This is a genomic window from Ruegeria sp. CDSA236 (assembly GCF_059611285.1).
Genome location: NZ_JBXWPG010000015.1, coordinates 1 through 57,671 on the forward strand (window position 1 = coordinate 1; position 57,671 = coordinate 57,671).

At 55.1% G+C, this 57,671-nt stretch carries 52 protein-coding genes and 4 pseudogenes (1 of these 56 running past the window's edge); 39 read left to right on the forward strand and 17 right to left on the reverse strand.

Annotated elements, in window-relative coordinates; translation table 11 throughout:
- From AC2FLB_RS18615 to AC2FLB_RS18650, 8 genes are all read left to right on the forward strand, one after another.
- On the forward strand, positions 1–1,178 hold a 1,178-nt coding region (locus tag AC2FLB_RS18615; RefSeq protein WP_496709835.1), incomplete at its 5' end, for an arginine deiminase.
- Between the two features lie 30 nt (positions 1,179–1,208).
- Positions 1,209–2,210 (forward strand): ornithine carbamoyltransferase, encoded by a 1,002-nt coding sequence (gene argF, locus AC2FLB_RS18620; protein ID WP_142636395.1) that lies wholly within the window; start codon positions 1,209–1,211, stop codon positions 2,208–2,210.
- 3 nt (positions 2,211–2,213) lie between these two features.
- Complete coding sequence (gene arcC, locus AC2FLB_RS18625; protein ID WP_496709836.1) at positions 2,214–3,146, forward strand: carbamate kinase; 933 nt, start codon at positions 2,214–2,216, stop codon at positions 3,144–3,146.
- Positions 3,147–3,317: 171 nt separating this feature from the next.
- Positions 3,318–3,932 carry a DUF4178 domain-containing protein gene (locus tag AC2FLB_RS18630; protein ID WP_496709837.1) on the forward strand — a complete coding sequence of 205 codons (615 nt, stop codon included), beginning with the start codon at positions 3,318–3,320 and terminating at the stop codon, positions 3,930–3,932.
- Positions 3,929–5,230, forward strand: a complete 1,302-nt coding sequence (locus AC2FLB_RS18635; protein WP_496709838.1) for a DUF4178 domain-containing protein — start codon at positions 3,929–3,931, stop codon at positions 5,228–5,230. The genes AC2FLB_RS18630 and AC2FLB_RS18635 overlap by 4 nt, the downstream gene beginning before the upstream one ends.
- A gap of 1 nt (position 5,231) precedes the next feature.
- Complete coding sequence (locus AC2FLB_RS18640) at positions 5,232–5,396, forward strand: hypothetical protein (RefSeq protein WP_496689284.1); 165 nt, start codon at positions 5,232–5,234, stop codon at positions 5,394–5,396.
- Between the two features lie 10 nt (positions 5,397–5,406).
- Positions 5,407–5,631, forward strand: a complete 225-nt coding sequence (locus tag AC2FLB_RS18645) for a DUF350 domain-containing protein (protein WP_142636390.1) — start codon at positions 5,407–5,409, stop codon at positions 5,629–5,631.
- Entirely contained in the window at positions 5,628–7,169 is a 1,542-nt protein-coding gene (locus AC2FLB_RS18650) for a polyamine aminopropyltransferase (protein ID WP_496709839.1), read from the forward strand. Before AC2FLB_RS18645 ends, AC2FLB_RS18650 begins: the two co-directional genes overlap by 4 nt.
- On the opposite strand, the gene speD is transcribed toward AC2FLB_RS18650, so the two are convergent.
- Entirely contained in the window at positions 7,140–7,541 is a 402-nt protein-coding gene (speD, locus tag AC2FLB_RS18655; RefSeq protein WP_281995110.1) for an adenosylmethionine decarboxylase, read from the reverse strand. The genes AC2FLB_RS18650 and speD overlap by 30 nt on opposite strands.
- Before the next feature lie 335 nt (positions 7,542–7,876).
- On the opposite strand from speD, the gene AC2FLB_RS18660 reads away from it, so the two are divergent.
- A complete protein-coding gene (locus AC2FLB_RS18660; protein ID WP_496709840.1) occupies positions 7,877–9,040 on the forward strand; it encodes an ATP-binding protein in 1,164 nt (387 codons plus the stop codon).
- Positions 9,041–9,450: 410 nt separating this feature from the next.
- The gene (locus AC2FLB_RS18665; RefSeq protein ID WP_496709842.1) at positions 9,451–11,472 is read left to right on the forward strand and encodes a DEAD/DEAH box helicase; all 2,022 of its coding nucleotides are present in this window, start codon (positions 9,451–9,453) and stop codon (positions 11,470–11,472) included.
- Between the two features lie 383 nt (positions 11,473–11,855).
- Here AC2FLB_RS18665 and AC2FLB_RS18670 read toward each other — a convergent pair whose 3' ends face one another.
- The 3 genes from AC2FLB_RS18670 to AC2FLB_RS18680 form a co-directional block, all read right to left on the reverse strand.
- Complete coding sequence (locus AC2FLB_RS18670; protein WP_496698393.1) at positions 11,856–13,457, reverse strand: BCCT family transporter; 1,602 nt, start codon at positions 13,455–13,457, stop codon at positions 11,856–11,858.
- Between the two features lie 29 nt (positions 13,458–13,486).
- Positions 13,487–14,566, reverse strand: a complete 1,080-nt coding sequence (locus AC2FLB_RS18675; RefSeq protein ID WP_185956670.1) for an extracellular solute-binding protein — start codon at positions 14,564–14,566, stop codon at positions 13,487–13,489.
- Between the two features lie 846 nt (positions 14,567–15,412).
- A complete protein-coding gene (locus AC2FLB_RS18680; RefSeq protein WP_496709843.1) occupies positions 15,413–16,447 on the reverse strand; it encodes an AraC family transcriptional regulator ligand-binding domain-containing protein in 1,035 nt (344 codons plus the stop codon).
- Positions 16,448–16,790: 343 nt separating this feature from the next.
- Between AC2FLB_RS18680 and AC2FLB_RS18685 the strand changes: the two genes are divergently transcribed.
- Positions 16,791–17,243 (forward strand): hypothetical protein, encoded by a 453-nt coding sequence (locus AC2FLB_RS18685; protein ID WP_496691577.1) that lies wholly within the window; start codon positions 16,791–16,793, stop codon positions 17,241–17,243.
- A gap of 687 nt (positions 17,244–17,930) precedes the next feature.
- On the opposite strand, the gene AC2FLB_RS18690 is transcribed toward AC2FLB_RS18685, so the two are convergent.
- On the reverse strand, positions 17,931–19,025 hold the full coding sequence (locus tag AC2FLB_RS18690) for a tyrosine-type recombinase/integrase (protein ID WP_496676957.1): 1,095 nt from the start codon (positions 19,023–19,025) through the stop codon (positions 17,931–17,933).
- 353 nt (positions 19,026–19,378) lie between these two features.
- Between AC2FLB_RS18690 and AC2FLB_RS18695 the strand changes: the two genes are divergently transcribed.
- Both AC2FLB_RS18695 and AC2FLB_RS18700 read left to right on the forward strand, forming a co-directional pair.
- Positions 19,379–19,813, forward strand: a complete 435-nt coding sequence (locus AC2FLB_RS18695; protein ID WP_131726293.1) for a helix-turn-helix domain-containing protein — start codon at positions 19,379–19,381, stop codon at positions 19,811–19,813.
- On the forward strand, positions 19,813–20,400 hold the full coding sequence (locus tag AC2FLB_RS18700; protein WP_058281576.1) for a hypothetical protein: 588 nt from the start codon (positions 19,813–19,815) through the stop codon (positions 20,398–20,400). The genes AC2FLB_RS18695 and AC2FLB_RS18700 overlap by 1 nt, the downstream gene beginning before the upstream one ends.
- 422 nt (positions 20,401–20,822) lie before the next feature.
- On the opposite strand, the gene AC2FLB_RS18705 is transcribed toward AC2FLB_RS18700, so the two are convergent.
- From AC2FLB_RS18705 to AC2FLB_RS18745, 9 genes are all read right to left on the reverse strand, one after another.
- Positions 20,823–21,029, reverse strand: coding sequence for a hypothetical protein (locus AC2FLB_RS18705; protein ID WP_496676962.1), 207 nt, complete (start codon positions 21,027–21,029; stop codon positions 20,823–20,825).
- Between the two features lie 228 nt (positions 21,030–21,257).
- Positions 21,258–22,259: an ABC transporter permease gene (locus AC2FLB_RS18710; protein WP_299664546.1), complete on the reverse strand. Its 1,002-nt coding sequence runs from the start codon at positions 22,257–22,259 to the stop codon at positions 21,258–21,260.
- 10 nt (positions 22,260–22,269) lie between these two features.
- Complete coding sequence (locus AC2FLB_RS18715; RefSeq protein ID WP_299664544.1) at positions 22,270–23,025, reverse strand: ATP-binding cassette domain-containing protein; 756 nt, start codon at positions 23,023–23,025, stop codon at positions 22,270–22,272.
- Between the two features lie 19 nt (positions 23,026–23,044).
- Positions 23,045–24,277, reverse strand: a complete 1,233-nt coding sequence (locus tag AC2FLB_RS18720; protein WP_299664541.1) for an ROK family transcriptional regulator — start codon at positions 24,275–24,277, stop codon at positions 23,045–23,047.
- A gap of 75 nt (positions 24,278–24,352) precedes the next feature.
- The gene (locus AC2FLB_RS18725; RefSeq protein ID WP_299664539.1) at positions 24,353–24,997 is read right to left on the reverse strand and encodes an AAA family ATPase; all 645 of its coding nucleotides are present in this window, start codon (positions 24,995–24,997) and stop codon (positions 24,353–24,355) included.
- Positions 24,990–25,841, reverse strand: a complete 852-nt coding sequence (locus tag AC2FLB_RS18730; protein WP_299664537.1) for a PfkB family carbohydrate kinase — start codon at positions 25,839–25,841, stop codon at positions 24,990–24,992. The genes AC2FLB_RS18725 and AC2FLB_RS18730 overlap by 8 nt, the downstream gene beginning before the upstream one ends.
- A complete protein-coding gene (fba, locus tag AC2FLB_RS18735) occupies positions 25,838–26,911 on the reverse strand; it encodes a class II fructose-bisphosphate aldolase (protein ID WP_496676969.1) in 1,074 nt (357 codons plus the stop codon). The genes AC2FLB_RS18730 and fba overlap by 4 nt, the downstream gene beginning before the upstream one ends.
- Before the next feature lie 10 nt (positions 26,912–26,921).
- Positions 26,922–28,409 (reverse strand): family 43 glycosylhydrolase, encoded by a 1,488-nt coding sequence (locus AC2FLB_RS18740; RefSeq protein ID WP_496676972.1) that lies wholly within the window; start codon positions 28,407–28,409, stop codon positions 26,922–26,924.
- A gap of 80 nt (positions 28,410–28,489) precedes the next feature.
- Positions 28,490–29,566, reverse strand: coding sequence for a sugar ABC transporter substrate-binding protein (locus AC2FLB_RS18745; RefSeq protein WP_299664530.1), 1,077 nt, complete (start codon positions 29,564–29,566; stop codon positions 28,490–28,492).
- Positions 29,567–30,241: 675 nt separating this feature from the next.
- On the opposite strand from AC2FLB_RS18745, the pseudogene AC2FLB_RS18750 reads away from it, so the two are divergent.
- The 4 genes and pseudogenes from AC2FLB_RS18750 to AC2FLB_RS18765 form a co-directional block, all read left to right on the forward strand.
- A pseudogene (locus AC2FLB_RS18750) lies at positions 30,242–30,496 on the forward strand (IS110 family transposase); the annotation flags it as partial.
- A pseudogene (locus AC2FLB_RS18755) lies at positions 30,490–30,576 on the forward strand (RidA family protein); the annotation flags it as partial. The pseudogenes AC2FLB_RS18750 and AC2FLB_RS18755, both read left to right, overlap by 7 nt.
- Positions 30,577–30,580: 4 nt before the next feature.
- Entirely contained in the window at positions 30,581–30,667 is an 87-nt protein-coding gene (gene mobC / locus AC2FLB_RS18760; RefSeq protein WP_367575553.1) for a plasmid mobilization relaxosome protein MobC, read from the forward strand.
- A 125-nt stretch (positions 30,668–30,792) separates the two neighbouring features.
- Positions 30,793–31,092 (forward strand): annotated as a pseudogene (locus AC2FLB_RS18765) (IS3 family transposase); the annotation flags it as partial.
- Between the two features lie 61 nt (positions 31,093–31,153).
- On the opposite strand, the gene AC2FLB_RS18770 reads toward AC2FLB_RS18765, so the two are convergent.
- Positions 31,154–31,579 (reverse strand): Lrp/AsnC family transcriptional regulator, encoded by a 426-nt coding sequence (locus tag AC2FLB_RS18770; RefSeq protein WP_496676975.1) that lies wholly within the window; start codon positions 31,577–31,579, stop codon positions 31,154–31,156.
- A gap of 113 nt (positions 31,580–31,692) precedes the next feature.
- Between AC2FLB_RS18770 and AC2FLB_RS18775 the strand changes: the two genes are divergently transcribed.
- From AC2FLB_RS18775 to AC2FLB_RS18810, 8 genes and pseudogenes are all read left to right on the forward strand, one after another.
- Complete coding sequence (locus AC2FLB_RS18775) at positions 31,693–32,865, forward strand: pyridoxal phosphate-dependent aminotransferase (RefSeq protein ID WP_496676978.1); 1,173 nt, start codon at positions 31,693–31,695, stop codon at positions 32,863–32,865.
- A 25-nt stretch (positions 32,866–32,890) separates the two neighbouring features.
- Complete coding sequence (locus tag AC2FLB_RS18780; RefSeq protein ID WP_496676981.1) at positions 32,891–33,637, forward strand: SDR family oxidoreductase; 747 nt, start codon at positions 32,891–32,893, stop codon at positions 33,635–33,637.
- Between the two features lie 12 nt (positions 33,638–33,649).
- Entirely contained in the window at positions 33,650–34,492 is an 843-nt protein-coding gene (locus AC2FLB_RS18785) for a fumarylacetoacetate hydrolase family protein (RefSeq protein ID WP_106607288.1), read from the forward strand.
- Positions 34,493–34,661: 169 nt separating this feature from the next.
- A complete protein-coding gene (locus tag AC2FLB_RS18790) occupies positions 34,662–35,390 on the forward strand; it encodes an SDR family NAD(P)-dependent oxidoreductase (RefSeq protein WP_106607586.1) in 729 nt (242 codons plus the stop codon).
- 33 nt (positions 35,391–35,423) lie between these two features.
- Positions 35,424–36,089 carry an RraA family protein gene (locus AC2FLB_RS18795; protein ID WP_106607287.1) on the forward strand — a complete coding sequence of 222 codons (666 nt, stop codon included), beginning with the start codon at positions 35,424–35,426 and terminating at the stop codon, positions 36,087–36,089.
- Positions 36,090–36,127: 38 nt separating this feature from the next.
- Positions 36,128–37,276, forward strand: a complete 1,149-nt coding sequence (locus tag AC2FLB_RS18800) for a fumarylacetoacetate hydrolase family protein (protein ID WP_106607286.1) — start codon at positions 36,128–36,130, stop codon at positions 37,274–37,276.
- 12 nt (positions 37,277–37,288) lie between these two features.
- On the forward strand, positions 37,289–38,794 hold the full coding sequence (locus tag AC2FLB_RS18805) for an aldehyde dehydrogenase (NADP(+)) (protein WP_142638776.1): 1,506 nt from the start codon (positions 37,289–37,291) through the stop codon (positions 38,792–38,794).
- 18 nt (positions 38,795–38,812) lie between these two features.
- A pseudogene (locus tag AC2FLB_RS18810) lies at positions 38,813–39,726 on the forward strand (dihydrodipicolinate synthase family protein).
- A 219-nt stretch (positions 39,727–39,945) separates the two neighbouring features.
- On the opposite strand, the gene AC2FLB_RS18815 reads toward AC2FLB_RS18810, so the two are convergent.
- Entirely contained in the window at positions 39,946–40,956 is a 1,011-nt protein-coding gene (locus AC2FLB_RS18815) for a LacI family DNA-binding transcriptional regulator (RefSeq protein ID WP_106607283.1), read from the reverse strand.
- A gap of 197 nt (positions 40,957–41,153) precedes the next feature.
- Between AC2FLB_RS18815 and dctP the strand changes: the two genes are divergently transcribed.
- From dctP to AC2FLB_RS18885, 14 genes are all read left to right on the forward strand, one after another.
- The gene (dctP, locus tag AC2FLB_RS18820; RefSeq protein WP_496676989.1) at positions 41,154–42,155 is read left to right on the forward strand and encodes a TRAP transporter substrate-binding protein DctP; all 1,002 of its coding nucleotides are present in this window, start codon (positions 41,154–41,156) and stop codon (positions 42,153–42,155) included.
- 81 nt (positions 42,156–42,236) lie between these two features.
- A complete protein-coding gene (locus AC2FLB_RS18825; protein WP_496676992.1) occupies positions 42,237–42,824 on the forward strand; it encodes a TRAP transporter small permease in 588 nt (195 codons plus the stop codon).
- Positions 42,818–44,110 (forward strand): TRAP transporter large permease, encoded by a 1,293-nt coding sequence (locus tag AC2FLB_RS18830; protein ID WP_496676995.1) that lies wholly within the window; start codon positions 42,818–42,820, stop codon positions 44,108–44,110. The genes AC2FLB_RS18825 and AC2FLB_RS18830 overlap by 7 nt, the downstream gene beginning before the upstream one ends.
- A 148-nt stretch (positions 44,111–44,258) precedes the next feature.
- Positions 44,259–45,524 carry an FAD-dependent oxidoreductase gene (locus tag AC2FLB_RS18835; protein ID WP_496676997.1) on the forward strand — a complete coding sequence of 422 codons (1,266 nt, stop codon included), beginning with the start codon at positions 44,259–44,261 and terminating at the stop codon, positions 45,522–45,524.
- Between the two features lie 31 nt (positions 45,525–45,555).
- Positions 45,556–46,704, forward strand: a complete 1,149-nt coding sequence (locus AC2FLB_RS18840) for a mandelate racemase/muconate lactonizing enzyme family protein (RefSeq protein ID WP_496677000.1) — start codon at positions 45,556–45,558, stop codon at positions 46,702–46,704.
- Positions 46,701–47,615, forward strand: a complete 915-nt coding sequence (locus AC2FLB_RS18845; RefSeq protein ID WP_496708009.1) for a dihydrodipicolinate synthase family protein — start codon at positions 46,701–46,703, stop codon at positions 47,613–47,615. The genes AC2FLB_RS18840 and AC2FLB_RS18845 overlap by 4 nt, the downstream gene beginning before the upstream one ends.
- Positions 47,616–47,645: 30 nt before the next feature.
- Entirely contained in the window at positions 47,646–48,746 is a 1,101-nt protein-coding gene (locus tag AC2FLB_RS18850; RefSeq protein ID WP_496677006.1) for an Ldh family oxidoreductase, read from the forward strand.
- A 320-nt stretch (positions 48,747–49,066) separates the two neighbouring features.
- Positions 49,067–50,314: a sarcosine oxidase subunit beta family protein gene (locus AC2FLB_RS18855; RefSeq protein WP_106607585.1), complete on the forward strand. Its 1,248-nt coding sequence runs from the start codon at positions 49,067–49,069 to the stop codon at positions 50,312–50,314.
- An 11-nt stretch (positions 50,315–50,325) separates the two neighbouring features.
- Positions 50,326–50,613, forward strand: a complete 288-nt coding sequence (locus AC2FLB_RS18860; protein ID WP_106607275.1) for a sarcosine oxidase subunit delta — start codon at positions 50,326–50,328, stop codon at positions 50,611–50,613.
- Positions 50,610–53,567 carry a sarcosine oxidase subunit alpha family protein gene (locus AC2FLB_RS18865; RefSeq protein ID WP_496677010.1) on the forward strand — a complete coding sequence of 986 codons (2,958 nt, stop codon included), beginning with the start codon at positions 50,610–50,612 and terminating at the stop codon, positions 53,565–53,567. Before AC2FLB_RS18860 ends, AC2FLB_RS18865 begins: the two co-directional genes overlap by 4 nt.
- On the forward strand, positions 53,560–54,123 hold the full coding sequence (locus AC2FLB_RS18870; protein ID WP_142638799.1) for a sarcosine oxidase subunit gamma: 564 nt from the start codon (positions 53,560–53,562) through the stop codon (positions 54,121–54,123). Before AC2FLB_RS18865 ends, AC2FLB_RS18870 begins: the two co-directional genes overlap by 8 nt.
- A gap of 599 nt (positions 54,124–54,722) precedes the next feature.
- Entirely contained in the window at positions 54,723–55,157 is a 435-nt protein-coding gene (locus tag AC2FLB_RS18875; RefSeq protein WP_480600795.1) for a hypothetical protein, read from the forward strand.
- Positions 55,158–55,796, forward strand: a complete 639-nt coding sequence (locus AC2FLB_RS18880) for a TIR domain-containing protein (protein ID WP_496677014.1) — start codon at positions 55,158–55,160, stop codon at positions 55,794–55,796. It begins immediately after the preceding gene.
- Positions 55,797–55,798: 2 nt separating this feature from the next.
- Positions 55,799–56,311, forward strand: coding sequence for a toll/interleukin-1 receptor domain-containing protein (locus AC2FLB_RS18885; RefSeq protein ID WP_496677018.1), 513 nt, complete (start codon positions 55,799–55,801; stop codon positions 56,309–56,311).
- Positions 56,312–57,627: 1,316 nt separating this feature from the next.
- On the opposite strand, the gene AC2FLB_RS18890 is transcribed toward AC2FLB_RS18885, so the two are convergent.
- Positions 57,628–57,671 carry the end of a relaxase family protein gene (locus AC2FLB_RS18890; protein ID WP_496677021.1) on the reverse strand. The gene runs 1,531 nt beyond the window's last position, so the window shows 44 of its 1,575 coding nt (coding positions 1,532–1,575); its start codon lies off the right edge, out of view; the stop codon is at positions 57,628–57,630.

The following is a 57,671-nucleotide window of genomic DNA, read 5'->3' on the forward strand; positions in this document are numbered from 1 at the left end:
TCTGCGAACCGGGTCTGGCCCATTCCCGCCTGACCCCCGGCAATGCGGCAGAGTTGCTTTATGACGATGTCCTTTGGGTGCACAAAGCCCGCTCTGACCATGCCGATTTCCGCATGAAGATGGAGGATCGCGGGGTTCAGGTTTTAGAATTCCAGACGCTGCTTGCAGAAACGCTGAAGGACAAGGGAGCCCGTAATTGGGTTCTGGACCGCCGCATTACCGAAAATCAGGTGGGCGTCGGTATGCTGAATGAGCTGCGCGGCTGGTTGGATGAGATGGCGGCCAAGGATCTGGCCAGATATCTGATCGGCGGCATCGCGGTCGAAGATATGCCGTTCAAACCCTCAGGTATGTTCGGCAGCTATCTGGGGCCATTGGGCTTTGTGATTCCACCGATTCCAAATACGCAGTTCACTCGTGACAACAGTTGCTGGATCTATGGCGGCGTGACGGTCAACCCGATGTACTGGCCGGCGCGGCGCCCCGAAACCCTGTTGGTGACCGCGATCTACAAGTTCCACCCCGAGTTCCGCGACGCAGATTTCGAGATCTGGTGGGGTGACCCAGACAAGGATCACGGCGCGGCCACGGTCGAAGGCGGTGATGTCATGCCTTGGGGCAATGGCAGTGTGTTGATCGGCATGGGCGAACGGACCAGTCCGCAGGCGGTTGGTCAGGTCGCCCGCGCTCTGTTTGCCAAAGGCGCGGCGGAGAGGGTTGTTGCCTGTCAGATGCCCCGCAGCCGCGCGGCTATGCATCTGGATACAGTGTTCAGCCATTGCGACCGTGAGACCGCGACTGCCTATGTTGATGTCTGTAACGACATCCAGTGCATCAGCCTGCGCCCCGGAAACAAAGAGGACACGATCGACTTCCGGCGCGATGACAAACATCTGTTCGATGTGGCCGCCGAATGTCTGGGGATCAAATCTCTGAACATCGTGCAGACCGGCGGAGACGCATTTAATCAGGAACGCGAGCAATGGGACGACGGCAACAACGTGGTGGCGTTAGAGCCCGGCGTGGTCGTCGCCTATGACCGCAACACCTATACCAACACGCTGCTGCGCAAGGCGGGGGTCGAAGTGATCACGATCTCGGGCTCGGAACTGGGGCGCGGACGCGGCGGCGGGCATTGCATGACCTGCCCGATCTGGCGTGACCCCGTTGATTATTGAACCCGATTACTGAAAAAAGGAGATTGACCAATGGCATTTAACATCAAAGGCCGCAGCTTTCTGAAACTGCTCGATTTCGACCAGCGTGAGCTGCGTTATCTGCTGGACCTGTCGCGCGATCTGAAGCGCGCAAAATATGCGGGGTCTGAAATCCAGCATCTAAAAGGCAAGAACATCTGCCTGATCTTCGAGAAATCCTCGACCCGGACCATGTGCGCCTTTGAAGTGGCCGCGATGGATCAGGGTGCCGGTGTCACCTATCTTGGGCCCTCGGGGTCACAGATCGGGCATAAGGAAAGCATGAAGGACACTGCCCGCGTGCTGGGCCGCATGTTCGACGGCATTGAATATCGCGGTTTTGGGCAGGAACTGGCGGAAACACTGGCCGCCAATGCGGGCGTGCCGGTCTATAACGGGCTGACCGATGAGTTCCACCCGACCCAGATGCTGGCCGATCTGCTGACCATGCAGGAATATGGTGAAAAGCCCCTGCATGACATCAAATACGCCTATGTGGGCGACGGGCGGTCCAATATGGGCCATTCGCTGATGATCGCGGGCTGCATGATGGGGATGGACGTCCGCATCGCCGCCCCACGTGATCTGTGGCCGTCCGACGAATTCCGCGGTCCGGCAGAAGAAGCCGCCGCGCGTTACGGCGCGACGCTGACCATCACCGATGATCCTGCGGCCGCCGTGGATGGCGTGGATTTCATCCACACCGATGTCTGGGTCTCGATGGGCGAAGCACCCGAGGTCTGGGACAGCCGGATCAAGCAGCTGACCCCCTATCAGGTCAACAGCGCGTTAATGGCAGCGGCAAACAATCCAAACGTCAAATTCATGCATTGCCTGCCCGCCTTTCACAATACCGAGACTAAAGTGGGCGAAGACATCCACGAGAAATTCGGCATCACCGAAATGGAGGTCACCGAAGAGGTATTCGAAAGCCCCGCCGGTATTCAGTTCGAACAGGCCGAAAACCGAATGCACACAATCAAGGCCGTTCTGGTCGCCACATTGGGGGCCTGAGCCATGCGGATCGTCGTCGCCCTAGGGGGCAATGCGCTGCTGCGGCGCGGTCAGGCCCTGACCGCCGAGAACCAGCGTGAAAACACGGCCATCGCCGCTCAGGCGCTGGCCACCATTGCCGAGGGGAACGAGTTGATTGTGACCCACGGGAATGGCCCTCAGGTGGGATTACTGGCCCTACAGGGCAACGCCTATAAACCGGATGAGGCCTATCCGCTGGACGTGCTTGGGGCGGAAACCGAGGGCATGATCGGGTACATGATCGAGCAGGAGTTGGGCAACCGTCTGCCGCCCGAGACGCCTCTGGCCACGCTGCTGACCATGATTGAGGTCGATGCCAAGGATCCCGCCTTTGACGACCCCACAAAATTCATCGGTCCGGTATATGACAAACCCGAGGCTGAACGATTGGCCACCGACAAGGGCTGGCAAATTGGTGCGGATGGTGACAAATGGCGACGGGTTGTTGCCTCTCCGCTGCCGAAACGGATTTTTCAAATCAGGCCGATTAAATGGCTGCTGGAACGGCAAACCGTGGTGATCTGTGCCGGTGGCGGTGGCATTCCCACGGCCTATACTTCTCCGGGTTATCTGGAGGGGATAGAAGCGGTGATCGACAAGGATCTGGCCTCAGAGCTGCTGGCCCGAGAGGTCGGCGCCGATCTGTTCATTTCGGCAACGGATGCTGATTGTGCCTATCTGGACTGGGGTACCGATACTCAGCGTGGCATAAAAGCCTCCTCACCAGATGCCATGGCCAAGTTCAATTTCGCCGCCGGTTCGATGGGCCCAAAGGTCGAGGCCGCCGCCCAGTTTGCGCGGCTTACCGGCAAATCCGCAGCCATCGGCGCACTGGCCGATCTGGCGGATATCGTTGCGGGCAGGAAGGGCACAACCATAAGCAAAGACGCAGCTGAAATCCTATTTCACGACTAACTCAGATGATTGCTGGGGCTGACGGCACCTCTAACAGAACCGCCAGCGTGTTCAGTTCCACCTAAGTGGTTCTGTTTGAATTCTGGCAACAAGGGCGAGGCGGCACCGGACGTGTATTCTCCAGAACCAATAACGGCTTGAACTTTCATTTTCTTTGCGCGACTTGAAAGCATGAAGACTTTGAACTGTCCAATCTGCGGTGCGCAAACCCCGATTGCGCTGAAAGGGATAAAGGTTGCCACCTGTGCGTCCTGCGGTACGACGTTGATGATCAATGATGTCCAGGTTCAATCGGCGGGCCAGCAGGGTGAGATGCACGATGCACCGCTTTTGTTCGGGATAGGCGATCAAGTGCAACTGGGTCGAACGTCGACATTGATTCTTGGTCATGCGCGCTATTCCTACGGGCGGGGGTTCTGGGATGAGTTCTGCGGTGTCGATGGTGATGGCCGCACCTGCTGGATATCGCTCGATGAGGGAGATGTCGTTCGGCAGAAACGCTTGACCGAAAAGGACACGCCGAAATTCATGCCTCCGTTCAAGCTGGGCGAAACGCTGGATTTCGACGCGGCCACATTCACGGTTACCGAAGTTGAACATGCCGAATGCATCGCCCTGCGCGGACAATTCGATGAGGTGCTAACGGTCGGGGAAAGCCATGAATTCGTGAACGCATCCGCCGGAGACGAGGCTCTGTTGTCCGGCGAATTCTGGCCGGGTCATGCGATCTGGTTCTACGGTCGGTGGTATGACGCATTTGATGTGAAGGTTCAGCGGCAGTCATGACCCGAAATCCAAGTCTTCTTTCGATCAACTGCACTTGCTGCGGCGCCGGTCTGGATGTGCTGGGCGGGGGCAGGGTGATCGTGCAGATCTGTTCCTATTGCGGGGCCGAACTGGATGCACAGAACAACTACCGGACTCTACGCCAGTTCAAGGATCAGAAACGCCCGGAAACTCCGCTTTCGATTGGGATGAGTGGGTCGTTGTATGGTGCTGAGTTCACCATAATCGGTCTGATCGAGCATGCCGAACGCTGGGGCGGACGGGTCTATCAATGGATAGACCATCAGCTCTATTCGCCAACTCACGGCTATGCCTGGCTAACGCTTGAGGCGGGGCATCTGGTGTTTTCCAAACGCTATCGCGGATCGGCCTGGATGTCGGAGCGGTGGGTTGAGACAGCGGAATCTCCTCCCTCTGTGACGACCGAGGATGGGCGCTTTGTGTATTACGAGACCACCACAAGCGCGGTCACCTATGTCGAGGGCGAATTCACCTGGACGCCTTCACTGGGCGAAAAGACAACGACGATTTCAGCGATGTCTGATACGGCGATGCTGGGGTTTTCGACCACTGGGTCCGAACGCGAGACCTATCGCTCGTTCTATGTTTCGAAACAGCAGGCCGAAGCAGCTTTTGGGGTTTCATTGAACCTGAACCCACATCGGGTGCATCCGCTGCAACCTTTCATCGAGGGCCCAAACTATAGATTTCTGCTGGTCGTATCATTCGTGTTTACGATCCTCTGTCTTGTGATGGCGGTCTCCTTCTCTCAACGATCAGGAGAGAGGGCGATAGAGCGTCAGGCGCTAAAACGTGGCGACTTCCCGGCCGAGATCACAATCCCGCTTGAAGCCAATAGCCAACTGACGAAGGTTTCCTTTTCGGGCAATGTTGAAAACAGTTGGATCTATCTGGACATCGAGCTGCTTGATCCGGACGGAGAGCCGGTGTTCCAGGCGGGTCGGACGATCGAATATTACACCGGCCGCGACTCGGACGGCACATGGCGTGAAGGCAGCAAATTTGCGAGCCTGACGTTTCGGCCAGATCGCACGGGTGACTACACATTGGCACTGGACGTGCCAGAGCAGGGGCTTTGGAACGGGTCGGGCGTAGGCCATGTACCGGGGCAGCCGTTCAGCCAGTTGCAAGTCAGAGTTATAACCGGACTGTCCAGTGGTCTTTGGTCATTCGCGCTGGCCGGGGTTTTTGGAGCGCTGTTCCTGTTTCAGTTCGGGCGCAAATGGTTGCATCAACGCGCCCGGTGGTCGGGAACTGATTGGGTAGATGAGGATTAAAGTGACAGCTTTCAGGATCATTTTCATCGTCATTTCAACCCTGGCCGTGGCCGCCACGGGTTATGTCTCGTGGCATGGGTATTGGGCCGAAAGCCGTGACTTGGACACTTCGGTTCGGGTCGGCAGCGGTGGCGGCGGGTACTATCGGTCAAATCGGATAAAATAGTGAGGGATCAATGGATTATATAGCAGCAATTCAGATTGCAGAAATCATCAGCACAATCTTTTACACCCTTCTGGGTGTGACGCTGATGTGGGTCGTGTGGAAGGTGATCGACTGGATGACACCCTTCTCGGTCGTCCACGAAATCGAAAAGGATCAAAACATCGCGCTGGCGATCCTGATTGGGCTGCTGTTTGTAGCGGTGTCCATCATCATCGCGGCCGTCATCCTGTCATGACCCAGCCCCGCGCGGTTGAGGCGCGCGCCGCGTGGTTGTTGCTGGCCACCTTTCTGGTGGCCGTCGCCGGGCTGATCTACGAGCTGATTGCCGCCACCTTGTCCAGTTATTTGCTGGGGGATTCCGTCCGCCAGTTTTCACTGGTAATTGGCATCTTTCTGTCGGCGATGGGAGTAGGTGCTTGGCTGTCGCGTTTTGTCTCGGATGCGTTTTCCGGTTTTGTCTGGGCGCAGATCCTTCTGGGCATCGTTGGCGGTTTTTTGGCGCCGGTGCTGTTTCTGAATTATGCGTGGTTGGGGCAGGTGGCCTTGCCGCTTTACGGCGCTTTGATTGCCATTGGCATCCTGTCCGGGATGGAGATCCCATTAATTGCCCGTGTGCTTGAACAGATCGGGGCGCTGAAGTTCCGATTTGAGAACGTGCTGAGCGTCGACTACATCGGAGCGCTGGTCGCCTCATTGGCTTTTCCACTATTGGTGATCCCGTATCTGGGGCTGATGTCCGCGAGTCTGGCTTTTGGTGGTCTAAACCTTGCCGTGGCTGGCCTGTCTCTGCTGGTGTTTCGGGAATGGGCTACGCGGGTCCAGGTTGCGGTTTGGGCGGTGGCCTTTGTGGCAACGCTGGGCGCACTGTGGCAGTCCGAACGGCTGGTCTCGGTCGCCGAGGCCGAACTGTTCGAAGATGATGTAATCCTGTCCGAGGCCACGTCGTATCAGCAGATCACCGTCACCCGGTACCGCGACCGGGTGCGCCTGTTTCTGGATCATTCGATCCAGTTCGATTCCCTTGACGAACACCGCTATCACGAGCCACTGGTGCATCCAGCCATGGCCCTTGCGCCGCGCGCGCGTGACATTCTGATCCTGGGGGGTGGAGACGGCATGGCCGCGCGCGAGGTGCTGCGCTATCCCGAGGTGCAGTCTGTGACGCTGGTGGATCTTGATCCGCGTGTGACGCAGTTGTTTCGCGACCATCCAGATCTGTCCAAGCTGAACGACAATGCTCTCAGCGACCCGCGCGTGACGGTTGTCAACGAAGATGCCTGGAGATTTCTGGAGTGGGAAACCCAGATTTACGACGTGGTGATCATTGATCTGCCAGACCCCAAATCCATCGCCTTGTCCAGACTATACACCAAGCAATTCTACGGCTTGCTGGCCGAACGGCTAAGCGGGCAGGGGGTCTTTGTCACCCAGGCCGGATCACCGTTCTTTGCTCGGCAGGCCTTTTGGTCGGTGGCCGAAACGATCGAGAGCAGCCGCAATCCGCAAAGGCCCGGACGGAGACTGCAGGCGGTTCCCTATCACAGCTACGTGCCGAGCTTCGGCGAATGGGGGTTTGTTCTGGCTACATTTGAACCATTGACCGACCGTAGAATCGAACTGCCGGATGGGTTGAGCTATCTCGACGATGATGTTTGGCGCGCGGCACAGATTTTTGGCGGTGATACCGACCGGGTCGATGCCGAACCTAATACACTGCAATCGCACGCATTGATGGGATACTACTTAGACGGTTGGGACTACTGGTTCCGGTAAACCGCGGTTGACGCGCGTAATTTCAACTCGGGCAGGGCGCAGGTGCTTCTCAAGATATGCGACCGCTTTGTCCGGTTGCGTTGTGCCACACATGAAGATGTCGATGGCGGCATAATCATTTTCCGGCCAAGTGTGGATCGAGATATGGGATTCTGCCAGCAACAACACTCCGGTCACACCGCCATGCCCGCCAAATTTGTGGAACTTGCCCGACAGTATCGTTGCGCCAGCCTCCCGCGCCGCGCGGGTCAGTGCCTCTTCGATGCGCATAACGTCGGTTAGGTATAGGCTGCCGTAATGATCGACCAGAATATGCATTCCCGAGCCAGCCAGCGTGCCTGTGTCAGCGTTTTTGATTGCCGGTATGGTCATGATCCTGGTCCTTTCTGCGATTTGATTTTTCGCAGATTCTTAGGGGTTTGTGCGCGGCAAGTACCTAGTTGGCTTCGCCCTTCAGGGCAATGGAAATGAAATTGAGGGACGCAAAGAGGACTCTTCGAATTTTTTAGTTAAGAAAGAAGAACGTACTCAGGTTAAATTTTCTCTTGATCAAATGGGACGCAGCTTTCCACGATTATGCTCGACCTAAGGTCCAGACTTGCGTGTCATGGTTTTGGGGTGAAGGGCCGAGACGATAGGGTTTCACTGGACAGTAATTTGGAATTTTATCCTTGTAAATCTTCCATCAAATGGAATAAATGCAAGGTATGATCAAGCGCGGTGATAGAAAGTCAGTCGAAGACTCTCTCGAGAACCAGGCGGGCGTAGTCCTGCTTGGGCCGCGGCAAGTTGGGAAGACAACTCTCGCGCAGGATATCGCTGAAAGCCGTGACGCTGTCTATCTTGATATGGAGAGATCTGCTGATCGCCAGGTGCTCGAAGAGCCAGACCTCTATCTCGACGAGCAGGTTGGGCGCCTGGTGGTGATCGATGAAGTTCAGCTTATGCCGGGCCTGTTTAAGGCATTACGCGGTCAGATTGACCGACGACGAAGACAAGGGTATCGGACTGGGCAATTCCTGCTGCTGGGGTCGGCCTCGAACACGCTTCTGCACCAAAGCGCAGAATCCTTGGCTGGCCGGGTCAGCTATCACGAGCTGACGCCTTTCATCTTGTCGGAAACCGGAGTGGACTCGATCTCTGCGCTGTGGTTGCGGGGTGGGTTTCCAGATAGCTTCCTTGCCAAGAACGACAAAACCAGCCTGGCATGGCGCGAGGATTTCATCCGCACTTATCTGGAACGCGATGTTCCGGCTTTTGGGTTGCGCATTCCAGCGGAAACACTGCGCCGGTTTTGGACGATGCTTGCCCATGAACAGGGCGGGCTACTCAACGCGGCAAAACTCGCGGGAAACCTTGGCGTATCGGGCCAGAGCGTTGCGCGCTATCTTGATTTGCTGGTCGACCTGATGCTGGTGCGCCGTTTGCAGCCATGGCATTCCAATGCCGGAAAACGTTTGGTCAAATCTCCCAAGGTTTATATTCGCGATTCCGGGCTGGCCCATGCACTTCTTGGGATCGAAACACCGGAAGACCTGCTTGGGCATCCGGTTGTCGGCGGCAGTTGGGAAGGGTTCTGCATCGAAAACCTGATCGCCGCGGCACCGCGCGGAACAGAAGCAAGCTTCTATCGCTCTTCAGCAGGGGCTGAGGTGGATTTGATGTTGAAACTTCCCCGCGGCGGCCTCTGGGCCATAGAGATCAAGCGGACGACATCAGCGAAGGTCACGCGTGGGTTTCACATCGCGACAGAAGAATTGGACGTCTCAGAGCGCATCCTTGTCTATGCCAACGACAAGGAAGTGCCGGGGCAGGGAGGTGTGCGAGCTATGCCTCTCATGAGCGCAATGAAACGGCTGGCGTCTGCATAGACGCAAGAGGGACCGCGCCATTGGCTCAACGTCATGCCCTAAATTCGAAGAAAACGTGGTCGTAGAAGCTATCGAATCCGACTGCTTGTAGTAGATTTCCCGAAGGAGTAGTCACGTTGACCGCCAGCCCGACAGGGACAGCTGGTTTACAGACGGTTGAAAGCTCTACAGAAAAACGCCTGTTTTGATTATTCCAAGCCTGCGCTTCTGCCGCGTCTCAACAAATTGAACCGAAAGCGGCGAGGGTCTCAAGCCGCTACTGAAAGGGAGCAGTATGGGCAGGATACGGGATTTTCAGCGCATCTGCCCCGGTTCGTGGCTATACAATAGTCAAGACACTCGTTAAGGGGCTGTCTTTACCCATGGATGATGCATTGATTGCAATACCGCACAATCCCATCTCCTGACCGATGAAAAGAACCACCGCTGTGAAACAAACCATTGCAAATGCGCTGGCTCGCAAGGGCTATGACACCTTAACCCAAGTTCAGCAGGCTGTAACCCGGCCCGAACTGGAGGGGAAGGATATGCTGGTTTCGGCCCAAACCGGATCGGGTAAAACCATCGGATTCGGTCTGGCGATTGCGCCGCGACTTCTGGGTGACGCTGAGACTTTCGAAACCTCGGGCGCACCGCTGGCACTTGTTGTAGCACCAACAAGGGAACTGGCGCTGCAGGTCAAGCGTGAACTGAGCTGGTTGTTCGCCGATGCGGGCGCGTTTCTGGCGTCCTGCGTGGGAGGCATGGATATTCGGGATGAACGTCGCGCGTTGGCGCGTGGCGCGCATATTGTTGTAGCTACTCCGGGACGGCTGCGGGATCATATCATGCGGGGCTCGATCGACCTGACGGCCATTCGCGCCGTGGTTCTTGATGAGGCCGACGAGATGTTGGATCTCGGGTTCCGAGAGGATCTGGAATTCATTCTGGATGAAACACCATCAGACCGTCAGACTTTGCTGTTTTCTGCCACTGTCCCACGTGCGATTGCCAATCTGGCGACACGGTATCAGCGCGATGCAGAACGTGTGAGCACCGTCAGCGAAAAGACGCAGCACGCCGATATCGATTATCGTGCTATGTTGGTCGGCCCGCGCGACGGCGAGAATGCAATTATCAATGTGTTGCGCTATTATGAGGCGCCGAACGCCATCGTGTTCTGCAATACCCGCGCGATGGTGTCACGTCTGACAGCGCGCCTGTCAAACCGGGGCTTTTCGGTCGTCGCCCTATCCGGAGAATTGACCCAGAGCGAACGCTCGAACGCTTTGCAGGCCATGCGCGATGGGCGTGCCAGGGTCTGTGTGGCAACGGATGTTGCCGCCCGCGGTATTGATTTGCCTAACCTTGATTTGGTGGTCCATGCGGAACTGCCAAACAGCCATGAAACACTGCTGCACCGCTCGGGTCGAACAGGCCGGGCCGGACGCAAGGGCGTTAGCGCACTAGTGGTTGCACCCGCGTCGCGGAAAAAGGCGGAACGTATTCTGAAATTCGCCAAGCTGACCGCCGATTGGGGGACAGCCCCGTCAGCCGAAGAGGTGACCGAACGCGATCAGGTGAGGATGTTCGCATCGGATGACTGGCAAGCAGAGATCACGGAAAGTGAACGCGCAGCAGTTCAGAAAATGGTAGAAAGCTTTGCCCCTGAGCAGATTGCAGCAGCTTACCTGCGGCAGTACAAGCTGCGTCATTCCGCGCCAGAAGAGTTGTCGACGGTCGATCAGCAAAGCCAGAAACCGCGCGCGGCCTTTGGCCCCAGCGTCTGGTTTTCGCTGTCCGAGGGGCGCAATCAAAATGCGTCGCCGCGTTATATGCTGCCGATGATCTGCAAGTCAGGCAATCTGACGAAGGATGACATTGGGGCCATCAGGATTGCCGATGATGTGACCTATTTCGAGATACGTGAGCCCAGCGTCGAAGGGTTTCTGACAGCCGTTGGGCCCGAGATGAAGATCGAAAAGGTCAAGAATCTCGTGCGTCTGGACGCGGCACCGGACTTTGCTGAAACTGGCCGGACCAAGCCCATCGGAAAGCAAAGAGGCAAACCGATTACGAGCAAACGAGATACGACTCCGACCGAACGGAGCAGCACTGCAACTTATGGACGTCGCAAGCCTGAATCCGAGGGCCGGGCACCTTCCAGCCCTGCAGAACGTCCCACAAGGGCCGTCAAATCAGCCAAAGTAGAACGCCAGCGTGCTTCGAAAGACGAGGCAGATGCCTTGTTCAAATCGGTTGGTGCAAAGCCAAAGGCACGTAAGGGCGGTAAATCTGAAGCCAAAGGCGGCGACATCAAATCTGCCCGAACAGCGTCAAAGGGTCCACCTCCACCCAAAGGTAAGTCAAGCAGCAAGAAGAACCGAGCGCGAGTCGCAGCGGCCAAATCTACAAAAGGTGGCGATTCTGTCCCGAAACGGCGGAAGACTTAGCCTGCATTCCATTCCGAACCTGGGTTCTTGGCTCTGGGCATTACCTTTAAGGGACAATGGAAGGCATGGGCGAAAGAAACCGCACCATCACGACCAGGATCGGACTATCCCCCACAATGTACCTTTGGTTCACGGGTCGCGATTGTGTGAGAGGCTCACCTTAGAGAGCCGGACAAGCCTATCCAGTTTCTGTACCACGCGGGTAGCAGAGATGCTGGTGGAAACCATTCGGCAGAGGTTCTTTCGTATTCGTTTGCTCTAAGAAAGTTTGGCAAACTTCACATCAGAACGAGGAAAGCTTCGCGGACAGGTCGAAACCCATGTCTGTAATTGTCGAGAGGCAGATGTAACTGCCTCTCGACAAATTGAACCACAATGGCTGCCTATCTGTTGAGGAACTCCATTTCGTACTTATCCTCAACATCGGGCACTGGATGCTCAGCGTGAAGCGACGAGACAATACCATAGATCATGAATAACAAGATCACAGCGATTGGTAGCCCTGCGACGATGGACGCTGTCTGTAGCGCGCTCAACCCACCGGCCAGCATTAGGACACCGGCAACAACGCCTGCGGTAATACCCCAAAACACACGGAACTTGATTGGCGGATGCTCGTCACCCATCGACAGCATTGTGCACATCACCAGTGTCCCCGAGTCAGAAGACGTGACAAACCACGAAATCAGCAGAACCGTAATCAACACCGTGATCGGGTACACCAACCATGTGTAGCCAAATCCTTTGACCGTTTGGAATACGCCAGCGGCGTAGTCATTGTTGACCGCCTCGACGACACCTGCGTCGTAGAACAGATCAACACCGGCTGCTGCGCCACCAAAGACACCCATCCAGAGCATCACGACTGAGGTTGGAATAAGAAGAACGCAATAGCAGAATTGCTTGATCGTCCGCCCCTTTGATACCCGCGCAATGAACAGTCCAACAAACGGGCACCATGCGATCCACCAGCCCCAGTAAAAGATCGTCCACCAGCTCTGCCATTGGTTTTCGGGCTCACCGTTGATCCAGAAACCCATGGGTATCACCGTCCAGAGGTAATCTCCAAATCCGGATATGGTTATGCCCAACAGGAATGCCGTTGGTCCCAGAATGATGAACAGGAGCAGCAGGCCAACACTTGCCATAACGTTGGCTTCAGACAAGATACGCACGCCTTTGCCAACACCCGATGCAGCAGAAGCCGTGCCAAGACAGGTGATGATTGCGACGAGGATCAACTGATTTGTCTGGGTGTTTGCCATCCAGCCAAGATCCTCAAGACCGGCGGCGATTGGTGTGACGCCCAACCCCAATGAGGTTGCGAGGCCAAAGATTGTACCAAATACGCCAATCAGATCGACGAGATGACCCCAAGGACCATAGATCCGTTCCTTCAGCACAGGATAAAGAGCGGTGCGCAAAGTCAGAGGAAGCCCATGGCGGTACGAGAAATATGCAAGGCAGAGGCCAACCAGCACATAAAGGGCCCAACCGTGGAAACCCCAGTGGAAATTCGTGATCGTTACTGCAGAAACCGCGGCGTCAACCGAACCTGGTTCAATTCCCGCCCGTTCAAGGAATGGGCTGCCTTGGATATGGAACATCGGCTCTGCAACGCCCCAATAGATCAGACCAGATCCCAAGCCCGCACTAAACAGCATGCAAATCCATGAAAACGTTGAAAAATCAGGCTCGTCATCATCCTTGCCCAGCTTCACGTGTCCGAACCGGCTGATCATAAGCCATATTACAAAAAACAGTGCCGCGTTAACGACCAGTACATAGAACCAGTCCAGGCTACCGATGATGAAGTTTTTACCTGTCGCAAAGATCGCACTTGAAGCTTCAACATCACGGATCGTGAAGAACACAAACCCCAATATCATCACCATCGAAGCGATACCCATCGTCGGATTCATACCTTTGAACAAGCCGCTCTTTGCTACAAGATTGTCAGGTTTCTGTGTTGATTGATCACTCATTTTGCACCTCTTAGACCTGTTGTTTCGGCTTACCGTGTTGAACCCGCAGCGCCCTGACGGGCGGAGGTTGCGAGCCAGGACTGGAACGCCTCTTCCAGGCGCCCGTGGTTGGTGGCCCACCACTCGGCGTCCGACAGAATGTAAAGATTGTCTTCATACGCCGGACCGTTCGGGATGCGCTCCAAAACGTCGTCTGACAGGAGTGTCATCGAAGATTTTCGGGTTGGACCATTTGGCAGGTGCCCGACCATATCGGCCAGCGAATTTGAGCTGCTAGCAAAACGAATAAAATCAATAGCTTCTTCTTTATTCTGGCTTCCTTTTGGAATGCCGAACAGATCCAGCTCAATCACACGGCCGTCCATGTTGACCGTAAAATCGGAACCATCTTCCTGGGCGGCCGTTGCACCGGTAGTGGCCCAAATCGATGACATAGCAATGTCGCCAGAGTTCAACAGGCGTACGGGTTCGCGCCCGGTTTCCCAGATTTGCAGGCCGGTTTTTATGTCGTCCATCTTTTTCAGCGCGCGCTCAACACCTTCTTCGGTTTCGAGCGTTGGATACACATCATCGCGGGCTACGCCGTCGGCCATAAGGGCCCATTCCATGATCACTGTCGGATCATTTCGGATGGCACGTGGCCCAGGATAGGTTTCTGTGTCGAAGAAATCCGAAATGGTTGATGGAGGCGTTTCTGCGAATTGAGAATTGTTATACGCATATGCGGTGCCCCATACGATGACTCCTACGCCACAATCATTCAGGGCACCTTCGACAAAATCCTCGCGAAATGGTGTACCATCGACGCCATCAGGCAGTTCTATGTCAGATATGTTTTCCAGCAAGCCCTCTTCGCAGGCGCGCAGTGAATCTGCTTGCGTAAGGTCGACCACATCCCAAATCACATTTGCGCTTTCGACCTGATCGCGGATTTCCGAGATGCCACCATTGTAATGTGCAACATGCACATCGGCGTTTTTGGCTTGCTCATAAGGGCGCACAAACCCAAGCATCTGACTTCGCATGTAAGGGCCGGTCCAGGATGTGAAGGTGATGGACGGCCCGGGCTCTGGGATTGTGGTTTCGCTCTCAGAGTTACTTTGCGCCATCGCATTACTCAAAGAGAGAGTAGAAAACAGCGCAGCTATCATTATCCGACAGCCCCTGACCGCCTTTAGCCTATAGTATATCATCAAATTCCTCCCTAGTCGCTTCTAATTTTGTATAAGCGCTTTGTTTGGGTCGTCCTCCTGGTCAATTCCCAGCACATTCAGCAAGAATACATCAAATTCACCCTGATGATCAGCAATAATCAAAAATTGCGAAAGCTAAATACGACTATTCCGCCAGACAGAGCGACAGATTTGGCAGAGCGACCAAGAAACAAGGCTTGCGGTTACAGGCTGTTTTCCAGAAGCCAGCGATACAGAGAAACCGGTTCCTGTTCATCGACCACAGTTAATTACGGACCTGATCTTGGGGCTATCTCACCTTCGACGAAAGAGCCTCAGGGGCGTGCGCGGGCGCTGGAATGACGACGCCCACGGGCGTAAAGTTGATGTTTTTTCTCAAAACCTTGATGTGTCATCGCAATAAATCTGACCGACAGATCGCCAAATTGAATGCACACACAGCGTTTCAAACACGCTCAACCGAAAGGAACCAAGAAATGAAAAAGGCACTGATTTCCTTCGTCACCGCGTTCGCCATTGTTCTGAGTGCTGGAATGTCCATGGCGCACCCGTTGGATGGCTACGACCACCAAACTTCCAAAGCGGCTGGCCCTGGCTTCCATTTGAACTCAGAACTATCGAGTTCCGACCCTTGTGATTCATGCACTGATGCATGGGGATAAACTTTAACAGCGGATGCTTTGGACTGCGTTTGAGACGATGAGCATCCGCTTTCTTGCCCCAGCCTGCAATGTTAACCGATTTGCACATCCTGAGGTCGACCTAAGCGGTTCGAGCACTGCCCGGAGATTGGCCCGTCCAAGTCTTGTAGGCATTGCTAAACGCCGCTTGATCAGAATAACCAAGCGCAAAAGCAATCTCAGGCAGACTTAGCTTGGGGTCATCAAGATACTGCTCTGCCAGCCTTGCACGGATGTCCTTTAGCAGTTGTTTGTAAGTTGTGCCTTCCTTGGCAAGTTTGCGCCCAAGTGTGCTGATGCTCATCCCCAGTGTCTTCGCGATATCATCTTGTGTTGGAGCGCTAAAAGACAGTCGCGACGTTATCTCGCTCTGCACCAAAGAACTTGTTTCACCTATTACTGGCGGTAAATCGTTCATCAACGTTTGCACATGTTTTTCAAGGTGCAGAAGCAATGCGGGGTCCGTATCCTTGATCGGGATATCCATCACTGCTTTATCGAACAAGATGCCGGGAACTCTTTGTTTCTGCTTGATATTGACTGACAATGCACTAGAGATTTGGGTCCGCTTTTCTTCGGTCAATTCATGCGGAAAACGTATCTCAAGGACTGGCAAAGGCGTCTCAGCCGCAATTTGAAGGCTGGTCAAAAAAGCAGACATTCGAAACTCATTGTGAGCTCCATCAGAGCGCATCAGTTCAGCGATGGAGTCTATCTCCAGAAACATGCCACGTTCTTCTTCATAGAAGGACAGTTTGGCAAAGCCCCGAGCCAAGCGAGCATAGTTCACTGCCTTCTCGATTGCCTCGCCAACGGTCGGAGAGTTCAAAACGACATAGCTGAGGAGTGTAGTCTTTCTGGGGTTGAAGGTTTTTCCCGCAGTGATCGCAAACAGGGGGTCTCGGGTCTCTTGCACTGCAAGCTCCAAGAGTCGGAGCTCATTGCGAACATCAACAAAATCCGGCGGAGTTTTGTGACAATCAACGGGTAAGTTGGTCGATCTCAGAAGCGCAACAATATCTGAACCACGGTTTTCCAGAAGCCTGACTATGTGATGCACACCAAAACCTGGAACATTCCAAGATTGGCCGTCAGAACTCACTTTGTCCTCTTTCATGCTCATATGCCGCCCGAGACTGAAGTACCCTGCTAATCAGGGCGTTTTGTGTTTTAGGTAACAATACGCAGGGTCCAAAAGCCATGCCAAGAAATCGTTTAAGTGCTGCCACAAGGCAGGCAGTAGCGACCCAACACAGGGCAACCAAAGCCCACTCTTCCTTAGCTTAATCTCCTGCCGGCTGGTCCGACGAATAGGCGTAGCTCTATGCAGCTACGTTGGTCGACCTATCCGCGGCTTGGCAACTTGAAAGAAAATGCCAAAAAACTGAGCTCTTCTCACAATATCCAAAGCTGTCGCGTTCCTAGGTTTGAAATGTATCGGCAACTTAAGGAGATCAAGAATGGAACGTATTAACATCATCAAAAAGCTCATTGTTGCACCAACCCTGGTGATTGCCCTGTCCACCGGAATGGCCATGGCAGAGCCGGGCCACCACTCGGGTACTGGCGCCCATATCACTCAGACTGGGATGTCTCGGAACGCCACGCCTGAAACAACGGAATTCCCAACCGTTACCGGAAAAATTGTTAACCGAATAACAAACCTTTCCCCGTTGGAGGCGGCGCAAAATGTGGGAACATCCCAGGATTCTACGACTGTTACCGGGAAGATTGTTAACCTCATAGCAAACCTCTCGCCGCTTGAAACGACGCAGAATGTTGGAACATCCCACTGGATCGGAAGCAGCGACGGCGTTGCCGCCAACAATACAATAAACATCAATTCGGATGCCCAATTTATCGACCATGTGCCCACAGAAAACCAAGGCGGCATGGATTCCCCAGCTCCATAGTGTCACCGCGGGGCGTTTAGACAAGTTGAGGACCAACCTTCGCCCCGCATTACAGCCATTTGTTAGCCAGCAAAACCTAGGCATACTTTTTTGCTGTTTGGGGCTCACCGCACGAGGGACGACACATAGACCGGCGAAACTTCTGTAAAGGTTCGAAAAGAACTTCATCGATCAGCTTGGGCCTTGCGTATGTCCGCTCAAAAGTCCCAACTGCAAAAGGGCTCCGACCGGCCTTGCAATTTGATACAATTTATCTTGCCCCGACGCGCCTCCGGCGATGATCGTTGTCTGAACTTTTCCTGATGGCGCGACAGAGGTTTCTAGAGGCTCGCAGAGCCTCATTCCTTGCGCCGAGCCGTTTCAACGCTTCATTGTAGGCCAACCAGTTCGTCATTTTGACTTCGTGGGGGTAAAGCTGCTCATACCACACAGCTATCACCTTGGATTCATGCAGTGAATTCCCAGACCAATTTGTGCGAAAAAGTAGGTAAATTGGTCAAACAGCAAAAAATCTCTGCAGTTGAAACCTTGCTTTATTGGTCGGAGTGAGAGGATTCGAACCTCCGGCCCCTGCCTCCCGAAGGAACGGGCCTGACTTTAACCCATTGTAATTATTGTAATGTACTATCATTTCACTGTTCCTTTGTTCACGTTTGTACCGATCTATATCCGGAAATGATCTGGATATCAGATTGCATCCGCCGCTCCTCTCTGGTGATCAGGGTGATGATGCCCATAGTTCTTCTCAAGCGTTTCGTGGGTCATACCCAGGAAGCCGCAGGCGTCCCACTTGGGCGCCCCCTTTTGCATTAGCCAGGTCGCACAGGTGTGCCGCAGAGTGTGTGGAACGACTTTTCGGTCCCCCTCGGTCTCCAAGTCTGCCGCCACAACGGCAGTCCTAAATGCGCGTTTGACGTTCTGCAGTGACTTGCCGCGATGGGTGACTACGAATTCGTCTACCGGAAACCGCCTTCGTCGGCATAGCAGGTGCTTCTTCAGACGCGCAGGCAGCCTAGAACTCGGGCGTTCCTTTTTCGTGCGGCGCCGTCCAACGGGGTTCCAGTAGATGATGTTGCTATGAAAATCGATATCAGACCAGCGCAAGGATAGGATCGCCTCCTTTCGCTGGCCGGTCAGCAATCCGATCCTAAGAAACAGAGTCAGGTGCTCAGTCTTTGACTCGGTCGGCACGCCATCCTCCAGAGGCGTATCGAAGCTCCGCGATACCCGGATTAGCCTTAGCGCTTCATCACATGTCAGGAATCGGATACGACCCTCGGGTTTCGGAGGTAGTCGGACCGTTATTTTGCGCGTGATTAGCTGATCTTCCTCGGCACGCCGGATAGCAGTGGAGAGCAAACTGAGCTCCCTTCGCAAGGTGCCGTCCTTCAGCCCCTTGTCTCGACGGCTCTTCCGGCGTTTCTGGCAGTATTCTTTAATGAGCACATCGTTGATATCGCCCACGGCATAGCCATCAAAAAACCTGATGATTGGCTTTGCTGCATTGGCTAAACGCTCCGGGTCAGTAACGTCGTCAAATCGCTTCGCCAGATAGTGCGAAACTGCGTCAGTCACATAGAATTCGTGTGGCTCGACCGCGCGATCCGGCCTGAAGCGCCTTAGCTTCCATTCTGCGAAGTAGAGTTCAGCCTGGTCGCGATCCCCAGTGCCAGTCGAGTGCTCACGGCTGCGTCCCCCTTCGGTCCAGTAGATGTACCAATTGCCATCGGCGAGGCGTTTTCGGTCGCGTGCAAGGCGGGGCGGGGTCGGTTTGCGGGGCATGCTTTCACCGTAAATTGATCGAGGTATCGTTCCCACGCACCATTGGGAATCTTGGGGTTTCGTCGGCCTGGGGCTGTATAAATATGATCCAGCATGTCTTCGCGGATTAGATAGCGAACGTTTGAAACGGGGATGCCCACTCGTTCAGCTAATTCCCTTGGTGTCTCGAGAATTTTTTGCAATTTCAACTCCTCAATGACTGCACACATATCGAGGCAAAATTTTCGTTTTGCGTTCAGATCGAAACAAAACTACGATAATGCTACCTAAAACGAACTAAATGCCTCTATGAGCGGTTACATTGAATAGAGATAACCATAATCGTGGTCAATGCAACCACAAAAAGGTACATCATGACTGTTCCTGACCTAGGGGTGCGCCTTGCGGCTGTCCGAACCGAGGCGCGTCTGTCACAAGAAGAAATGGCGCAACGACTTAGCATCAGTCGAAGTGCATATCAGTACTATGAACGTGGCCAACGCGACCTAACCGCCACCCTACTTCTGAAGGTTTATGAAGAATTCGATGTCGATCCGCTCTGGATGCTCGAAGGGGACACTGCTGAAGGCAAAAGCCGCCGACATTCGGAAATGGCGCATGCCTATCGTAAACTTGGAATCGCAGTTGAGCACAGAATAATTAATCGCGGCCTTGTTGTAGCACCCGAAAAGAAATGGGACGCTATAGATTTTCTTTTCAAAGAAGCTCTGAGCCCCGAAACGATTGAGGGCCTTAACCAAGTGCCCGATATAGCCAGAATTGACACCATCTTAAGGTTAGTCGCTTGATGTTAGAGAACGAAGTTTTGCGAAAAGCCGAGCAATTGAGGCCGCGCAAAGTGGGCGTGTTGGGCAAGGTAGATAGCATCCTAGAAGAGACCCAACTTGATGCACCGTACCAACCTGGAAGCTCCAACGGAGTTAGGCCGACTAGAGGTTGCCCGAATGCCACGGAATGTGAGGCCTGCGGAGGGATTGAGTATCTTTCTAGAGAGTTTTGTCGTTGCGGCCATTATTTACGTGGCCAACTAGAAGACGAGTACTTGTCATGGGTGCGTAGGCTGGAGCATGAGGTTGAAGAAATATCTACGGATTATTTGCAGAAGCAGAAGAAGTTGAAAAAAGGTTTGATGCTTACAATTCTTCTTCTCACCCCTCCGATAGCCGTTCAAGTTACCAGCCCAGATCTACTAGGGCTTTTCGCGTACCTTTGGATACTAGCCGGGCTTGTTGTTGTGTGTATTCTTGCGTTTATAGAAGCAAGACTTGCGCGCCCAACCAATGATGCTACTGAATTTCTGCAAAACTCCTCTCTCCAAGTCTATCTGGAACACAGAAATCTAATCTTGAACTCAAGTCCGGATGCTTCTGGATAGACTGGTTCCCTCAAAAGTATGATGGAAGCATGAGTTTTAGTTCTATCGATTTATTTGCAGACTGCTGCGGCCTTTCGCTCGGGCTTAGGATTTGCATTCCCTGGAACTTGTACTTCAACATTTGGTTGCAGCGCGTGTTTGTCCTGTTAGGATCATTGAAAATAAGAGATTTTTTCAGGCTAATATTCAGCGCCTCGACAGGCTCGTTGAGCCCGTTCCTGCCGTTTAGCGAGAGTCGGTCTTTCGCATATGCGGTAGGTCAAAAACCGCACATTCCGGACGTTCAAATTCCAGTGTCGGATGGCAAGGCTGCGGGACTTTGCTGCCCTACATGATGACCGATCAAACGTCTGCTTTTGCAGTGCTTTAGAAACATCGTGACACAATCGTTCAGTAATCAAGGGCACTGTGACCGCGGGGATTCACTCTTTAGACTCTTGATCTGACGCCTCGTCCGGCCAACCAGAAAGGAAAAACTGCCAGGTCGCGATGGTCCCAATCGCGCCAAACAGAATGGCCCAGAACAAGTTCCCGGTTACAAGCTCCAAGATCGCCCATCCAACGCTCAAGAGTGTGACGGCAACCCGCCGCCAGAGCGGAAGAAAGAAGGGTACGCGAAGTTCGAACATGTTCATCCGGGGATCACTCCAACGATGTGGAACACGCGATGTTAGACCTCTGGCATGATAGTTGCGCCGGTAAATGCAATCAACTAACGTCCTTCCCCACGGTTACATGTCTCAAGTTCTGTGCACACCATTGACCGTTGCGATTGTCGACGGTGCACGCAGCCAATATTTGATTCCTCGGCATCGTAGCGCACAGCTCCGGCAGCCACACCACGATGTCATTCGCTGTCACTTCACAACGTCTACCTTGCTTCTGTTTAGCGAAATAGCGATTGCAGCAATCAGCAAAACACCCAAGGCGACCTGGCTCCACGAAGGGGGTACGCCCGCGATTGTCAGCCCATTGCGGACGATTGTCAGGGTCAATGCCCCGATGATTGTTTTGACCACACTGCCATAGCCACCTGTCAGCGGCGTACCACCAAGCGCAACCGCAGCAATTGCGTCGAGCTCAATCATCAGACCCGCCTGGGGCGTCGCCGCTCCTGCCCTTGCCAGGTTGACGCAAGCCGCCAATCCCACCATCAGCCCTGCAGCGGCAAAGACCTTGATCTTGAACGTCGTGACATTGATGCCGACCAGGCGGAGAACCTTCTCGTTGCCTCCAACGGCTCGCAACTGTTGACCAAAAACAGTCCTCTCATAAAAGGCCCACATAAACAGCGCGACAATCGCCGCGAGGATGAAGATCGCGGGGAATTTGCCCATCGACAGAAGCCAAGGTGCTGCGACAGACGAGATGTTGGTGCCGCCTGACACGCTATCGTCCGTTATATAAATCGCCGTGCCGTCTGATGCGATAATCACAACGGCGCGCACGATGATCAGCATTGCCAATGTTGTCACAAATGATGGGATCTTGAGCAGTGAAATAATCAGGCCGTTGACCATGCCAACAAGGCCACCTGCGACAATTCCCAGGATCAAGCCCACATCCCCGAACCAGAGCATTCCAAGTGCACCCAGAAACGCCGAAAATGCCAGGCTTGACCCGATGGAGATATCAATTGAACCAGTTGTCACGATCATCAACTGCGCGAATGCCAGTAACATCAAGACAGGCGTTTGCTGCGCAATGAACGTCCAGTTGCGCATCGACATGAAGCGGTCGCCCGAGATCGCCCAGAACAACAAGATTACCAGAACAATGGCAATGAAAGGCACATAGTCTCGCAACATTTCGGCGCGTTTGGGCGTCAGGAATGGGCGGGAGGCGGTTGTTTCGGTCATGTCGTTCTCCTCATTCGCCGAGAGTTATGGCCTTCACGAGCCGGTCCGAGGTAATCTCGTCGCGTTTGAATTCGCGCGATGTGACCCCGTGATGGGTCACTACGATACGGTCAGCCAGGCGGCGCACCTGATCGAGATTGTGGCTTACCAAAAGGAATGACGTGCCCTGCTTGTCGCGCACATCCTCAACCAATCGCTCAACTTCCGCCGTTTCATTCGGTCCAAGTGCGGCGGTCGGTTCGTCAAGGATTACGATGTCGCTCCCCCAGGCAATTGCGCGCCCGATCGCGATACTTTGTTGTTGTCCTCCGGACATGGAGGAGATTGGTTGCGACAGATCCTGAACGGTGGTGACATTGAGCTGCGCGAGGGCTTCACGGGTTTTTTCGCGCATCTTTCGTTCATCCACAAAAATCCCCCATTTGCGGGGGATGCGCCCCAGAAACAGGTTGTAGGGCGCCGTCATATTGGGAACCAGTGCCAGATCCTGATAAACGACTTCGATCCCGCATTCCTGCATATGCGAAACACTGTGCTCAGCCCGGGATACTTCCTTGCCATTGATGATGATCTGTCCGCCGTCCGGAACATGGGCCCCAGCCACAACCTTCATCAACGTTGATTTTCCGGCACCATTTCCGCCCACGATCGCGACAACTTCACCGCGATGAAGATCAAAGGAGCCGTCACGCAATGCCTGGACACCACCAAATGACTTCGAAACGTGTTTCACCGAAAGAAGAGGTTGAGCCGTCTGGTCATTCATAGTGGGTTCTCCTTCATTCCTATCCGCTTGCTTCAGCAACAAGGGCTTCTGGCTCGGCTCTGGGAGAACCGAGATAGGTTTGTGCAAGTACGTCCAGAAAGGCCCCGCGCAGCACAGTATCTTCACTTTGCTGGCTCAGCTCGATGTCGACGGCATCGTAGATGCTTGGCAAAACCGTCGCTTTTACATGGGTCTTGATGTGTTCCAGAAACCTTTGACCGAACCCGGCATATTCATCTCCGATCACAACCAAATCCGGATTGACGAAGTTGATGCAGTTGGTGATGCCTTGCGCCAGATAGCGTGCAACCCTGTGCACCTCTTCGCTGGCAAGCCCGTCTTCCGCTGCGTATGCGTCAAGGACCTGAGAAAAATCAGCGTCTGAAGTCAATGTTGTACTGCTGACGTTCTCTGCGCGCTCCCGTATGGCACGCAGTAGCGCAATGCGCGACGTGAAGAGTTCCAGACAGCCTCTATTTCCACATTTGCACTGCTCGCCATCAACGCTGATGGACGTATGCCCCAATTCACCTGCAAGACCTTGCGCACCCCGGTGCACATGGCCATCCACGACAAGCGCCGAGCCGATCCCCTGACCGGCAGACACGTACAACATGACCTTGGCCCCCAGCGCCCGGCCATGATGGCGCCATTCAGTCAAGGCTGCTGCCTTGGCGTCGTGTGTGGAGTGAACAGGAATGTCAGGATAGCGGGAGCGCAGCTCGGGGATCAGATCGAAGCCCTGCCATTGAGGGCTTTCAGTCATGAGGATGACACGTTCATCGCGCTCCAGGAACGGGCCAGGAACAGCCACGCCAATGCCATCGACCTGTTTCAAATTGCCAATCTGGCGATCCAGTGTCTCGGAGATCTCCTTGAAAGTCTGCTTGGCGGACCCGTCCCGTGCGATGGGGAATTCACTGGTCTCCAGCAGGTCACCGCGCAGATTAAATGCAGCAATGGAAAAGCTACGGCGTTGCAATCTAAGACAGAGGATGTATCGCCCGGAACCAACAAAGCTGAGGTTGATCGATCGCCGACCACGCCCCCCACGAACAAGTCCCACTTCCTCAACGATGCCATTGTCAATAAGTGGTGCTATCGCACGTGTGACAGTCGCCTGATCCAATCCGGTGGCTACGCTGATTTCCTTGCGCGAGCATTCTCCCATGTCGTGCAAAGCTGCAAGGATGGCGCGCCTGTTGTGGCCTTGAATACCTTCGATCGACAAGCCTTTTTGAGCAAGTTTCATGTCCGAACCCCAATTTTTTCAATTTGGCTCAAACATAGCGAGTTTTGCTTGCAACCTGCAATCAACTCTCGGGTGCTACGCATCGACGCCCTCCTGAAACAGGATGTCGGCGAATGTAGCACTTTGTCGGATCCTCTCCGCGTTGGGCATGTCGGTCTTGGTGATCTTTTCCCGCGTCTCGACTTCACCTCTGCCGCCACGCTCGTGGCGTCGCTTCAAGCGCTGCTTCAGGAGTTCATCCGGCGTGTCTACAAAGATACGCAGGTCGAAATGCGATGCCGCTCGAATCCAAGGCGCTTCATTCATCAGAATGTAGTTGCCCTCGACTATGCAAAGGGCCTCGTTTCCTTCGATCCTGGCGCCTTCTGGGACCGGGTCATGTATGTGCCGGGAATATCGCGGCCACCAAAACGCATCTCCCCTGGACAAACGTTCCACCGCGTGGGCAAACGCGTTGCCATCAAACGTATCGATACGGCCTTTCACGCTTCTAAGCCCTTCGGCCTCAAGCTGGGCGTTTGTTTTGTGAAACCCGTCCATCGGGCAGTAGGCAGCGATGTGCCCGGCAGCGCGTAGATCCTCGGACAGCCGCTCGGACAGCGTAGACTTACCCGTCGCCGGAGGCCCTGCAATTGCTACAATGAGCGGCGGTTGACCTGCACTTATCCGCTTTTCAATTGCGCCCAGAAGGCTGGCATAGTCGGCGAGGTGCTCAGGCATCCATCCAACTCCGCGTACCCGCATGGGTGCATGACTTACCCGCGATCTGGTTGGCGATATTCAACGCATCTACAAATGACCCGGTCTCGAGATACGCGTGGCAGAAAGCGCCGTGATAAATGTCTCCTGCGCCCAAGCTATCGACAACGTCCACCTCCAAAGCGGGTATCTCGCCCCGTCGTCCCTGATCATGCCAGACGACCCCAGCGTGACCCCGTGTCATTGCCCAGCGTTGGATGTCCAGTTCCTCACACATATTGGCAAAGGCGCGCAGTCCCTCGGGACAAAACACGTCGCTGACAATTGGAATATCGGCCAGCTTTAGAAAATCCGGTGACCAGTCTTTCCAGCCGCCGCCATCCAAAATGATTGGCCCTTCAAACGCACGTAAGGCGTCAGCGTGCGCCGCAACAAAATGCCGTTCGTACTGGTCGATCTGAATCAACCCGTATCCTTCCGTCAGGATCAGACCTTCTTGAGAACGCACCTTTTCGCACTCATCCCCTGCGCCATTGACAATCATCCTGGCCCCAAGGCTCCGGGTTGAAACAACTGTCGAAAGAGGGATGCGATAGTCCGGGTCATTACTGATGTCGTGCACCGTAACGTTCCTGTCCTTCAGATCGGACGTCAGCATTGTCTTCATTGGGCCCGGCGCGCCCAGCGATGTGGCCAGCGCCGCCGTTCCACCAAGATGGGCGAACGTAACGGCAGCGTTCAAAGCAGACCCGCCCGGGATCACATCATTGCTCAAAGCCTTGGTCTTCCCGTCCGGACCCGGAAAATCCTCAACAAGCGCGGTGACATCCATCACCGAGCGGCCTATGAACAGCGCCCGGCTCACGCGGCCTTCCGGGATGGATCGAGCCCGCCATCAGCATACCGCTTTGCCATTTCTGCAACTGGGATCGGCTTGATTTTACGCCCGTGGCCCGCCACCCCGAACCTCTCGAACCTGTCACGGACCAGCGTTTCAAGCTCCGCCATCCCGGCCAAGATAAACGCCCGAGGATCGAAATTCGATGGGTTGTCCCGGGAGAAGCGCCGCATTGCGCCGGACATGGCCATGCGGCAATCGGTGTCGATGTTGATTTTTCGAACACCATGCCGGATCCCGCGTTCGATCTCTTCGACGGGGACGCCCCAGGTTTGTGGCATTTCACCGCCAGAGGCGTTTATCAAGTCCTGCAAACCCTGTGGCACAGAGCTCGACCCATGCATGACAAGATGGGTATTCGGCACGCGACGATGGATCGCCTCAATCTGGCTGATGGCCAGGATGTCGCCATCCGGTTCCCTTGTGAATTTATAAGCGCCATGAGACGTCCCACAGGCTATCGCTAGCGCATCGACCTTGGTTGTAGCAACAAACTCCGCTGCCTGATCGGGATCGGTCAATAGCTGATCGTGATCCAGTTTGCCCTCTGCCCCGGACCCGTCTTCTTCACCCGCCTCGCCGGTTTCAAGCGATCCAAGAACACCCAGCTCTCCTTCGATTGAGGCACCCGTCCAATGTGCGATCTGTGCAACGCGAGCCGTGATATCGACGTTGTGGGCATAGCTGGCGGGTGTCTTGCCGTCGCCCATCAGGGAGCCATCCATCATGGCCGAGGTGAACCCCGCAGCGATGGCGCTGACGCAGGCCTGCTCATCATGGCCGTGGTCCTGATGCAGACAGATTGGGTTGTCGGGATACATGGACGCCAGTGCGTTCACTATAGCGACGATCATCCGATCTCCGGCATAGGCCCTGCGAACATTCAAGCTGGCTTGCAGGATCACCGGTGCATCGCAGGCGCGCGCAGCGTTCATGATCGCAAGGCCCTGCTCCATATTGGAGATGTTGAACGCCGGCACACCAAATCCTTGATCCGCCGCATAATCAAGCAATTGTCTGAGGGTTATGAGGGGCATGGCGAGGCCTTTACTTGCGGAAGTTGAGATTGTGGAATTTCGCCGAGCCTTCCTGAACAAAGAGACCCCAGGCATCGGTATTGGAGATGTCATAGACCCTGAAGGATGCAACAACCTGCCCGGCCACAAAGCACTCGATGGCCGACCCGTTGCGCAGGATCTGGACCCGGTAACACCCATCCTCCGGTGTGAAGGCGAGCGGACGCTCGACCAATGGGCTGTCGATCTCCTGACGGACCTCAATGCCATGCCGCTCATTGAGCACCAGGCTGTCCCAAAGTGGATCCATCGCGGCAGGCCAGCGATCAAACAGGACGCGCTCCTTCATGGGCTCGATTGAAAGGCTGTAACCGCTGTCCAGATGATCGCCGCCTCGGGGTTCGATGAGAATACCCACAGCTTCGGTGGCGGGATCAGGTTCAATCACTACATCGAGCAACACGTCATCCCGGTTCGGACCGTCGATGAACGCGTATCCGTATGATCCTGTCGCATCACACCGAGGGTCTGCATCGCCGGTCCAGTCTCCCAACATGGGGCGCAGCTTGTGGGGCACGGTCTCTGCGTAACTCTGGTCCACGTTATCGGGCAATTTGCAGGTCAGCGTGCCGTCTGGCAGCGAGACAAGTTCGCGCGGGCTGCCCAGTTCTCCGCCCCAAACCCAGCTGCGCTTGGGGCCATGATGCTTGCGGAACGGTATCCATGCGAAACTCATGCGACGGTCGCCATCGCTGGCCGATTTGGCAGCGTAAAATCGACGCCCGTCAAGACTGTCGAGCTTGCGGCTTTCCCAAGGACCATCCGGGGATTTTGACACCCGATACACTGTTTGCATTCGTTCCGAGTAGCGGCTTTCAACCAGATACCACCAGTCGCCCAACTTGAAGATTTCCGGGCATTCCGGGCAATGCGTCAACATCGAGGACGCCAGCGGCGGGCCAACCTCCCAGCATTCCAGATCATCGGACGTGGCAACGGCAACACAGCCCCGGCGAAACTGCGGACCTTCCTTGAGGCGCGCTGAGATCAGCATCTTGAAGCACCCTGCCTCTTCGTCGCGGTAGACAAAGGGGTCGCGCCAATCGACGGTTTCGTACCAGCGGTGATCGGGGAAGATCATCGGGTTGGATCCGGATTTCTCCCAGGACTTGAGATCAGTCGATGTTGCCTTGCAAATTGACTGCGGTGAAGCAGATTGACGATTGTAACCTGTGTAGAAGAAGTGAAACACGCCCTTGTGCTCAATGACAGAGCCGGTCCAGATCCCATCGCCGTCGCACTCACCGTGCGCGCCGGGGCCAAAAGCGTCGGGCATCACCTCCCAGTTTACGAGGTCATCTGACCGAAGATAAGCGGTCGAGACGCGCGCCCGCTCAACATATTCCCACGCGCCCACAGGGGGTTGGGAAAAAAACAGATGCCACGTGCCATCGTGGTAGAATGGCATTGTATCACCAGCGGCAGCACCGCGCTCCGGAGCGTATCCGAAAAGTCTCATCTGCGGACCTCGAAAAGAGTTTGGTTTTTTAGTCCCCCGACCCATTGAACCGGGGGAGGGCTCGCTGCGTGCAAGGGGAGTTATTGCACGTAGTCTTGCCAGTTTGCCTGCCACGCGTCGATGAAACCGGGCAAATCAGCGTCGGGATTATGGACCTTGCTGAGGCTGCGAACGGTTTCCGGTGAAAGAATACATCCGTTCAGAAGACTGTTGGCATAGGTATCCACATTGTCGGCTGTTACCGGAATGAGGCCGACCCGCGGCTGGGTGTCTTCAATCGGGTGACCGTGCAAGTAGTCATAGAGTTGGATAAGGCCGAACCCGCCAACCATCCAATGGCCACCGATCGAGAAACTCAGTTTGCCATCCTTGATGAATTGAGCGACCTGCTCGTCAATGTCGGTGGTTATGATGGCGATGTCGTCACGCCCTGCCTGTTCCACCGCAAATTGACTGCCGAGACCGGCGACCGCGCCAAGCACGATGATCGCGTCAATCTCGCCGGGTCCGAAGCGGGCAATGAACTGCTCGGCATATTTCTGGCCATTCTCCCGGTTCAGACGATCCCAACTTTCAGCGATCACTTCGACCCCTGCCGCGTCCAATTCCGATTGAACTCCCGCCCAGATTTCTTCCGCAGAAGTCACACCTTTCTGGTTCCAGACCATCGCGACTTTCTTGTGTCCGAGATCTGCGGTGGCTTTGCCGATTGCCTGACCCCAAGTGTCATTGTTCTGGGTCACCTGCGCGATGAAATCCTCACCTTCATAGTCATCGTCATAGCTGGACACCACCAGTCGACCGACGGCAATACCAGGAATATCATTCTCTTCGAGAAGACGCGCGACCTGGATACCGGCCGGCGACGTCAGCGGGTTGAAGATCAGCCCGTCCGGGCCGCTTGCGATGATGGATTCAGCTTGCGCCGCGTGCTGTTCTTCCGAGTTCTGATCGTCAAACTCCTTCAGCTCGACACCCAGCGCTTCAGCGACGCAGCGTTCAAAACGATGGCGGTTGATAACCCAAGGGTTTGTTTCCGGCTGGCCAAGGTCAGCGATTACCAGATCGGTACGAGCTTCGCTTTGAGCCGTTGCCACGCTCGCAAGCGGCAACATGGCTGCTGTCACAAGCAAAGGCTTGAGCATCTTGTAGGTCATGATCTCCTCCCTGGAGAGTTTTTCGCGTTGATTGCGGAGAGGTAAACTCCTATTTAATGCGTACTGCAATTAAATGCAGTTTGCAAGTATATATCCAATCCGCTGAACCAACCCGGGAACTTTGAGGTTGCGAAGTGGCAAAAATCCAGGCTTTACGGCTCAAGCAGTCAAGGCATCAAGTTCCGCGCGAACCACGCGGTACGGCAGGACCCGGTGTCCTGACTCAGGTTCCGAGCGGTGTGGATGCCCTGGGCGTGGTCCTCGTAATAATCGGCGTAGTCGTTCACAAATCCGCGCAGATGTCGTCTGCACCTGTCAACGGCGACTGAAATCGGCCATTCGCTGCAACCTGAAGAACGAGCAGGTTGGGCTCGAAGCAGTCATTCGCTGCAACTTGCTTGAACGACTGCTACGCGGACTCTCCAGACATTGGCCTTTGGGCATGTTGCTGACGCAGCATCCGTTTGCATCTGCGGCACGTTCGATGTGGCAGCGCAGCGCAAATCACCGAAGCAGCCGCTCGACAGCGCGGATTTGGCTGAGACCGAAACTGTAGTTTCGCCGCAGCCTGGTCTGACAACTCAGACGCGGATGGGGTGGATGGCGCCTGCAGCCAACCGTCGCGCTTTGCGGCATACTGTAGAAGTCATCTTCTGACAGGAAAGGAACCCCACCATGGAAGTTACAACAGTTGGACTGGATCTTGGTAAGGACGTCTTCCAAGCTCACGGCATCACCGCAGACGGGGCGATTGTTTTCAATCGAACAATTCGACGCAAGCAGTTGCTTAAGTTCTTCGAGAAATTGCCGAGTTGCCTTGTCGGGAAAGAAGCCTGCGGGTCGGCCCATCACTGGGCGCGCGAGCTGACCGAAATTGGTCATGATGTGCGGCTCATGCCTGCGGCCTATGTCAAACCGTATGTCACGCGCCAGCCCGTGCCTGCGGCGAAGCCAAGCTAGCCCGTGCAGAACTTGGGGTCGAGTTTATAGTGGACGCGGCCTACGATTGATCTGTTGCGGGTTTCGGCTTCGCTCAATCGCACCGGCAACAACGTCAACCAGATTGCGCGGCGCTTGAACGAGGCGAGCGGTGTGCTGTAAGCGAAGTGCTGCGATTTTGTAGATTGGCGCACCTGTCATCAGATTGGGACCTTCTCAATCTGATGACAGGAGGTTCCGATGGTGGAACATTATGTACCCGCGCTGCGCAAGTGCTTTCTCGAAGACATGCGGACCGCGGGGCTCAATACCTGTCGATCAAGTATTCCGAGCGCCTTGACGAGGCGAAGGTCGGTGCCTCGGTCGGCAGTAGCGGGGACAGTTACGATAACGCCCTCTACAAGGCTGAGGTCATCGAACACGAAGGCCCGTGGAGTGGCAAGAAAGACGTGGAAATGGCAACCCTCAATTGGGTCAATTGGTGCAACGAAAAGCGCCTCTTCGGCCCGCTCGGGTATATCTCACCCGCACCAGCAGAAAGGAACTTCTACAACGCAGATTGCGCGGCTAAGATCGCCGTAGAATGACAAACTCAAACGTCTCCGGTAAACTCGGTCTGGTTCAGTAACCATAGAAGCCGGTAGTCGTTTAGAACTCTTTGGAGAGAGCCATGATCGTCTCGGTACGCTTGACACCATCGATTTTATAGATCTGCTCCAGCACGAGATTCAGACGCGGCTTTTCGATGGGATTGATGAGCAGCGCGAAGTCGTGGTCTCCTACGATTCTTAGACAACTTGCAACCTCTGGCATGGTCGCAAATTCGCGTGCTGCTGCTTCCCCCTTGCTGCGGATTTCCATGTTTATCAGTACAATTGCCCCTATGCCGCCTGTTTCAACGGTCGAAGGTTCCTTGATTGTGTAGCCAAGAATCTGCTGAGTTTGCTCCAGTCTTGAAAGCCTTGCCTGCACCGCAGTGCGCGAACGGCCAACCTTCCTCGAAAGATCGGTGACGGGCACACGCGAGTCCCTGCGCAGCGCTTCAAGTATTTGCTCGTCGATCTTATCACGCATTGATATCCAAGCCCGTCCCAAATTGCAGATTGCCTAGTGTATAGGCATATTGCCTATGATTTCAATCGATTTAACAATCGACAGGACGGGCCGTTTTGACTGACATCTTCGTTATGGACAACGCAACACTATTGAACTCGATTTCGTCCCGTGCGCGGGCTTTGGAAGCCTCCAAGATCCGCGAGGTTGCAGAGCTTGGCATGAAGCAAGACGGCGTGTTGCCGCTCTGGTTCGGTGAAGGCGCCTGGCCGACCAATTCACTGATTGTGGACGCTGCAATTGCCGCGCTCAAGGCTGGCAATCATATGTACCAGCCGAACAATGGCGCGATGGCGCTGCGGCAAGCGATTTGTGCTTATAGCAACGAACTTCTGGGCAGCCGTCTGAAACCGGCTCAGGTCACAGTCACCCCTTCCGGAATGCAAGGCCTCATGCTGACGGCTGAATTTCTTGTGACTCCCGGCGACCGGGTTATCGCAGTGGAGCCGGGCTGGCCCAATATCATCGGTGCTTTCAAGGCGACCGGTGCAGAGATTGCGAGCGTGGCAATCGTGCCGAAGGGCGGTCATTGGGCGCTCGACGTGGAAGAGCTGATCGCGGCGCTGACACCGGGCACCAAAGCGGTGGTGATTAACTCGCCCAACAACCCCACCGGCTGGACCATGTCGGCCGAGGAGCAGCGTCTGGTGTTGGAGCATTGCCGCCGGCACGGCATCTGGATCGTTGCCGATGACGTTTATTCCCGGCTCTACCGCCATGGGCGTCACGCGCCCTCATTCCTGTCGATTGCAGAGCCTGAGGATCAGCTGATCTCTGTGAACTCGTTTTCAAAATGCTGGTCGATGACCGGATGGCGGCTTGGCTGGATCGTGGCTCCCGCCGCGTTCGAGGGGAAGCTGGGTCAGTTGACCGAGTTCAACACGTCCTGCACAGCCGGCTTTGTCCAGGAGGCGGGTATTGCAGCCCTGCGCGGCGGCGAAGAGGAAATTGCCAGCCTGTTGAGCAAAATCCAGGCAGGGTATGAAATCACGGCAGAACGCCTCAACGCTTTTTCGCGGGTGGAGTTCATTGAGCCTGATGGTGCTTTCTACTGCTTCTTCCGAGTTGACGGGCTGACTGACAGCTTCGCTGCGGCTGGTGAAATCCTTGAGCAGACCAAGGTCGGGCTAGCGCCGGGCGTGGCGTTCGGTCCGCAGGGAGAAGGTTATTTGCGGCTCTGCTACGCGCAGCCGGCAGAAGTGCTGGAAGAGGCCTTCAAGCGGCTCGAGCCGTTCCTCTCGAAGTGATGCCTCAATATCGGGGAGGAAAGACATGACGTATCAACTCAGCCTTGAGGGTAAAACCGCGCTGATTACTGCCGCTGGGCAGGGTATCGGGCGTGCCAGCGCCGAGGCCTTTGCCCAGGCTGGCGCCTCGGTCATTGCCACAGACATCAATGAGACTTCGCTAGCTGAGCTCAATGCGATTGACGGCATTACCGCATGGAAACTGGATGCAACCGATCCCGAAGACATCAAGCGGGTACTGCCTGAAGCTGGTAGGCTGGATGTGCTGTTCAATTGCGCTGGATTTGTCCATACCGGCAGCATCCTGGATAGCACCGAGGAAGATTGGGACTTTGCCTTCGATCTGAATGCCAAGGCCATGTACCGCCTGTGTAAGGCAGTCCTTCCGGGCATGCTTGAACAGGGCAAGGGGTCGATCATCAACATGTCCTCGGTGGCATCCTCCTTGAAGGGCGTTCCAAACCGCTTTGTTTATTGCGCGTCCAAGGCAGCGGTCATCGGCATGACCAAGGCGATCGCTGCTGACTACGTAACCCAAGGCATCCGTTGCAATGCGATCTGCCCTGGCACCGTAGATAGCCCATCGCTGCACGACCGGTTGCGGGCCACGGGCGATTGCGAGGCGGCGCGGGAGCAATTCATCGCGCGCCAGCCTATGGGGCGCGTTGGCGATGCAGACGAAATTGCAGCGCTTGCAGTTTACCTTGCCTCGGATGCCAGCGGATTCACCACGGGCCAGGCCCATATCATCGACGGCGGCTGGGCCCTCTGAACGGAGACTATCATGAAACTTTTGCGTTATGGCCCGAAAGGGCACGAAAAACCCGGTATCGTCGACGCTGACGGTGTTGTCCGCGATCTGTCCGGCTTGGTGGATGACATTGCCGGTGAGGTTCTGACGGATCAAGGCCTGGCCGGCATTGCCGAAGCTGACCTGTCGTCGCTGCCTGCCGTTGAGGTCGACCGTTATGGGCCCTGCGTCGGCGGTGTTGGCAAGTTCATCTGTATTGGGCTCAATTACTCCGACCATGCCGAGGAAAGTGGGCTGGAGGTGCCGCCGGAGCCGGTGATCTTTGCCAAGGCGACTTCGGCAATTTGCGGTCCCAACGACACGGTAGAAATCCCCCGCGGCTCGAAGGCCACCGACTGGGAAGTTGAACTGGGCGTCGTAATTGGCAAAGAGGCAAAATATGTCGATGAGGCAGAAGCTCTCGAACATGTTGCGGGCTACTGCGTGATCAACGACATTTCCGAACGTGATTTCCAGAACAAGCGCGCAGGGCAGTGGACCAAGGGCAAATCTGCCGACACGTTCGGTCCTATTGGACCTTGGCTGGTGACCCGCGACGAGGTTTCTGACCCGCAGAATCTGCCGATGTATCTGGAAGTGAACGGAGAGCGCCGCCAGGACGGAAGCACGAACACAATGGTGTTCGGGGTGGCTCACATCGTCTCTTACCTGTCACAGTTCATGAGCCTGCAGCCAGGCGACATCATCTCCACCGGCACACCTCCGGGTGTGGGCATGGGGATCAAGCCTGAGCCCGTATACCTTAAGGCGGGCGACAAGATGGAACTCGGCATCGAAGGCCTGGGCGTGCAGCGCCAGGACGTTGTGCAGTGCTGACCTTCTCCCCGGCGCCAGGCCGTTCACCCCATTGGCGCTGTTCCTGGGCCAGCTATATTGGTTGCCCGGTCCATCTTTTCCCGAGGCCTACATCCATATCGGTCTCAAAAGGCAAGCCCAGTGAATGAAGGCTGCCTGTAGCCGTGATTTTCATCAGGAGGACAAAGTGATGGAAAACCAAGTTGCAATCGTAACCGGCGGTGCGCAGGGAATAGGCCTGGCTGCGGCTCGGCTTCTGATCGAAAAAGGTGCGAAGGTCGTCAGCTGGGACATTGATGCAAGCAACGGGGACGCAATGGCTGCTCTGGGCGGCAATGCTTTCGCGGTGGACTGCGATATCACCGATCTGTCTTCGGTGGAAGCGGCCTACAAGCGTACTTGCGAGGCAGCGGGAATTCCTTCGATTTTGATCAACAGTGCTGGGATCGCAGGTCCCAACGAACCGCTGGACACCTACGATCCCGAAGCTTGGCGCAAGATCATCGACATTAACCTGAACGGCACATTCTATGTGAACCGCGTCTGCGTTCCTGGAATGCGAGAGCAAGGCTATGGACGCATCCTGAATGTCGCGTCCATCGCAGGCAAAGACGGCAATCCTAATGCTTCCGCCTATTCGGCTTCCAAGGCCGCGGTGATCGGCTTGACTAAGTCCTTGGGCAAGGAACTGGCTGGCTACGATATTGCAGTAAACTGCGTGACGCCGGCTGCGGCCCGGACCCGGATTTTCGACCAGATGAGCCAGGAGCACATTGACTATATGCTTTCCAAAATCCCTCGTGGCCGGTTCCTGGAAGTCGAAGAGGCCGCGAAGATGATCGTTTGGGCGGTTTCACCTGAAAACTCCTTCACCACTGGAGCTGTATTCGATCTGTCTGGCGGCCGGGCCACCTACTAACTCTTGTAAATTAAGTCACTTGGAGGAAAACCCATGACAGATAATGACAAAAAAGCCGCTCTCACCGAACGCCTTGCAAAATGCTACAGCGGTGCAGTTTATGACGCCCTGCGCGAGAGAGGGATAGACAATACTGTTCTGCCCAAAGACATCCGGCCGATTGACGATACTCATGTTCTTGCTGGTCCCGTTTTCACAATTTCAGGAACACCAAAACCTGGGATTAGTGCTGATGATGCTCTGCTGGCTTGGACGGGTTTCCTTTCAACAGCGCCGTCTGGCCATGTCGTAGTTTGCAATGGCCACACTGACGACATCGCGATGATGGGGGAACTGTCTGCCGAGACGCTCCAGATGCGCGGTGTGCGCGGATATGTGACCAATGGCGGGTGTCGGGACAGCAATTTCATTCGTAACATCGGTTTCCCCGTTTTCCATCGCTTCTACACCGCCCGCGATGTGGTGGGCGCATGGTCGGTCGACAAAATGGAAGTCCCTGTGCAGATCGGTGACGTTGTCGTTAAGCCCGGGGATTTTCTGATTGCCGACATTGATGGGGCCATCCTTATCCCAGGTGAAATCGCAGAAGAGATCGTGGTTGAGGTCGAGGAAGTGATGAACACCGAGAACAAGGTCCGCTCGGCTATCCGTAGCGGGACGGATCCGAAAGAAGCCTACCTGACCTACGGGCGCTTCTGAGCGGTCAAACTGGCGTAACAGCACTTGGAGATACGAATATGCATATCGGTTTGCCTGACCAGGGCTGTTTTGTTTTGCGGGTCTGGAATCCAGCGGTTTCAGGGCCTTCGGTTTGCCACTTGCGCGACGGATGCATTGTCGATGTGACCTCGCGTGAAGTGGCAACAGTACGCGACCTGCTTGAGCAGGACGATCCGGCGGGCTGGATCAAGTCTGCCTCAGGCGAAGCAGTTTGCACGCTGGGCGAGCTCGAGGAGAGTTCCGTCGAACGGCCTGATCCTAAATTACCCTATTTTCTGGCGCCCTGCGATCTGCAGCCAGTTAAAGCATGTGGCGTGACCTTTGTATCCTCAATGTTGGAGCGGGTGATTGAAGAGCAGGCACTCGGTGATCCTACCAAGGCCAAGGTGATCCGCGGGCGCTGCGAGACTATTTTAGGCGATAGCCTGACCGGGATTGTTCCCGGGTCAGACCAAGCAATTCAATTGAAGAACGCGCTTCTCGCCGAGGAAGCCTGGTCGCAATACCTTGAAGTCGGAATTGGCCCGGATGCAGAAGTTTTCTCCAAGGCTCAAGCGCTGTCTTCGGTTGGCTGGGGTGCAAGCGTCGGCCTGCATCCAATGTCGCGCTGGAATAACCCGGAACCGGAGGTGGTTCTGGCGATAAACAGCCGGGGTGAGGTCAAGGGTGCCACGCTCGGCAACGACGTGAACCTTCGCGATGTCGAAGGCCGCTCGGCGCTGCTGCTTGGAAAGGCAAAAGACAACAATGCTGCCAGCTCGGTAGGACCTGCCATTCGCCTCTTTGATGGAACCTATTCGATCGCGGATGTGCGTAAAGCGGAACTTGATTTGCGGGTTACCGGGGAGGATGGCTTTGTGATGGACGGTCACAGCACAATGGCCGAGATCAGCCGCGACCCGCTTGACCTGGTTGGGCAGGCTTATGGTGCGCACCACCAGTATCCCGATGGTTTCATGCTGATGATGGGAACCCTTTTCGCTCCAACCCAGGACCGTGATCACCCCGGGGGTGGTTTCACGCACAAAATGGGCGACGTCGTGACCATTTCAAACTCTGATCTGGGTGCTTTGGTCAATACCGTGCGCCTTTCTACCGAATGCCCGCCCTGGGACTTCGCAGCCTCGCATCTGATGCGCAATTTGGCCCGCCGTGGCCTGCTCTGAACGGAGACACTCATGCTAAACGGAAAACATCTGATTGCCGGCGAATGGCTAGGCAGCGCCAGCACTTTTTCATCACAGCCTGCTCACGGCTCCGCCCATAACTTTGCTGTCGGAACGGTGGATCTTGTCGGACGTGCCTGTGAGGCGGCTGAAGAGGCTTTCTGGTCCTATGGCTACTCTGGCGTGGAAAAACGTGCGGCGTTCCTGCACCGGATTGCGGATGAAATTGACGCCCTTGGAGATGAAATCACTGAGATCGGAAGCCAGGAGACAGGTTTGCCCGAGGCTCGCTTGACCGGTGAGCGCGGTCGGACTGTCGGCCAGCTGCGCTTGTTCGCAGAGCATATCCTGAAAGGCGATTATCTGGACCGTCGCCATGACAGCGCCTTGCCTGACCGGCAGCCGCTGCCGCGGCCTGAGCTGTATATGGTTCAGCGGCCCATTGGCCCGGTTGCGGTCTTTGGTGCTTCGAATTTTCCACTGGCCTTCTCGACCGCAGGGGGTGACACCGCAGCAGCATTGGCCGCAGGCTGCCCTGTAGTGGTCAAAGGCCACTCAGCGCACCCGGGAACGGGGGAGCTGGTGGCTCAAGCCATCGACAAGGCCGTGAAGGCGATGGATCTGCACCCTGGCGTGTTCAACCTGATCCAAGGAGGCAAGCGGAACGTAGGAGCTGCGCTGGTTCAGCATCCATTGGTTAGGGCGGTTGGCTTTACCGGTTCGCTGGGTGGCGGGCGGGCCCTGTTCGATCTGTGCGCATCCCGCGAAGAGCCTATCCCGTTCTTTGGCGAACTTGGCTCAGTCAATCCGATGTTCCTGCTGCCACGATCTCTCTCCTCCCGTGCTGAGGCAATGGGCGAGGGCTGGTCCGGCTCCTTGACTATGGGAGCCGGCCAGTTCTGCACCAATCCAGGGATTGCCGTCGTGCAGTCGGGCGCAGATGCCGAACGTTTTGTTGCGGCAGCTACCAAGGCATTGGAGCAGGTTGGCGCGCAGACAATGCTGACTGACGGGATCGCCGCAGCCTATCGCGATGGGCGCGACCGGATCCGCGCCAATTCCAGCGTGCAGGGAATCCTCACCACCACCTGCGTCCTGCGCAATGCAACGCCGTACCTTTTCCGCGTCACTGCGCGTGAGTGGTTGGCAAATGATGCGTTGGCCGAGGAAGTCTTCGGTCCGCTGGGCCTGGTTGTCGAAGCAGAAGATGCGGCCGAAATGACTGCTGTTGCGAAGGGACTTAAAGGGCAGCTGACCTGCACCGTCCATATGAGTGAAGACGACACTGCCCAGGCGCAGGCCTTGATGCCAATCCTTGAGCGCAAGGCGGGGCGAGTTTTGGTCAACGGCTTTCCGACCGGCGTCGAAGTATCTGACACGATGGTCCATGGCGGCCCCTATCCGGCCTCGACAAATTTTGGTGCGACCTCGGTGGGTACTCTGTCGATCCGACGTTTCCTTCGGCCTGTATGCTTCCAAAACATGCCAGAGGCACTGCTGCCTCAAGATCTGAAATGAACGTCCAAGGATAATATTATGGCTAAAATGTACAAAGGCATCTGGCCGGTTGCCCCGACCCCTTTTCATGACGATGGAACACTCGACCTTGAGGGTATGAAGCGCGTGCTCGACTTCATGATCGATGCGGGCGTCGATGGCATCTGCATCCTTGCGAATTACTCCGAGCAGTTTGTGCTGTCTGATGAAGAGCGCGAAGTGCTGACTCGATTGTCGCTGGAACATGTGGCGCACCGGGTGCCGGTGATCGTGACTGTCAGCCACTTCGCAACCCAGATTGCGGTGGAGCGCGCGCGTCTCGCGAAATCGCTTGGCGCCAGCATGGTGATGCTGATGCCCCCCTATCACGGGACAACGCTGCGGGGGACGCCGGAGCAAATTTTTCAGCAGTTTGAAGCGGTCGGCGAGGTGGGCATCCCGATCATGGTGCAGGATGCGCCGATGGCCGGCAATGATCTGACTGTGCCGCTTCTGGTCAGGATGGCCCGCGAAATCGAGATGGTGAAGCTCTTTAAGATCGAGTGCATTCCGGCAACCGGTAAGCTGCGCGAGCTTATTGCTGCAGGCGGTGACGCGATTCAAGGCCCCTTCGACGGTGAAGAAGGTATCACATTGATGGCCGACTTGGATGCCGGAGCTACTGGCACCATGACCTCTGCCACAATTCCCGACAAGATCAAGCCCATTCTGGCTTTGCACGCCGAAGGCAACCGCGAAGGTGCATCCGAAGTCTACCGTCAGGTGCTGCCGGTGATCAACTTCGAAAACCGCCAGTGCCTTTGGCGCGCCTCAAAGGCCGCGATGATGGAGGGGGGGTGATCAATTCCGACTGCTGCCGCCACCCGATTGCACCGTTGCATCCTGAGACCCTTGCGGGGCTCTTGGATATTCTTCGGCCGATTGATCCGCTCGTCCTGTCCTGGGGCAAGTGAAGTAAGACTGGGCGGTTGCATCGTTGAACCAAAAACATAGGCCGCAACTGCCCCGCTCGGCCAACTATGGCATGATGAGAACAGTTCTTGGATTGGTGCCTTGCGGGAGGAGCCGGTGATTTTCACGTTCGCGACATAGGCCGCTCCCACATTCTTCTCAACCCAACGAGACCGTATACTGCACTTGGTCGAAATCAATACGATAGAACGCGACATACTTTAACGATGTGAGCTAACGCTATCAGTCAGGATCAATTCTGTCGGGACGAGAGTGAGTTTAGTTGGCGCTGTCGGATCCGAGATACGGCTTAGCAGATGTTGAATGACAACTCTCCCCATCTCTTGCAGATCAATGCTTGTCGTACTCAGCGGCGGATTGGTGTGTTGCAACTCATCGATCCCCTCGTTCGCGATCAACGAGAAATCTTCTCCGATTTTTTTTCCCAACCTCTGCAAACCGGCTTTCAGTCCAAGGGTGACGATAGCATTATATCCGATGGCAGCAGTCGGCGGATCTTCGACATCCAGAATTCTCGCCGCTGCTTCGTATCCCTGAGCACGAACAGGGCGGCATTCGAAAACAAGCGCACGATCGAACTCTTGACCCGCTTCGTCAAATGCTTGCCTGATGCCTTTCATGCGACGGTTAAATGGGGAAATATTGACTGTGCCGCCAACAGCGGCAATGCGTCTGTGACCAAGGTTAAGCAGATGTTTTGCCGCCGTGTAACCCGCAAGTGTCTCATCAGCCACGACTGAATCGATGGGATAGCCACTGATCTCTCGCGAGACACACACTATTGGGGGGCTGAATTTCTTCATCTCTTCCAGGTCGGTCGCCTGAGTTCCAATCGCAGGAACCAGGACGATGCCATCTGCATTGTACTCAGACATTTTCCTGATGAATTCGGATTGTCTCTCCACTTTTTCATCCGTATTGCACAGGAAGACCGTTTTTCCTACTTTGGCAAGTTCACCTTCAATCGCTCCCAGAATCTCGCTGAAGGACGGGTCGGACACGTTGTTAAGCACGATACCCACCGTGTCGGTCTTTGACTTCCTCAATCCTGCCGCGGAACGCTGATAGACATAGCCAGATTCGCGCAGCGCTTCTTTGACCCTGGCGCGCGTCTGGTCCGAGATTCGGCTGTTTTCCTTCATCGCCAAAGAAACAGTTGCAGTGGAAAGTCCTAACTGTTTTGCGATTTGACTAAGGGTCGGCTTCTGCATTCTTATTATTTTTCCTATGGTTATGGTTGCCTAGGGTAGTAATTTCCAACGTTCTTTCGGGCAAGTTGCCCATGAGAAGTCAGAGTTAATCGATTTAATTTGATTTGTAAAAGTTAATCGATTAACTTGAAGCGGCACCGACGGAAAGCAGTTTACGCATTCCGGAGCGCAAGCGCAGTTTCAACGGGAGGAAAACTATGAAACTCGGAAAATATGCATTCGGCATAATCTCGGGTCTGGCGTTGTCAGGCCTACTTGCAACAACAGCCCTCGCCGACACGGTCAGGCTGAAATTGGCCGGGACCTATCCAGTCAACCACTTCGGCCATGAGATTGTCGAAAACATGATCAAAGAGATTGAAGACGCAGACGTAGGCGTGAAAATCTCCTATTTCCCGGCCTCACAGTTGGGATCCGGCGAAGAACTGATCGAGGATGCCATTCGCGGCAATATCGACCTTGTACAAGCGTTCATCTACGCTCAGGCCGATCCTCGGCTGGAAGTCATGAACCTGCCAGGGTTGGTGACGACTTTTGACGAATTGAAAGCGGTCTACGGCAACCCGGACTCCAAGTTTAACCAGATCCTGGCCGGGATCATGGACGACCTGGGGCTGGTCTATCTTGCCAATACCGGCGAAGGGTTGGTCGGTATTGTCGCGAACGAAAAACCTACCGATTATGCCGGTTTCGGTGATAAGGGCGTGAACATCCGCGTCTGGAGTTCAGAGGTCGCCAAAAAGACCACCGAAAGCCTCGGGTATCGGACGACAACGATGAACTGGGCGGAGGTTCTGCCAGCGCTTCAATCTGGCGTCATCGACGGAGCGATCTGCTGTACGCCGGAATGGGCCTATTCGACCTTCGCGGCCGCCGGCGTGGGGAAATACTTTATTCCCGTGAACACGGCTATCGAAGCGTCATCATTCTATGCCAGTGGCAAGTCCTGGGAGAAGTTGAACCAGGAACAGCGCGACGTTATCCGGGCTGCCGCCGAGAGAGCCGCCAACGTTGCGATCAACACATCCTGGGACCGCAATCAAGGCTTCGTCGAAAAGCTGAAGGAAGCTGGCTGGGAAATTCTTGAGTACAGCCCTGAAGAGCGCGCTGCGATGGTTGCCCACATCCAGGAAAACGTCTGGCCGGAACTGGCGGACGTGGTTGGGCAGGACCTTATCGACGAGCTGACCGCCAAGTAACCAAGATTTTCTTTGGTTGCTCATTAATTGGGGATGCCGTGATTGTCTGGCATCCCCCTCTTAACGGGGAGTGAACTTTCGATGGTACTATTTGAAGATGCATTGCCACCCGGTCTGAGCCGGTTCGTTCGGCTGATGGTTTGGATCAAGTCGGTCCTGGTGAGCGTCGCTCTACCGATACTGCCGATCACATTCTTTTTCGTTGTGCTGTTTCGCTATGTTCTGGAACGCGATCTTTTTGCCTACGAAGAATGGCTCATGCCGATCTGCTTCTGGATCTTCTTCTTGGGCAGTGCGCTTGGCACTTACTACGACAAGCAGATCAATGCTGATCTTCTTGATACAGTCACCGAAAATTCAACACTGCTGTGGCTTCGCAAGCTCGTGATCCAGATCATCGAGTTGTCGATAACGCTGGTACTTGTTTACTGGGCCTGGCTGATGATTGCGGATGAGATCGCGGCATATCCTGGATGGAAAACCACCATCGCCCTGAAGATTCCGTTTATTGTTCCACGCTTTGGAATTTTCGTGGGGTTCGTGTTCATGGCGTTCTACAGCGCCTTGTCGATCTTCCTGATGCTGCGCGTGGGCCCCGATCGATATGCCGAGGCCATGGAGAATGCGCGACGGGCAGAGCCCGATGAGGAGGAGGTTGTGACATGGTAATCCTCATCGCCATAATCCTTATCTGCGTTCTGCTGGCAATCGGCGTCTCGGTTCCATTGGCCTTTGGCGGTGTGCTGATCCTTCTGGCCTATACCGGAGGGTACGATGTCTCTGGGTTCTTCGCGACGGGCCACTGGAAGATGAATTCAGTTATCCTGCTGGCCATTCCTCTTTTCATCATGGCTGGCGATATTATGCAGCGGGGCAAAATTGCAAAACCGATCGTTGAGATTGCCGAGCTCATGTTCGGCCATCTCCGCGGCGGGCTAAGTGCTGCCTCGGTCGTGGCCAGTGCGATGTTCGGCGCAATCTCGGGCAGTGGTGCGGCCACATTGACTTGCATCGGTTCGATCATCATGCCGCATCTGCGCAAGGCACGGTATCCCGCAGGCATTTCCGGCGCATTGGTGATCTGTGCAAGCCCCTTAGGCCTATTGATCCCGCCAAGCGGCGCGCAGTTGCTCTATGCCTGGGTCGGTCAGTTGAACGTTCTTGAATGTTTCCTCGCAACGGTCGTACCAGGGCTGATCCTTACGACCCTGTTGATCATCGTGAATTTCGTGATCCTTCGGAAGGATACCGAAATTCAGGTTACCGAAGTTCCGGACCGTTTCTTCCGTGCACTTGCTGGTAAAACAGCCATCGCAACACCGGCGATCCTGATGCCACTGATCATTCTGGGCGGCATTTATGGTGGCATCATGACGCCCACCGAAGCCGCTGGCGTCGCCGTAATTTATGCCATTCCGGTGGGCTTCTTCGTCTACCGCGGCCTGACACTCAAAACCTTCTATGAAAGTATGAAACACTCGGCGATCACGATCGGCGTGGTCATGGTCATGATCTTCACAGTCTTAATCGCCAGCCGCTTCCTGATTTTCGAAGATATTCCCGGTCTCGCCGAGGATCTGATCTATTCCATTTCAGATAACCCAATAATGATTTTCCTGATGCTCAATCTGGTCATGCTTCTGATTGGTATGCTGATGGACGATATCAGCGGAATCATCCTGAGCGCATCGCTTCTGCTACCCATCGCTGTTGGAGCTGGAATGGATCCAATCCACTTTGCCGCAGTTCTTGGTGTTAATCTTGGCATGGGCAACATCACGCCGCCAACGGCACCGCTTCTGTATCTCGGATCGCAAGTGACAGACGTGCCGGTCCGACAACTGATCTGGCCGACACTGATTTTCATCGTGTTTGCTTGGCTGCCAACTTTGCTGATCACCACATTTATCCCTGGGATCGCTCTTTGGTTGCCGAACATGTTCTTCGGCTCCTAGCAACACGAAAACACCAGCCAGAATAGAAAGAAGTTGGTATGCAAAACTCTGTTCCTTCAAACCGGGCGACGGTTGTCGTGGCTGAAATTCTGGCTCCGAAAGCCAATTTTGATTTCGCTGCCCACGCTCATATCACGGACAAGTCGTGATGGCGGACGCGCTCATAATCGGCGGTGGGCTGATTGGCATCACAACGGCCCACCGATTGGCCAAACGCGGCTGCTCGGTCGTGCTGGTGGAGGCCAACGAGGATGTCGGTCTTGGTGCCAACTTTGCAAACGGTGCGATGCTGGTGCCTTCACAAACTATGCCATGGAATTCGCCAGGGATATTGTCCACGCTTTTGAGGTCAATCGTGACACAAAATTCCGCAGTGCGGATCAAGCCGAAAGCTATCCCGTCCCTGTTCAAATGGGGCCTGCAATTTCTCAAGAACTCAAAGCCGCATCTGCACGAACTCCATACGCGCCGATTGCTCGAACTGGCGCTCTTTTCCATGGATGTCTTTGAGGAATACTACAAAGGATACGCAGACCAATTCGAACCCAAAAAATGTGGCACCATCAAAATCTACCGCGACCAACCAGGTCTGGAAGCCCAGATCAGATCCAATCGTCACCTCAGTGAGGTTGGGCTAGATTGGGAGGCACTAACGCCTGATCAAACTGTTGAGGCTGAGCCGCACCTTCAAGCGCTGGCCCCGCAGCTGGCAGGCGGAATTCGTTTTTCCGCTGATGTGGTGGCGGAATCGCGAAAATTCTGTCAAATCCTCCGCGATGACCTCGTCGCTTCCGGTCAGATAATACATGTTAGTTGCCAAGCCAATGAACTGCTGATGTCAGGCGAAAAGGTCATCGGCGCGCGTACAACAATCGGAGATATTCGGGCGAAGAATACCATTCTGGCCCTTGGGGCCAATACAAGAAAATTGGCTGCAAACGACGCAAGATCAATCTTGGTGCGCCCCGTGAAAGGGTACTCGGTCACATACGATACAACCGGCGTCAACGACCTGCCTTCGTATCCCGTTATCGACGAAGGGATGCATGTCGGGATTGTTCCAATAAATGGCAAATTGCGCGCTGTTGGAATTGCCGAGTTCGCCGGGCATGACGACACTCTAAGCCCCAAAATAATCCGGCAACTCGATCGCCTGACCAAATCCGTTTACCCCAACCTTGCGCAGACGCTTGACGGCTGCAAGCGCGAGCCGTGGACTGGATTCCGCCCGATGAGTGCTGACGGTTTGCCCTATATCGGCGAAGCATCCAGCAAGGGGCTTTGGGTCAATACCGGGCACGGCCATCTGGGTTGGACCCTCGCCACCGGGTCGGCAGAGTTGCTTGCTGACCTCATCATGGGCAAGCCAACAGCCTTGGACGCATCCAGCTATGCAGTAACTCGATCACACTAGACAGAAGATAAACCTAATGGAAGACAAGGTCATGAAAATAAAAGATATTCGCCTCACACGGCTCTTTTCCAAGTTCAAGACGCCCTATGTCTGGGCCATGGGCAAGAATCTTGGTCAAACAACAATCCTGATTGAGGTCGAAACGGATGCGGGCGTCGTCGGCTACGGCGAAACCGCCCCGACGATGACGTCCCCAGAGGCGATCCATGCGCTCTTACTAACCGCTAAAACGGTCCTGATAGGGCAGCCCATCACTCAGATCACCGATTTGATGAAACAGCTCTTTACGCAAAATTTTGGACATCACTATGCCAGCCAATCTCATCCAAGAATAGGCAATTTTGCGTTTGCAGGTGTTGAATTGGCCCTTTGGGATGCACTTGGCAAATCGTTGGATCTGCCGGTTCATGCCCTGTTGGGTGGGAAGATCCATGACACGGTGAGTTTCATGGGGTTTGTCCAGGGAGACAGTACGGAAGAGGTTGCAGCACATGCCGGTCAGTTGGCGTCGGACGGCTTTGAAGTGATTTACCTCAAGGCCGGATACACCAACGATAAAGATATGGCCAATGTCGAAGCTGTCAGAAAGGCAATTGGCAACAAGCGACTTCGGATCGACCCGAATGAGGCCTGGGACTTGATGGAGGCCCAGGTGATGATCAATAAGCTCGCCAAGTATGATCTCGAGATGGTTGAACAGCCGGTGTCGGCGATTGCCGGCGTTCCGGCATTGAAGGCATTGAAACAATCCTGCTCAGTCCCAATTGCCGCCGACCAGTCCGTGTACACACTAGAGGAGGCTCACTCGATGTGCTCCAGCGGTGCGGCAAGCCTGCTGACTGTGGGTCTGCACGAAACTGGAGGTATTCTTGGGTTCCGCCGCGTCGCTGCGATAGCTCAGGTATTCGACATCAACGTGTGTATTCACGGTGTTTGGGAGACCGGAATTACCACCTGCGCCTCGATACAAGCTGCGTCGGGTGTTCCGAATTTGGATGATGGCAATCAGATCATGTGGCAGCTCCTGCAAGAGGACATCGTCGAAAGCCCGGATCTGACGCCAAATGCCGGGAAAATTCCGGTCATGTCCGCCCCTGGCCTTGGATTTACCCTGAACGAGGACGCCGTTGGTCGGGCCGCAGAAGCCTACGACAAGAAGAATGGTTTGGAGGTAACATGATAGCATTGCAAGACAATTCACCTGCGGTCGTATCGCCCGGCATTTATCCAATGCTCTATGCGTTCTTTGACGATCGCGGTGTATTGCGCCAGGATCCGTTTCGGCGTCAGGTGGATGCGGCTTTGGGCACCCAGGCTGCCGGAGTTGCGATTCTGGGGTTGGGTACGGAGGTCTCGAAGCTCTCATTCGATGAGCGCGTCGAGGTCCTTGAAGTCGTCGCGAAGCGCATTGATGGACGCAAGCCGCTCTTAGCGACCGTCTATGGCGATACGATCACCGAGCAGATTGAGTTTTCGAAGCGAGCAATTCAAAGCGGTGCGTCGGCGCTGATGCTCCAGCCTCCCTCGCAGAAAATGGACGATGCAAAGCTGGCGGGCTTCTTCTCCGAGATTATCTCGGCGGTCGATTGCCCGATTGGGGTCCAGAATGCGCCGGAGTTCCTTGGCTTCGGACTAAGCAACCAGAGCTTGATCGCGCTTGCGAATGACCACAAAAATTTCACCATCGCGAAACTGGAATGCAACGCCGTCGATCTTGAGTCTGTTGCGTCAGAGCTCGGGGATAGCGTGATGCTTTTCAATGGCCGCTGCGGACTGGAATTACCTGACAACCTGCGCGCGGGTGCCAGTGGGCTGATCCCGGCGATTGATACGGTAGATAAGACCAGCGAAATTTTCGCTGAATTCACTGCTGGGACCGAAGAGCGGGCCGATAAGCTATATGCCGATCTATTGCCGGTTCTCTGCTTTATCATGCAGGGAATTCCACATTTCCTGACCTATGGAAAGATGCTGGCCGCAGCGCGTTTGGGAATTGAGCTTGGCGGCAGTCGAGAACCCTCATTGCCAGCGACTGATTTCGGCGCAGCATGCATCCACCGGTTCTCGAAACACTTGGGACCGTTGAATTGAGATATTCCGCAACATCACCAGCCATGAACAATGGCCCAAACACCAAAAGAAGAAAGTCATGAAAAATACTGCGCTACACATTTCGATTTCGTTCCGTGCCCGGCTGAGGAGGCTTTTCTAATGACCGTCGTAAACCTATCGCTAAGTGAGATACATGATCTCGCACTAGAAGCATTCACCCAAAATGGATGCGACCCTCAAAACGCCGGGGCCCTGACCCGGACGGTTGTTGCTGCTGAGCGAGACGGGTCTCATTCCCACGGCTTGTTCAGGGTGCCCGGATATGTGGCATCCCTACGTAGTGGGAAGGTCAACGGCGCCGCCGATCCGCAGATTTCCAACAAATCACCTGTAATTGTTAACGCGAATGGCGACGATGGGTATGCCCCCTTGGCAATCGAGCGAGGTATTCCAGCGCTGGCGAAAGCAGCGAGTGAGTTCGGTATCGCAGCAATGACTCTTACCCACACGCATCATTTTGCCGCCCTTTGGCCAGAAGTTGAGGCATTGGCCGAACAAAATTTGGCAGGGATGGCTTGTGTAAGTTATATGCCAAATGTCGCACCACATGGTTCAAACAAGCCTTTATTTGGTACCAATCCGCTCGCTTTTGCCTGGCCACGGAAAAACAAACCACCATTTGTATTCGACATGGCAACTTCCGCAATGGCCGGCGGCGATGTAGCAATTGCCGCAAGAGATGGCCATTCGGTCCCCCTTGGAACCGGATTGGATGAAAATGGCAATGAAACCACCGATCCGGCAGCAATCTTGAAAGGCGTTTTGCTTCCCTTCGGAGGGCACAAGGGTTCTGCTATTGCAACGATGGTTGAACTCTTGGCGGCTGGTGCGACCGGTGAACGGTTTAGCTATGAAGCGCAAGATGCCGACAACGGTGATGGTGGCCCTCCCCGTGGGGGAGAGTTTTTCCTGGCATTTTCGCCATCACTACTGGCCGGTGAAGGTTGGGAGGGCCATTGCGAAGAGTTTTTCGAAAAATACGAGGCAATTCCGGGATCTCGTCTGCCGGGCGCAAGGCGCCACAACAACCGCAATGATACAACCAACCGTGCCATAGATGCGAAACTTGTCGCCACCATTCAAGAGCTTTGTAGTCGTCCCGATTCGTGAATCAGGCACAAGATCGCCATTTGGTTGCCTGAGTTGTCTTTTGGAGGGTGTCGCATTTGATCGCGTTTACCCGCCCGATACGCAAGTATCGGGCACGCGTCCGCCCACCCGGGCGAACGCCCAGCACTGTAAGCGATACTTGAACTGCGACTCCTATTGGCGTTGAAGGTGATTGACGAATTGGAAGTTAATCGATTAACTTATGAGCATTAAGCGTTCCAGAACATGGGATTCGGCATTGCCCACATCAGCGTTGAAACTGGCCGGTTCCACGAACTGGGTGCCAAATGGGCACCCATGCCATAAAGGAAAAGAATGCCATGAGGTACTCAGGGCTAAGAGTCATTAGAGAGGCCTTGAATGGCCAAAAAGGTTGGAAGCCTGCTTGGCGCAATCCGGAACCCAAACCCAATTACGACATCATTGTCATTGGCGGCGGAGGCCACGGGTTGGCGACTGCACATTACCTAGCGACGAAATATGGTGAGAAAAGCATCGCAGTGGTCGAAAAAGGCTGGATTGGGTCCGGCAATGCCGGGCGTAACACGACAATTGTGCGTGGTGACTACACTTTGCCTCCAAATACCCGCTTCTACGATCACAGTGTTGGCCTGTGGGAAAAGATGGAGCGGGAGTTGAACTTCAATGTCATGCACTCACAGCGTGGCTTGTTGTTCGTGCACCACAACGACTCAGAGAGGGACGACCACTATCGCAAAACCAACATCATGCGGATGCAAGGCACAGATGGCGAGATTTTGGGGCCTGAGCAGGTGCGCAAGATGTACCCCTCGATGAATTTCGACGGACGTTTCCCTATCACGGGTGCCTATCTTCACCGGCGCGGTGGCACCGCCCGCCATGACGCTGTGGTCTGGGGATATGCGCGGTCGGCCGACAGGCGCGGAGTAGATATCCTTCAGAATTGCGAAGTTATGGGGTTCCGGATTGAGCAAGGTAAGGTCCTGGGGATTGAGACAACCCGCGGGTTCATCGGCGCAAGGAAGGTTGGTGTCTCGGTAGCTGGAAATACCAGCCGAGTGATGGACATGGCGGGCATTCGTACCCCAATCGAAAGCCATGTTCTTCAGGCTTTCGTGTCTGAAGGGCTCAAGCCCATCATTCCCGGCCAAGTCAATTATGGCGCAGGTCACTTCTATATTTCGCAGTCGGACAAAGGCGGCCTGGTTATGGGAGGCGACCTGGATCAGTACAATTCCTGCGCCCAGCGGGGCAACCTGCCGGTCTTTGAATCGGTGATTGAAGCCGCTGTGACCTTGTTCCCAATGCTGTCGCGCGCTCGTCTTTTGCGGGCATGGGGCGGTTTGCAGGATATGTCCATGGATGGCCATGCGGTGATCGACGAAACGCCGATCAAGGGTCTCTATTTGAACGGCGGCTGGTGCTACGGCGGATTCAAAGCAACACCCGCAGCCGGCGAATGCTTTGCTCATCTTCTAAGCACAGAACAGCCGCATGAACTTGCCAAGCCCTATCGTCTTGACCGGTTCCGGACCGGCTACCTGCTTGATGAAAAGGGCCAAGGCCCGAACCCGAACCGGCAGTAAGGAGCGGTCAAATGATTATCAATCACCCTCTTTTGGGGCCGCGTGACCGGCAGGAATTCACCTATCTCGGCGATGCTTGCCTGATTGACCGTCCCGACTGGCAGGCCGGGAACGCGATGGATCAGTTTTACGAATACGTCTACCTGCGTGATGATCCAGCCGGGGAGCACCGCGAGCTTTGGTATCACGAGCATGGCGACCGCTCGTGGCTAGTCGTAACACGCAACACGGTGACGCATGAAATCACTAATGTCGAACTGGCCAGCGATGTGGCCCGCAAGCAGGGGCGCAGCAAATGACCCAATCCAACCGTTTGAATGGCGGCCTGATCAACCGCGGAAAGCCACTGAACTTCAATTTCGATGGGCGTGCCTATCTGGGGTATGAGGGCGACACGCTGGCGTCTGCCCTGATGGCCAATGGCGTGCGTTTCCTGGGTCGATCGTTCAAGTATCACCGTCCGCGTGGTATTTTCACCGCTGGCTCCGAGGAGCCAAACGCGCTGGTCGAATTGCGCAGTGGAGCCCGGCAGGAACCAAACACACGCGCTACAGTAGCGGAGCTGTACGAAGGGCTGGTTGCTTGCTCACAGAATTACAAGGGCAGCTTACGTTACGACCTGCTTGCCCTGAACGATTTGTTCTCGGATATTCTGAGCGCCGGTTTCTATTACAAGACGTTCATGTGGCCGGCGGCTTTCTGGGAGAAAGTCTATGAACCCATCATCCGCTCAGCTGCAGGCCTTGGTCGCCTGTCTGGGGAAGATGACCCGGATGAATATGAAAAGGGCTTCCTCCATTGCGATCTGCTGGTGATTGGGGGTGGGCCCGCTGGCCTGATGGCGGCACTGACCGCGGGCCGTGCAAGCGCAAACGTCATCCTCGCGGATGAAGATAGCCGTTTTGGCGGGCGCCTGAACGTCGAACAGGAAGATGTCGACGGAAAGCCTGCGGTCGAATGGGTTGAGCAGACTGTGGCCGAGCTAACCGCGATGGACAATGTGCGCCTGATGCCGCGAAGCACGGCGATGGGGGCCTTTGACCACGGGGTTTACGGTGTGGTTGAGAGGGTGCAGGACCATCTGCAAACCCCTGTGGCAGGGAAGCCGCGGCAGACATTGTGGCGGGTTTATTCAAAGCGCGCGATCCTTTGTGCCGGGGCAACCGAGCGTCCAATTGCTTTCCCGGACAACGACCGTCCGGGGGTGATGCTGGCAGGATCGATGCGGGCCTATGCCAACCGCTGGGCTGCAACCCCCGCGCGGAAGGTGGCGGTCTTCACCAACAATGATGATGGCCATCGCACTGCGGTAGACCTGATGGCAAAAGGTGTTGATGTCACAGCCATCGTCGATGCCCGGCTGGATGCGCCGACACTGACGGATGTGCGGCTGATCAGTGGCGCGCATGTTATCGGCACCAAGGGGCGGCATGGCCTGAGCAGCATCCGGGTCCGTCAAGCGGATGGCCACGAGGAAACGCTAGCCTGTGGCGCCTTGGGCGTGTCTGGCGGCTGGAATCCCAACGTCCACCTGACCTGCCACCAGGGCGGCCGTCCTGTCTGGATTGAGAGTATTGCAGCTTTCGTTCCCGGCCGGAACATCCCAGTTGGCATGTCGGTGGCGGGTGCGGCCAAAGGCCTGTTTTCGACTGAAGACGCATTGCGCAGCGGGGCGGAAGAAGCTGTGGCTGCCCTGGAAAGCCTGGGTATCGCCGCCAGCGCATTGAAGCTGCCGCGCGCCGATAACGGCGCCTATAACCTCCAGCCACTTTACCATGTGCCCCATGGCAAGGGCCGGGCTTGGCTGGACCAGCAGAACGACGTGACCGTCAAGGACGTTAAGCTGGCACATCAGGAGAACTACCGATCGGTCGAGCATCTCAAACGCTACACTACTCTCGGCATGGCCACTGACCAGGGCAAAACTGCTAACGTCAATGCTTTGGCAATAATGGCCGAGCTGACCGGCAAATCGATCCCCGAAACGGGAACGACGATTTTCCGGCCGCCCTATACACCGGTTGCACTGGGCACAATCGGCGGGCGCACGGTGGGCAAACACTTCCACCCGACGCGCGAAACCCCGACTGACAAATGGGCCAGGGAACACAATGCGCCCTTTGACACTGCTGGCGACTGGATGCGGGCGCGTTGGTTTCCGCAGCCGGGCGAGACCCATTGGCGCCAGTCCGCTGACCGAGAGGCCTGTAACGTGCGCAAGAATGTGGGCATCTGCGATGTGACCACACTGGGAAAAATCGACGTTCAGGGCGCGGATGCCGCGTCATTCCTGAACAGGGTCTATGCCAATGGTTTTGCCAAGCTGGCAGTGGGTAAGGTGCGCTATGGCATCATGCTGCGCGAAGATGGCGCCTGTTACGATGACGGCACCGCTGCACGGTTGGCGGAAGAACACTTCGTCATCACGACCACTACAGCCAATGCCGGGGCGGTTCTGAGAAACATGGAATTCGCCCGTCAATGCCTGTGGCCGGACATGGACGTGCAGCTGATCTCAACCACCGAGGCCTGGGCGCAGTTTGCTGTTGCCGGACCGAAATCGCGCGAGCTGCTGCAGCGGATTGTGGACTCTGAGTTCGATATCTCAAACGAGGCATTCCCGTTCATGGCCTGCGGTTCCGTGACGCTGTGCGGCGGCCTGAGGGCACGTCTGTTTCGGATCTCATTCTCGGGTGAACTGGCCTATGAATTGGCTGTTCCCACCCGTTATGGAGATGCGCTGTGGCGCCGAATGCTAGAGTTGGGGCAAGATCTTGGAGTAGCTCCCTATGGTCTTGAAGCGCTCGACATCATGCGCATTGAAAAAGGCCACCCGACGGGTCGCGAACTCGACGGCAGGGCCACCGCACTGATGCTGGGTATGGGGCGCATGGTGTCCCGCAAAAAAGACAGCATCGGCAGCACAATGGACCAGCGGGAGGGGGTGACTGATCCCAATGGATTGCGCCTTGTCGGTCTGAAGCCCGTGAACCAAAGCGAAGTGATAACCGCCGGTTCCCAGTTGGTGAATGAAACTGCGCCTGTTCATATCGACAGCGAACAGGGGCATGTGACATCAGCCTGTATCTCGCCACATCTGGGGCACTCCATCGGAATGGCCTTTCTCAAAGGCGGTGATCAGCGCATGGGCGAGATTATCCGCGTAGTCGATCCCGTGCGGGGAACCGATGTAAAGGCTCAGGTCATTCCCACACATTTCTTTGACCCGGAAGGAGGGCGCCTGCGTGCTTGATCTTCAATCCATCACCCCGCTTTGGGGAGAAACGCCGCGTGTCGACCGATTCAATGGGCTGACAATCACTGAGGTTCCGAACCGGGCGCTTGCCTCGCTTGCATTGCGTAGGGGGCGCGAAGACGAAGGCCGGAAAGCGGCCGAGGCCATGCTGGGATTAGCTTTGCCTGCGGTCGGGAAGCACGCCGCAGCGGGCTCATACGCGGCTAGCTGGTTTGCGCAGGATCAGTGGCTGATCTCCGCAGAAATCCCGGAGCATGAACTTATGTCCTACCAACTCGCGGATGCCGTGGAGGGCCTAGCCTCGGTAACAGAGCAAACAGACGGCTGGTGCCGTTTTGATCTGGAGGGTGCGTGCCGGGGTGTGTTTGAACGTTTGAGCGGCGTCAATCTGGCTGCGATGGAGCCCGGGAGCGCCACACGCGCGCTGCTGGAGCACCTTAGCTGTGTGATCATCTGCTTTGAAACTGCCAGCCACTACGCGGTTCTTGGCCCGCGCTCTTACGCGCGCTCTCTGCACCATGCTTTGGAGACTGCCGCCCGTTCGGCCCTTTGAAATATCGGCTTACTTTCTGAACTAACCCGCCGCTACTGCGACCGCGGCGGAACCACGTACAGGAGACTTCCCATGACAACTGCTTGATCTTTTGGCCCTAGGTACCAAAGCTTAGGGTTAACCACGCAGTTGTCCAGTTTCGGCTTCGTCCGCGACTTGTGAATTCCACGTGTGATTCTCGCTGCAGCCTGTATGAATGACCGTTGCTTCCGCTGCATAGCGGCACCGAACTTGTTGCTCACTTGGCATTCCTGACGCTGCGAGTGCAAGCAGCGAGAAAATCCAAGGAACAGGTTGGGCTCGCACCGGACTTTCTCTGCGACGGGCCCGAATTGGTCGAATGAGCCCATTCCCGACTTTACCGGTCCAACAGAGCGCTGCATACGCATTCAGCTGGTCGTAGTCCGAAAGCGGACTTGAAAGTTCTGCACCAAGTGCGGAAAGCGAAAAATTCGCTGCAGGTGCGAGATCAAATCGCGTTGTGAAACAAAGCAGACGTCATGTCTAGCGACTTCCGCTGGAAATCTTAGATTACTCAAGTACATTCCAGTCAAATGCACGCTGAGATTGAATTTACGCATAGAGAACGAGGTAATTGAATGGGGGACAGCCAAATCCAAGACGAGAGTATTCGGATCGCGCATCTAACCATGTTGCAAGGCGTCATTACGAGAATGGGGGCAAACTCGTTTACCCTCAAAGCTCTTGCTGCGACGTTTGGGAGCGCGGCGGTTGCAGTCATGGCCACCGTGGAGACGCCTTCGCCATATTATGCGGTTGCAGCCATAGTGCCGATGATCATTTTTTGGCTGATGGATGCGCAGTATTTACGCCTCGAGCGAGCTTATCGAAAGCTATACGACCACGTGCGAAGAGGGGAAGAAATCGAAGCCTATAGCCTCGAAGCAACACCGTTCATGCAGGATACATCTTCAGTTCTTCGGCTGGCGCTTTCGTGGTCCGTGAGCTGGTTTTATTTGGCGATTTTTCTGTCGCTGGGCGCGGTCGCATCATTGATTTTTTGTGGGGTATAAATGGCTAGTATTTTCGGGGCTATACCCGCTCAAACCGCCAAGCGGCGGGTTTTCTTTTCCTTCCATTATCAGAACGACATCTGGCGAGTGAACCAGGTGCGAAACTCATGGCGCTACAACCATGAGAACACGCGCGAGTCAGAGGGGTTCTACGATGGAAGCATTTGGGAGAACTCTCGTCGAACAGGGCCAGATTCTCTTAAGAGCTTGATCCGAGAGGGAATCAAAAACACATCAGTGACTTGCGTTCTTGTTGGGGCGGCAACTTATGAGAGAAGGTGGGTTCGTTACGAAATCGCCAGATCAGTAATCAAAGGGAACGGGTTGTTGGCCGTTAGGATTCATCTCATGGGCAACCAGCAAGGATACGCTTCTCAAGCGGGGCCTAATCCGCTTGATTACATGGGGGTGTACAATACGGGCAACGCAATACGCTTGGCCGAGAGGATGAACGGGAAATGGGTGAAGTATGAGGACTATACTCAGGCGGTAGATCTTCCCGCAACTTGGATCAAGCCACACGACAACACTGTAATCAAGCTTTCTCGTTATGCCGGATTGTATTGCTATAGGACGAATGGTGGTGGCGCGAATTTTGCATCTTGGGTGAGGCAGGCAGCCGCTGACGTGGGTAGATAGATATGATCAGTCAATCTACTATTCGCACTTATGCCAGTCGTGCTGGTTCTCAAAGGTCAGATTTTGTTGTGAATCGAGCCGTGCGAGAAGGAAAGCAAACTGCTTTTCTCTCACATAGTCATCGGGATGCAGAGCTGGCGAAAGGGTTGCAAGGCTTTTTACAGTCGCAGGGGTGGCTCGTTTACATCGATTGGGAAGACAGATCGATGCCATCGCGCCCTAACCGCGAGACCGCGCAAAAGATCAAGGAACGCATCAAGCGGCTTGATTGGTTTTTGTATCTGGCGACGGCCAATTCATCTTCAAGTCGATGGTGCCCGTGGGAGATCGGATACGCAGATGGGGTTAAGCATATAGACAAGATTGTGATTGTGCCGACGCGAGATAGCTCGGGGCGCAATCACGGCAACGAATATCTCGAATTATATCGTCACGTAGAATCTGCGAGGGAAGGCGGATACGGGCTTTTCAGGCCAGACAATCGTGGCGTGTTGCTAAACAAGGTTACTAGTTAAGCACACCTGACAGTCCGCTCTAATACATTGAACAGCTTGCAATCTCGGAGACTAGGTCCAGACGCGTCGCCTCCACACTCGGTGCCACCGATCTCCATTCGGAATATCTGCACAGTGCATGAACGGCAGGAATACCGTGTGTACACAGCATCCTGTTTTCTGGTCGAAGGTCAGTTATGGGCCGTTGACCGCGTTAGACGTCCCCTGCATCATTTGAAAAACAACAGGCGCAGAGATGACCAAGAGTATAACTCAAGATGACAGGGAACTTCTTTTGGTGGAGTACCAACCTCTTAGGGAGGAAGTTAATCGAACCGTTGACCGAATGACGGCTAATGAACTTGCCTGCTCTGCGTTTGTATTTTCGATCATACTGTTTCAATTTTCTACGGACAATGTAACGTCTATACCAAACTGGATCGTGGTTCCGTTTGGAGCATCCTTGGCGATTGTCGTAGCGTTCGTGGGGTACGAACGTTCCAAGGTGTTTAGGCGCCATATGGACCAAGTTGAAAATTACCTGGCGGACATAGAACGAGCGCTCAGCGGTCAGTTCGGCTGGACCAATCATTATCGAGACGTCATACAGCCGTCTGATGCAAGACAGACCGGTTCTCGCCGAGTGCTATGGCACATTCTACGGTTCGTAGCACTGGCAAATTTTGTTTTCCAGAGTGCCGCACTTCTTAATCCGGTGGCCTAGCCTCCAAAACTTTCAGGATAGTTTTCTACAACAATGAATGACTGCTGTGCAGAATGCAATCGCAGCATTCGACCGCGCCGCTCTACGTCGGTTACGGGCCGCACGGAGCTATGCAAAGTCTACTTTTGCACCGTTGCTGCCATTGGTGATGATCAGTGCCGCCACCGCAGCGAAGGTCTGCTTGGTGGCCTTCCTGCCAAGTAGCCTGTGGCACGGCGATCGAGGGTCATCGGTCTGGATGCACGTTCTTAACGGGATTGGGCGGCAGTTTTATTGGGATTCAGGCGTCAATTCACTGAGAATACGCAGTTGAGCGCTAGGCTAGAACAACTTGGCCTATTTTGATCATTTTCGCATCGACCCCAAGTTCTGGTATCAAGTAGCCGTTTTTGGTCCTGAACACATTCCGCAAATACTGATTTCCGTCAGTGTCCATAAACAGACACCGTAAGTTGTAGCAATCGCCCCAAACCCCTGCAATTGCAACTAGTGGAATGCCTATCGGTAGCGAGTCGACTCTTTCAAATTCTCTGTAGTCAATCCCGCAGGCGCAGGATTGGCGGAAGCTCATGGTGAAGCGTTCGTGATGAGTGGGCATCGTCATTCCTTCAGATCAAAGATGGAAGCCGTAGTCTTGGTCTCGTTCAAGCAGCCCAT

What these genes read in the sequence shown, in the direction of transcription:
- argF (WP_142636395.1), top strand. Translation starts at nt 1,209, where the DNA reads ATGGCATTTAACATCAAAGGCCGCAGCTTTCTGAAACTGCTCGATTTC.
- arcC (WP_496709836.1), top strand. Translation starts at nt 2,214, where the DNA reads ATGCGGATCGTCGTCGCCCTAGGGGGCAATGCGCTGCTGCGGCGCGGT.
- AC2FLB_RS18630 (WP_496709837.1), top strand. Translation starts at nt 3,318, where the DNA reads ATGAAGACTTTGAACTGTCCAATCTGCGGTGCGCAAACCCCGATTGCG.
- AC2FLB_RS18635 (WP_496709838.1), top strand. Translation starts at nt 3,929, where the DNA reads ATGACCCGAAATCCAAGTCTTCTTTCGATCAACTGCACTTGCTGCGGC.
- AC2FLB_RS18645 (WP_142636390.1), top strand. Translation starts at nt 5,407, where the DNA reads ATGGATTATATAGCAGCAATTCAGATTGCAGAAATCATCAGCACAATC.
- AC2FLB_RS18650 (WP_496709839.1), top strand. Translation starts at nt 5,628, where the DNA reads ATGACCCAGCCCCGCGCGGTTGAGGCGCGCGCCGCGTGGTTGTTGCTG.
- speD (WP_281995110.1), bottom strand. Translation starts at nt 7,541, where the DNA reads ATGACCATACCGGCAATCAAAAACGCTGACACAGGCACGCTGGCTGGC.
- AC2FLB_RS18660 (WP_496709840.1), top strand. Translation starts at nt 7,877, where the DNA reads ATGATCAAGCGCGGTGATAGAAAGTCAGTCGAAGACTCTCTCGAGAAC.
- AC2FLB_RS18665 (WP_496709842.1), top strand. Translation starts at nt 9,451, where the DNA reads ATGAAAAGAACCACCGCTGTGAAACAAACCATTGCAAATGCGCTGGCT.
- AC2FLB_RS18670 (WP_496698393.1), bottom strand. Translation starts at nt 13,457, where the DNA reads ATGAGTGATCAATCAACACAGAAACCTGACAATCTTGTAGCAAAGAGC.
- AC2FLB_RS18675 (WP_185956670.1), bottom strand. Translation starts at nt 14,566, where the DNA reads ATGGCGCAAAGTAACTCTGAGAGCGAAACCACAATCCCAGAGCCCGGG.
- AC2FLB_RS18680 (WP_496709843.1), bottom strand. Translation starts at nt 16,447, where the DNA reads ATGAAAGAGGACAAAGTGAGTTCTGACGGCCAATCTTGGAATGTTCCA.
- AC2FLB_RS18685 (WP_496691577.1), top strand. Translation starts at nt 16,791, where the DNA reads ATGGAACGTATTAACATCATCAAAAAGCTCATTGTTGCACCAACCCTG.
- AC2FLB_RS18690 (WP_496676957.1), bottom strand. Translation starts at nt 19,025, where the DNA reads ATGCCCCGCAAACCGACCCCGCCCCGCCTTGCACGCGACCGAAAACGC.
- AC2FLB_RS18695 (WP_131726293.1), top strand. Translation starts at nt 19,379, where the DNA reads ATGACTGTTCCTGACCTAGGGGTGCGCCTTGCGGCTGTCCGAACCGAG.
- AC2FLB_RS18700 (WP_058281576.1), top strand. Translation starts at nt 19,813, where the DNA reads ATGTTAGAGAACGAAGTTTTGCGAAAAGCCGAGCAATTGAGGCCGCGC.
- AC2FLB_RS18705 (WP_496676962.1), bottom strand. Translation starts at nt 21,029, where the DNA reads ATGTTCGAACTTCGCGTACCCTTCTTTCTTCCGCTCTGGCGGCGGGTT.
- AC2FLB_RS18710 (WP_299664546.1), bottom strand. Translation starts at nt 22,259, where the DNA reads ATGACCGAAACAACCGCCTCCCGCCCATTCCTGACGCCCAAACGCGCC.
- AC2FLB_RS18715 (WP_299664544.1), bottom strand. Translation starts at nt 23,025, where the DNA reads ATGAATGACCAGACGGCTCAACCTCTTCTTTCGGTGAAACACGTTTCG.
- AC2FLB_RS18720 (WP_299664541.1), bottom strand. Translation starts at nt 24,277, where the DNA reads ATGAAACTTGCTCAAAAAGGCTTGTCGATCGAAGGTATTCAAGGCCAC.
- AC2FLB_RS18725 (WP_299664539.1), bottom strand. Translation starts at nt 24,997, where the DNA reads ATGCCTGAGCACCTCGCCGACTATGCCAGCCTTCTGGGCGCAATTGAA.
- fba (WP_496676969.1), bottom strand. Translation starts at nt 26,911, where the DNA reads ATGCCCCTCATAACCCTCAGACAATTGCTTGATTATGCGGCGGATCAA.
- AC2FLB_RS18740 (WP_496676972.1), bottom strand. Translation starts at nt 28,409, where the DNA reads ATGAGACTTTTCGGATACGCTCCGGAGCGCGGTGCTGCCGCTGGTGAT.
- AC2FLB_RS18745 (WP_299664530.1), bottom strand. Translation starts at nt 29,566, where the DNA reads ATGACCTACAAGATGCTCAAGCCTTTGCTTGTGACAGCAGCCATGTTG.
- AC2FLB_RS18770 (WP_496676975.1), bottom strand. Translation starts at nt 31,579, where the DNA reads ATGCGTGATAAGATCGACGAGCAAATACTTGAAGCGCTGCGCAGGGAC.
- AC2FLB_RS18775 (WP_496676978.1), top strand. Translation starts at nt 31,693, where the DNA reads ATGGACAACGCAACACTATTGAACTCGATTTCGTCCCGTGCGCGGGCT.
- AC2FLB_RS18780 (WP_496676981.1), top strand. Translation starts at nt 32,891, where the DNA reads ATGACGTATCAACTCAGCCTTGAGGGTAAAACCGCGCTGATTACTGCC.
- AC2FLB_RS18785 (WP_106607288.1), top strand. Translation starts at nt 33,650, where the DNA reads ATGAAACTTTTGCGTTATGGCCCGAAAGGGCACGAAAAACCCGGTATC.
- AC2FLB_RS18790 (WP_106607586.1), top strand. Translation starts at nt 34,662, where the DNA reads ATGGAAAACCAAGTTGCAATCGTAACCGGCGGTGCGCAGGGAATAGGC.
- AC2FLB_RS18795 (WP_106607287.1), top strand. Translation starts at nt 35,424, where the DNA reads ATGACAGATAATGACAAAAAAGCCGCTCTCACCGAACGCCTTGCAAAA.
- AC2FLB_RS18800 (WP_106607286.1), top strand. Translation starts at nt 36,128, where the DNA reads ATGCATATCGGTTTGCCTGACCAGGGCTGTTTTGTTTTGCGGGTCTGG.
- AC2FLB_RS18805 (WP_142638776.1), top strand. Translation starts at nt 37,289, where the DNA reads ATGCTAAACGGAAAACATCTGATTGCCGGCGAATGGCTAGGCAGCGCC.
- AC2FLB_RS18815 (WP_106607283.1), bottom strand. Translation starts at nt 40,956, where the DNA reads ATGCAGAAGCCGACCCTTAGTCAAATCGCAAAACAGTTAGGACTTTCC.
- dctP (WP_496676989.1), top strand. Translation starts at nt 41,154, where the DNA reads ATGAAACTCGGAAAATATGCATTCGGCATAATCTCGGGTCTGGCGTTG.
- AC2FLB_RS18825 (WP_496676992.1), top strand. Translation starts at nt 42,237, where the DNA reads ATGGTACTATTTGAAGATGCATTGCCACCCGGTCTGAGCCGGTTCGTT.
- AC2FLB_RS18830 (WP_496676995.1), top strand. Translation starts at nt 42,818, where the DNA reads ATGGTAATCCTCATCGCCATAATCCTTATCTGCGTTCTGCTGGCAATC.
- AC2FLB_RS18835 (WP_496676997.1), top strand. Translation starts at nt 44,259, where the DNA reads ATGGCGGACGCGCTCATAATCGGCGGTGGGCTGATTGGCATCACAACG.
- AC2FLB_RS18840 (WP_496677000.1), top strand. Translation starts at nt 45,556, where the DNA reads ATGAAAATAAAAGATATTCGCCTCACACGGCTCTTTTCCAAGTTCAAG.
- AC2FLB_RS18845 (WP_496708009.1), top strand. Translation starts at nt 46,701, where the DNA reads ATGATAGCATTGCAAGACAATTCACCTGCGGTCGTATCGCCCGGCATT.
- AC2FLB_RS18850 (WP_496677006.1), top strand. Translation starts at nt 47,646, where the DNA reads ATGGCCCAAACACCAAAAGAAGAAAGTCATGAAAAATACTGCGCTACA.
- AC2FLB_RS18855 (WP_106607585.1), top strand. Translation starts at nt 49,067, where the DNA reads ATGAGGTACTCAGGGCTAAGAGTCATTAGAGAGGCCTTGAATGGCCAA.
- AC2FLB_RS18860 (WP_106607275.1), top strand. Translation starts at nt 50,326, where the DNA reads ATGATTATCAATCACCCTCTTTTGGGGCCGCGTGACCGGCAGGAATTC.
- AC2FLB_RS18865 (WP_496677010.1), top strand. Translation starts at nt 50,610, where the DNA reads ATGACCCAATCCAACCGTTTGAATGGCGGCCTGATCAACCGCGGAAAG.
- AC2FLB_RS18875 (WP_480600795.1), top strand. Translation starts at nt 54,723, where the DNA reads ATGGGGGACAGCCAAATCCAAGACGAGAGTATTCGGATCGCGCATCTA.
- AC2FLB_RS18880 (WP_496677014.1), top strand. Translation starts at nt 55,158, where the DNA reads ATGGCTAGTATTTTCGGGGCTATACCCGCTCAAACCGCCAAGCGGCGG.
- AC2FLB_RS18885 (WP_496677018.1), top strand. Translation starts at nt 55,799, where the DNA reads ATGATCAGTCAATCTACTATTCGCACTTATGCCAGTCGTGCTGGTTCT.